This window comes from Sphingobium sp. FW305-3-2-15-F-TSA7, from assembly GCF_058787155.1.
In genome coordinates, this window is sequence record NZ_JBYSZM010000026.1 from 1 (window position 1) to 54,749 (window position 54,749).

The following is a 54,749-nucleotide window of genomic DNA, read 5'->3' on the forward strand; positions in this document are numbered from 1 at the left end:
GGGGGAGGGGGCGCCGGAGGGTGTCGCCTTCTATCGTATCGACGACCGGCCGTTCCGCTTCTGGATCGCGGCCGGAACCGCCGACCGGCTGGTGTCCGCCGCCTATGAAGTGGACGACGCGGCCGAACTCGCGGCATTGTGCGTCAGGATTGCGGCGGCGGGTCGTCCGGTTCAGGATGGCACGGCAGAGGAGGCGCAGGCGCGCGGGGTTGCGGCCTTTTTCCGGACCAGCGACCCAGCGGGCAACGGGCTGGAGTTTTTCCATGGCGACCGGCGGGACGATGTCCCCTTCGTCTCACCCGCCGGGGTCAGCGGTTTCGTCACCGGCGACATGGGCATGGGGCATGCCGTATTCGCGGCACCGAATTTCGACGAGACCCGTGCCTTTTATGAAAGCATCGGGTTCCGCGACACCGATGTCGCGCGCTATCGATTCAGCGAAGATCCCGACGACCCCGGCATGGGCTTCACCTTCATGCATGCCGATAATGGCCGACATCACTCGGTCGCGCTGGGCGATATTCCCCGATCGCCCTCCGGTTGCGTCCATGTGATGCTGGAGATGAAGACCCAGTCGGACGTCGGTCGCTGCCACGATCGGATGCGGCGGGCGAAGGTCCCGGAAAGCGCGTCGATCGGCCGACATGTGAACGACCGGACCTTCGGATTCTACATGCAGACGCCCTCGGGCTTCGATCTGGAAATCGGCTGCGATCCGCTGGTCATCGATCCGGCGACCTGGGTGCCGACCGCCCATGCCATGCCCAGCGAATGGGGCCATGTCTGGTCATGGCAAAAGGCGATGGAAGGCGAGACGTGACCGTTGCGGATCGGGCAATGCGCCCGATCAATCGCCCGCCGATGCGGGACGACCGTCGAGCAGGTCCCTGCACGCGGCGGAGGCGTTCGCGCCCTCTCGTTCGAGCAGGTCGAGCGTCGCCAGCCCCATTGCGCGATAGGGCGGCAGGATGGCGGGATGGTGCTGCTCGAATGCGGTGAGGTGGTTGTGGATCGTGGCTGCGTCGCCGCGCAGCAACGGCCCCGACAGCGCGTCGAAACCCCGTTCCAGACTGTTCTCGAGCGCGGCGCGCACAAGCGGGGCGAGCACGGCATAGGGCGCGTTCACGCCCGCCGCTTCCAGGGCGCCGGCGGCGCCCGCAAGCAGCGTGACGAGATGGCTCGCGGCATGGGCGAGCGCGCCATGATAGAGCGGACGCATCCGTTCCTCGATCGCGAACGGCACGCCGCCCAGATGTTTGACGATGGCGAAGGCGCGGGCCGACGCTTCCGCGCTGGAACCCGTGACCGCGAATGGCGCGCCCCTCATGCGCCCCACTTCGGTTGTCGTATCTCCGGTAAAGGTCATCGCCGGATGGACGGCGGCGGTCAGCGCGCCGCGCCGCTCCAGCGGTTCGAGTATCGCGGCACCGCTCCGTCCGCTGACGTGCAGGATCATCGGCCGATGGCTCAGCGGACCATGGCCCGCTATGTCCAGCGCCATATCCGCCACGGCATCGTCCGAAACCGCAATGACGATCAGATCGCACTGCCGGGCGAGATCGCCGGCATCCGGAACCATGCGGGCGGGTGAAACATGCGACACGGCCTCACGCGCCTTGCCGACATTTCGGCCGTACAGGAGCGGTTCGGATCGCGAAGCCGGCGCCAGCGCGAGCAGCATCGCACGGGCGACGCGACCCGTGCCGACCATGCCCAGTCGATCACATGAAAATCCGGCGACCATTCTCATCCCCAGTGCATCGGCGACACGTCATATCCTGGTTGGAATCGCAGGATGCCCGCGGTTCGCGATGCCACCCGGAGCATCGGCATCAGACGTCCACACGCTCCTGCAGCTTGCGCAGGAACATGGCGAGCGCTTCCTCGGGCGCGGCGTCGGGTTCGGTCAGGCTGACCACGCCCCATTGGGCAAGCACCGCTTCCTGCACCGGATCGGAGCGGATCATGAACACATAGGATTTGGGCCGTTCCTTTTCATATCCGGACACGCGCCAGGTCCGCCACATCTTGTGCAGCAGCAGCCGGATGTTCACGTCCGACAGGCTGTAGCCGATGAAGAGCATGGTCTTGCCGAGCGCGTCGGCGCGCAGCTTGATGTCGAGCGGGGATTCGAAGGCGAGCCGATCGAAATAAGCGGTTTCGGTCACCACCAGCGATTGGTCGTCATCGAAATCGCCGTGGAATTTGACGATCTGGGTATGGCTGTCGGGCATCCGCGCCAGATCCTTGGCATTGGCGATCTTGGCATAGGGTTTTTCGTGGAGCCGATAGGCGTCCTCGAGATTGCGGTCGTAATTGGTGGTGTAGATGATCGGGAAATCGAGACCGACGATACGTTCGAGCACTTCGGACGCGCGGATGCTCGCCTCGGTGGCGCTGAACTTGCGGTCCATCCAGCTCCTCAGCGGCCCGATGCTGCCATGCTGGAGCCGGTAATATTCGGCGAGCGTCAGGTAATTGGCGTCGTTGCCGACCAGCTTCTCGGCGTCGAGGCCGGTCTCCTCGATCATATGCTTGATCAGGCTTTTCCACGATGGCAGGCCGAGGCCCACCGATACGCCCGATCCGACGAACAATATGGCCCGGCGTTGGGCGATGGCGGCGACGAGACTATCGATCACGCTCGGTCATCCTCGTTCCTGCGGCCTGCGCGGTCCGAACTAACTAGGCCGGAACCGTGCGCCGCTCAATGGCGGGGTTCGCAAATTACGGCGCCCGGGCCATGATTCGGGCATCGAATAAGCGCGACAGCGCACGGGGTGCGTGTTAGCCTTTGGATATCGCGCGAAGATCGCCTGCAAGCATTCGCGCGGCCGAGAGACCATCCGCGCTCCCGCTTGCCAGCAAGGCGCGCGTCCGATGGAAGATTTCGACACCCTCCCTCAGTCGCCATGCGCAGCCGCCGCGATACCGGGATTCTGATCTGCCCGTCTGCGCCGTTCCGGAGCTGACGGCGCCAGGGCGATATCGAAATTCGGCTCCTAATCTCCGCGTCCGCCGTGCGGTACGCCATTTGCGAGGAAACGACGATGCCCACCGGAACCGTGAAATTCTTCAACAGCGAAAAGGGCTATGGCTTCATTGCGCCGGAGGATGGCGGCAATGACGCCTTTGTCCATATCTCCGCCGTCGAGGCCGCCGGCCTGCGCACGCTCGATAAGGAACAGCGCGTGACTTACGAGCTTCAGGAGGGGCAGCGCGGCAAGGTTTCCGCGGTCAATCTCCAGCTCGCCTGATTGCTCGATTTCCGGACGCGCAGGGCCGGCCCCGCGCGTCCGCATCGGATGGAGGCTGATCTGCGAAGGGGGCCGCTCGATATGACCACGGCGCAATTTTATGCCGAACGCGCGGACGAGGCGCGCCGCGATGCCGACGCCGCGACGCTCGACAATGTCCGCGAAAGCCGCCTTCGGTCCGCCGACGTCTGGCAGAGCCTTGCCGATCGCGCCGCTCGCGTCGATGCCGAGCGGCTGGTTCGCGAGGCGGAAACCGCCCGGAAGATGCGGGAACTCTGACCATCCTCTGACAGAATGTTTAACAGAATAGTCAAGTATCTTGGTGCAATCATTTGTTATTGCATATATTTTACTAGACGCCGTCGATGCTCGGCAGGCGTGCTTTCAGATAATCGATGAACACGCGCACCTTCGCGGTCGTGTGTCGTCTGGCGGGGTAGACGCTCCAGACCGGCATGGGATCGCAGCGCCGATCGGCCAGCAGCTCGACGAGCGCGCCCGAGCGGATATGGCGGCGCAGATACAGTTCGGGCAGCCAGACGATGCCGATCCCGTGCAGCGCCGCCGTCACCAGCGAGGGCCCGTTGTTGCTGCACCAATTGCCGGTGAGTGCGAGCGCCTTTTCGCCGCGCCCGGTGCCGAAGCGCCACGGGCTGCAGGCTTCGAATGTCGAGACCAGGCAATTATGCTGCATCAGGTGCTGGGCGTCGTCGGTGTGCCGGCGCGCGCCAGATAATCGGGCGATGCGGCGCAGATATGCGGAAGCTCGAACAGCTTCTGTACGCGCAGGCTTGAATCGACCAGGGCGCTGTAGCGGATGGCGAGGTCGAAGCCCTCGGCGACGATATCGACGGTGCGGTCGGTGATCAGCAATTCGATCTCGAGCTGCGCGTGCAGCGTCATCATCTCGGCCGCGAGCGGCGCGACGCAGGATTCGCCGAACGTGTCCGACGCGACCACGCGCAATCGGCCGCGCGGCAGCGCGTCATGCTCCATCGCCTGCTGGTCGATGGCCTGGAGGTCGTCGAACGCCTCGACGCAGCGGCGATAGACCGATCGGCCGAGGTCGGTCGGCGCCAGCCGGCGTGTCGTGCGGAACAATAGCTGGCTTCCCAGCCGGTCCTCCAGGCCGCTGACCATCCGGCTGACCGCGGACTTGGATATTCTGAGCTTGTCCGCGGCCGCGGTGAAGCTGCCATTGTCGACCACGGCGACAAAGGCCTCATAGGAATCCCAGCGTCGCATTGTTGTCCCCTCGCAACAGTGTTTTGTAATTTGCCCCACTATAGCTTTGGTCGTGCAACAAATACCATCCGGGGCATGAAGCAGGTGCCGGCGCGGATCGTCAGGGCCTCCTGCAGCAGCGGAAGGCGCCGATGTTCCTCTACAATGCCTGGTACATCACAGCAGAACCCGACGAGCTCGCCAGCGGCGCGATCGTCGCCCGCACGCTGCTCGGCAAGAGGATCGCGGTCTATCGCGGCGCATCCGGCCGGATCGTCGCACTGGACGATTTCTGTCCGCATCGCCTGGCCCCGCTTTCGCTGGGGACGGTGATCGGTGACGGTCTGCGTTGCGCCTATCATGGCGCCGAATTCGACGCCGACGGCAAATGCGTCAAAGTCCCCGGGCAAAAGGCCGCGCCGCCACGCGCGACCGTCCGGACCTATCCGGTCGTCGAACGGCATGGCTATGTCTGGGTGTGGCTCGGCGATCCGGCGGGCGCCGTCGACGAGAGCGGCATCCCCGACGGTTTCCGGGTCAGCGGCGATCCGGCCTGGATCGGCGGCTATGGCCATATTGAGTCGATCCAGGCCGATTATCGGCTGATCAACGACAATCTGTTCGACATCACCCATGCCGAATTCGTGCACCCGGAATCCTTTGGCGGGGTCGAGGTGCAATTCTATCGCAACGCACGGCGCGGCACCGATTTCGTCGATCGCGGCATGACGTTCGAGGTCGGCGACAATGCCATTCATTTCCGGACCCATGCCGCCCGGCTGGGGCTGGAGGGCGGGCCGCTCTGGCGCTCGATGCTCGCGCAGAGCCGCGGGCTCGAAAGCTGGGACGATCCTATCGATTTCCGCATGGAGGTCAGCTGGTGGGCGCCGGCCTATACCAGCTTCCATATCTCGATCCGGCCCTGCGACGAGCCGGATGCGCGGCCGATCGAGATCTATAATCTGCATGCGGCGGTCCCGGAAACGGCGACGAGCTCGCATTATTTCTATCGGTCGGTCCGCAATTACGGCGATCGCTCGATGGACGCGATGTTCATCGACGCCGCCAATTTCGTCTTCAACCAGGACAAGCCGATCCTGGAGGGGCAGCAGGCCGTGCTCGGCGATCGCGACCTGCTCGACGCCGACCCGATCTCCTTTTCGGGAGACCGGCTGCAGCTCGACGGGCGCCGCATCCTGAACCGGCTGCTCGCGGCCGAACGCGGAGACGTTTGATCATGCACATGCTGGCCTTCCTCTATCCTGCCGCACCAGGTGAGCATTTCGACGAAACGCATTGGAAAGACGTGCATTTGCCGCTGGGTCTCGGCCTGACCGACAAGCATCTCGGCATTCGTCCGGAAAAGATCCTGTTGTTCGCGCCGGGGCGCGGCGGAGACCTGTCTCACGACAGCGCGCCGTTCAGCGCGATCGCGGCAGTGATCTTCGACGACAAGGATGCGGTCGAGCGCTTCTCGACCCTGTTCGACTATGAGGAAGCGGCGCGCCGGCTGTCGGAGGATTTTCCGAACTATACGCCCGGCCCGCCGATGATCCTCGTCTCCGAACTGCGTGAAGTGACCGATATCGATCGGATGATCGAAAGCTTCCAGCGCGCCGAAGCGCGCGCGCTTCAGGCGCGGGAGCAATCATAACGAAAATGGGGGGGCGACATGATCATATCCAGGACATTGCTGGTTTCCGTCTGCGCGGTGGCGCTGTCGGCAGGAAGCGCCGCTCGGGCGGCACCCGATTCACCGGCCGATACGCCGCAGGCCGATGATGGCGAGATCCTCGTCACCGCGCGCCGCGTCTCGGAGACGGTGCGCGACGTTCCCGCCATAGTCAGCGTGCTGACCGACAGCGCGATCCGCGCCTCGGGCGTGCGCGTCGCCACCGATTTCGTCCAGTTGACTCCGGGCGTCACCATCGTCACCGGCAATGTCGAGGCTGGCGACGTGCAGATCAGCATCCGCGGCCTCAACGGCACGCGCGACGCGGAAAGCAATGTCGCGCTGGTCGTCGACGGTATCCTCAAGACCAACACCGCCGCGCTCAACCAGAATGCGGGCACGCTGAGCCAGATCGAAATACTCAAGGGGCCGCAGGGCGCGATCTACGGCCGCAACGCGGCCTCGGGCGCGGTCATCCTGACCACGCGGAAACCCGGCGACGTGCTGGCGGGCGAGGCTACGATCGGTTACGCCGAATATGGCCATAAACGTGCCGCTGGCTATCTGTCCGGGCCGCTGGGTGACGGTGTCGGCCTGCTCGTCTCGGGCGATTATGAAAAGGGTGACGGCTTCTACAATAATGTCTTCCAGCGCACCGCGCGTTACGATGCCTATAAGGCTGCGATCCTGTCGGTCACGCCCGGCGCCACGGTGCCGGGTTTCGGGCGCAACAGCGTCGACAATTTCCTGCGCTGGAACGTCAATGGTCGCTTCGTCGCGGAGATCGGCGACAACACCGAAATCGACATCAAGGGCAAATATGGCCGTATCGAAGGCGGCACCGTCGTGTTCGGCGCGGCGTTCGCGATCCCCGGGCTGGTGCCGTTCCTGGGCCCGTCGGTCTATCAGGACGTCAACCGTTACGACTTCACCAATGCCTTTCAGGCGAACCTTCAGGCGCGGCAGATCCAGACCACCAGGGAAGCGTCGATCAAGCTGACCCACGATATGGCCTGGGCCAGCCTCCAGGCCTGGGCCGCCTATAGCGATATCGGCAATTCCTATACGGGGGAGGGGACCAGCGGCTCCAACGGCTATTTCTTCACCCAGCCTCAATGCCGTGCGACCACGGCGGCGCTCGCCGGCTATCCGACGCCCGCGCCGACCTTTATCGGCGGCACCCCGGAAACCTCATTTTTCGGGCCCTATTCGCCGACGACGTGCGACGGATACCAGTATAACAAGCGCGACCAGCGCGACTTCAGTGCCGAGATCCGCCTGTCCTCTCCGGCGGGGCAGGATTTTTCCTGGCTGGCGGGCGCCTATTTCCTCCACATCGATCGCCGGATCTGCGTCAATCTCGCCACCGATACCGGGCAGGGGGCGATCCGCCAGTGCTTCACGCTCGATCCCAGGAGCCGCACCGAGGCGCTGAGCGACGACACGTTCAAGACCAATGTCTTCGCGGTCTTCGGGTCGGTGCAGAACAAATTCTCGGATCGCTTCACCGCGTCGCTCGCGCTGCGCTACGACCGCGAGGAGCGCCAGGTCCGCAACCAGATTCCGACCGATGTGCGCACGCTCTACGTCAATCCGCAGCGCGACGGGACGGGGGGCTATTATCTCAACCCCGGGCTGGACCCGGTCTATAATCCCAGCGGCGTGCTGCCGCCGCGATCCAGGGCCTATCAACAGGTCGAGCCCAAGCTCAGCCTGTCCTACGAAGCCAGCACAGACCTCACTTTGTTCGCCAATTGGGGCATCGGATTCAAATCGGGCGGCTTCAACAGCGGCGGCAGTGCGGCGATCGTCAACACGTTCAACGCACCGCCGCTCAGCGCCAATGTCACGATCCGCGACGATTACGACAAGGAAGTGTCGAGCGCGTTCGAAGCCGGTTTCAAGGCGGCTTTATTCGACGGGCTGCTGAATCTGGAGGGCGCTGCCTATTATACCAGCATCAGGGATCTGCAGTTCTTCGAATTCTTCGTCGGCTCGTTCGGCCTGCTGCGCGTGGTCTCGAACATCGACAAGGCGCGGCTCTATGGCGGCGAGGCATCGGCGACCTTCCGGATCATGCCGGGCTGGACGATCTTCGGATCGGGCAACGTCACCGACAGCCGGATCCGCAGGAACGGTTCGCGGCCAGATACGGTCGGCAACAAGATCCCCTATGCATCGGACTATACGCTGAATTTCGGCACGCAGCTCGTCATGCCGCTCGCCGCCGGGCTCAACATCGTCGGGCGCGCCGATTATCGGCTGACCGGCCCGACCTGGTTCCATGCCGTCCAGGATCAGACGCGCCCGTCGCTCAACGGCCAGGCGGATTTCTCGAAGAGCCGGCGCGATGCTTTCGGCATCCTCAACCTGCGTGCCGGCTTGTCGAGCGATCACTGGACGATCACGGCGTTCGTGAACAATCTGACCGACAAGCATTGGCTGAACGAAGTGGTGCCGGCCCCGGAACTGGGCGGCTCGTTCGTCTCGCCGGGCAGCCGCCGGCAGATCGGAGTCGAGGCGTCGGTGAAATTCTGAGCGGGCCGGTATTCGCTGTCGTAACCACAGAGATGACGGGTTAGGCTGGCTGGTCGAGGGAGGCGTCATTGGGCTATACGCGGCGTCGCATTTTGGGAACGGGAGCCGCCGGCCTCGTGCTGACCGGCATTGGCGGCGACCTCGTCTGGACGACGCCGGCCGAGGCCGCGGCGCGGCAAGGGCGCTTCCAGACGCTGACCACGCTCGAGGCGGCCTGGCTCGGTGGTCTGGGGGAGGCGATCGCGCCGCCGTCGCGCGCCGGCGGCCTGGCCCATTATGTCGATCATCATCTGGGGCTTGCCGTCGCGGATTGCCTGCTTGGGCTGCGTTATCTCGACGTGGCGCCACCCTATCTCGATTTCTACCGGCCGGCGCTTGCGTCGCTGGCGCGCATGGGCGGGGGTGGGGCGCCGCCCGTTGCCGGCGATCCGCGCTGGACCGTGCTGCTCGCCGACCTTGCCAAACCCGCGCCGTCCGGCTGGGCGGGGCCGCCCGCACCATTGTTCCTGTTCGCGGTCCGGCTCGATGCGATCGATATCGCTTATGGCACGCGCGCCGGATTCGAACGGCTGGGGGTCGAGTATCTCGCCCATGTCGAGCCGGAGCGCGACTGGTGAGCGTGACCCCGATCGTCGACATCGCCATTGTCGGCGCGGGGGCGGCGGGCGCGCTGCTCGCCGCCAGGCTCGCCGAAGCCGGGCGCTCGGTCGTGGTTTTCGAGGCCGGACCGCGCTGGGATGCATCGGACCTGGTCAGTTCGCAGATCTGGAGCCGACGGTTGCGCTGGGGCGGACCGCCGGTCGCGACGCGCGGTGGCGATCCGATCGGTTTCGGCTTCAATGCGGGCTGGGGCGTCGGTGGCGCGGCGCTGCACCATTACGGCACCTGGCCGCGGTTGAAACCCGCCGATTTCACGATGCGCAGCGATCATCAGCGCGGGCTGGACTGGCCGATCGGCTATGCCGATCTGCAGCTCTATTATGATCGAATCCAGCAGGAAGTCGGGATTTCCGGCGATGCCGAGGCGGAGATCTGGCGGCCGGCGGGCGCTCCTTATCCGATGCCGCCGCTCCAGCCGCTCAAACAGGGGGAATTGCTCGCCCGCGCTTTCGCCGCCGCCGGCAAACGGACCGCGCCCGCGCCGATGGCGATCAATTCTGTCGAATATGCCGATCGTCCGGCCTGTATCTATGACGGCTGGTGCGATGCCGGCTGCCCGATCATGGCATTGGCCAATCCGCTCGCGCTGTATCTGCCGCGCGCCGAGGCGGCCGGGGCGCGGATCATGGCGCGGCATCCCGTCACCCGGCTGATCGCATCGACCGCCGGCGCCGTCGACGCCGTCGAATATCGCGATGCAACCGGTCGGCGCGCAATCCAGCCCGCGCGGGCGGTGATCCTCGCAGGCTCGGTGGTCGGTAATCCGGCATTGCTGCTCAATTCGGCGAGTGCCGCGCATCCTAGGGGGATCGGCAACGATAATGACCTGGTCGGGCGGCATGTCATGACGCATGGGCTGATCCAGATCCTCGGCCTGTTTCCCGAAGAGACCGAGCCCCATCGGGGTGTCACCGGCGCGCATCTGATCAATCACGATGCCTATGACAAGATGGCGACGCCCGGCGCGTTCGGCAGCCGGCAATGGCTGATCGCGGCATCGATCAAGCCCAATGACCTGGCGGGGCTCGCCGCGGCGCGGATGGATCTCAACGGCGCGGCTCTCGACGATTTCATGCGCCGCGCCGTGCGCCATGGCGCGAACATGATCGGTATGTGCGAGGCGGAGCCGCACGCCGACAATCGCGTCGAACTGGGCGAAGGCACCAACGCCTGGGGTACAAGGCCGGCCCGGCTCGTTCACCGCTTCTCCGAGGATGCGAAGCGGCTCTGGGCGGCGATGCGCGACGAAGGCATGGCGATCTTCAAGGCCGGTGGCGCAACCGAGGTCTGGCATACGCCGATGGGCTCGGCCCATCTCCATGGCGGCACGATCATGGGGCATAGCGCCGCCGATTCGGTGACCGACAGCTTCGGCCGCGTCCATGGCATGGCCAATCTCTATGTCGCGGGCACCGGCCTGTTCCCGACCGAAGGCGGGGTGAATCCGACATTCACGCTGCACGCCCTGGCGCTGCGGTCGAGCGAGCATCTGATCCGCGACCGGACCGAGCTGTTTCGCGTATGAACGCGCCCGGCGGCGTCAGGCGATGCGCGCGGGTATCTCGGCGGCGTCCTCGATATGCGCCGTGTTCGGCGCCATCGCTTCCCAGGGGAAGATGAACCAGTCCTTCGTCACCGAGCGATCGATGGTGCGCGACCAGTAATCCACGCATGCCGCCGATCGGATATTGTTGAGCAGCACCGCGAAGCGGACATTGTCGGACACACCGCCGGCACAGTCGATCGCATCGCGCAAATAGGAAATGGTGCGTCCCGAATCGTTGATGTCGTCGACCACCAGCAGGCGCTTGCCCTGACCCGATTTGGCAGCGAGCTGGGCGAGCAACTGGTCGCCGAAACCATAGACCTTGGCGGAATGGTCGACCGACAACAGGTTGATGCCCGTCGCGTGGCTCAGATAGGCACCCGGCACCAGACCGCCTCGCCCGATGCCGATCAGGAAATCGGGTTGCCAGTCGTCGCCCGCCATCGCGGCGGCAATGGCGCGGACATCGGCGACGAAATCCTCATAGGGAATGGGCGTGAATATCGGCATCAGCCATGCTCCGCCGCAAAGGCGTCGACCTCCGCGACATGGCGGGCGATCGTCTGTTCGTCGAGGAACGATCCGGTGAAGCTGTTGCGCGCCAGCGTCGCCAGATCGGCGGACGAGACCGTGCCTTGCGCCGCGATGGCGCGGTAATTGTCGTTCACATAACCGCCGAAATAGGCGGGGTCGTCGGAATTGATCGTGGCGGCCAGGCCCAGCGCCAGCATCCGCGGAATGGGATGGTCGGCAAGATCGTCGACCACGCAGAGCTTGAGATTGGAAAGCGGGCAGACCGTCAGCGTCATGCCGCTGTCGGCGAGCCGCTGCGTCAGCGCCACGTCTTCGAGTGAACGATTGCCGTGATCCAGCCGGTCGATTTCGAGCAGGTCGAGCGCCTGGGCGACATAGTCGGGCGGGCCTTCCTCGCCGGCATGGGCGACGCGCTTCAACCCCATTTCGCCGGCACGGGCGAAGACGCGCGCGAATTTCTCGGGCGGATGGCTCAGCTCCGAACTGTCGAGGCCGACGCCGACGATGCGATCGAGCCAGGGCTCGGCCTGGCGCAGCGTTTCGAACGCGGCCTCCTCGTCGAGATGGCGCAGGAAGCAGAGGATCAGTTTCGAGGTCAGGCCGTGCCTGTCCCGTGCATCGGCCATGCCCGCCAATAATCCTTCGGCCGCGACGCCGAACGGAATCCCGCGATCGGTATGGGTTTGCGGATCGAAGAAGATCTCGGCGTGGCGGACGGCATCGGCGGCGGCGCGGTCGAAATAGGCGATGGCGAGATCGCGGAAATCCTCCTCGGTGCGCAGCACGTCGGCACCCTGATAATAGATGTCGAGAAAATCCTGGAGGTTGGAGAAGCTGTAGGCGGCACGGACCTCTTCGACGCTGGCGAAGGGGATGTCGACCCGATTGCGGCGCGCGAACGCGAACATCTGCTCGGGCTCGAGACTGCCTTCGATATGAAGATGCAGCTCCGCCTTGGGCAGTCCGGTGATGAAGCTGTCGAGCGCGGTCATCGTCCTGTGTCTCCAGCCGAGCGACTCGGATACTGCCATTCAGTATGGCACGCGACCCCTCCCTTGAAACCAGGGGGTGGGAAGCACTAGCTGTGCCCCATGCGCGGGGACAAGGAAATCGACTGGAAGGCTCTGGTGACGGGAATCGTCGCCTATGAACAGCCTTTCGCGGCATTGGATGGTGAGCGGTTCGAACGGATCGAGCGCGGATTCGGCGCGCATTATCAGGTCGATCGTCTGTCGTCCGATGCGTTCCGCTTCGCACGGGGCGAGGGCTACACGCGGCTGCCGCGCTGGGACGCGTTCGGCTATGTCGATCGCGGCAGCGTGACGCGCGTGCGCAATGCCGAGACCGAATTGCCCGATGTCGGTGCCAATATCGCCGTGCTGCCGGCGGGCTGGAAAGCGATCCGCTTCACGCTCGACATCCGCGTCATCCTGATCTTCTGGGCGGCGCTGATCGCGGGCCTGCATTTCTTTGCGGTGCCTCAGGGGCCTTTGCTATTGTGGATCGCCGGCTTCATTTTCATCTGGGCAATGCACGTCCGGCTGGTGATGCGCAGCCTCGACGGCAAGCTGGCGCGCTGGATGGCGCGGGAAAGCTGGAACTGAACACCCAGGGGCCAGGCCCTGATTTGGTGAGAATTGATGGGGTCGGCACGCCGCGACGTGCTAGGACAGCGCATCACCTGCGTCTTTTCGAGCATCTCGTGACTGGGGGACCAATGCGCCCTCGCTTGGAGCGCTGTGCGGACAGGTCAGAGCCGGCTGTTCGCGAATTGCAGTGCGACCGCGAACGGTCCGGCACAGGCGAGGTGAACATCATGAAACGACAATTCTTCTCATCCGATATACGGCGCACCGCTCGATGAGCCGCGCGATGAATCTCGACGCGAGCCAGGATGCGGTGGTCGCGGCCTGCACCTCGGCGAAGATCGGCATCAGCGCGATCGAGCCGCTGACATCGGGCGGAACCCGCGTCGTCTGCCTGACCCGCGAAGGTGCCGACAAGCTGCGGCAGACGATGAAGTCCAAGCTGATCGACGGGCGGGTGAAACGTTCACCGCTCTTCCTGGCGCAGCGGCCCTGGTGACCGCGGTCCGAGGCTGATCGCCGACGCGGAAGCGCATCATGCTTCCGCGGGGCGGGCCTTCTATTCTTCCAGTCCGAAGGTCAGCCCGGCATTGGCCACCAGCCGTGCCACCAGCGCGTCCCCCATGATGCTGCCCGGCGTCCAGATTCCGCCGTCGCCCTTGACGTCGCGGAGCAGGCAGAGCGCGCTTTCGGCGATCATCTTGCTGGTCGAGCCATAGCCGGGATCGCGATCGCCGGTCACGACGAGCTTCATCGACTCGCCGCCGGGCAATTCCTCGGCGATGAAGACGATCTCGTACAGGCCGTTCTCGCGCTCCTCCTTGCTCGGGCCATCGCCGGGCTCCAGCGATTTGCCGTCGCCAAAGGGATTGAGCTTCGTCAGTGCCTCGACCGCGGCATGGGCGGCTTCGCCCAATGTGGTCAGCATCATTTCGTCATAGACGAATTCCTCGCCCCAGAGATGACCGAGCAACTGGTTCGAGCGATGGACATTCTTGGTGTTGATCGGCGCCATGATGAAGGGGATCGCCCAGACGCCTTCGGCGCGATCATATTCGGGAACAAGGCCGCTCGGCTGGTGCGGGCCTGAAAAGCCGGGGGTGAGCGCGAACGGATCCTTGAGCAGGCGAACGACGTCGAGGCTCTTGGTTGCGGCCGCCATCGTCGCCTTCATGCTTGCGACCGTGCCGCCCGAAGCGCCGCCGCGCATCTTGCGGACGCGCCCCTTGATCCGCGGCGCCGGTTCGCCGTGCCGCGCAATCACCGCTTTCTGGAGCTGATGGACGCCCATGTCGAAGGGGATCGAGTCGAAACCGCAGGAGAACACGATCCGCGCGCCCGATGCCTTGGCGGCGGTCTCGTGCGCGTCGATCATGTAGCGCATCCAGGCGGGCTCGCCGCACAGATCGACATAATCGGTGCCCGCTTGCGCGCATGCGGCGACCAGATCGCTGCCGTAAAGCTGATAGGGGCCGACGGTGGTCAGCACGATGCGCGTCTGCGCCGCCATCCGGGCCAGGCTGGCGGGATCGGATGCGTCTGCGGTGATCAGCGGTGTGTCGGCCGGTGCGCCGATCGCGTCGCGGACCTGGGCGAGCTTGTCGAGCGATCGCCCGGCCATGGCCCAGCGCGGCGCGTCCGGCGCCTTGTAATTGGCGCTCAGATATTCGGCGACGAGCCGTCCGGTGAAGCCCGTCGCCCCATAGATGACGATGTCGAAGTCACGCCCGATGCTGGCCATCATGCTCTCCCTTTTGCGGGAGAGTGCATGGCAGGCCGGGCGCGTTCAACCCCCGACTGCATCAGGCCTTCGGCGTTTCCCGCACCACCACCGGTTCGCGCTCGACCACCACTTCGCGCCGGCGCGCGCGCAGGCTGTCCAGGCTGTGCGATACACCGTTATAGGCAAAGAGGACCAGGAAGCCGCCGGCGAGCGCGATATTCTTGAGGAAATTCGCCTGTTGCATTGGATCGGCGAAATTATTGTGCGCGGTTACCGCGGTCACGATGCAGAAGCCCGCGAGCAGCAGCGCGAACAGCCGCGTGAAGATACCGAACAATATCGCGAAACCGGCGACGATCTCGAAGATCGCGGCGGGCCAGGCGAGGCTCGCCGGTAGCCCCAGCGAGGTCATATAGCCCGCGAAGCTGGTGATATCCCCGACTTTCCCAAAGCCCGCGAGGATGAATAGCGCCGACAGCAATATGCGGCCGATCAGCGCGACGAAACCGTTGATGACGACCATGACGTCCTCCCTGTTTCCTGCAAGATCAGGCTAGCTCGCAAAGGCTTGCGCGCCAAGCTGTGAGTTCAACGCATGGAAACCCGCGGATTTCCTTCAATTGATGGAGAAAATTCATTGGCCGCTATTTCACGAATATGACATTGAAGTGTCATAAATCTGAAACAGAGACGTCATCAGGACGTCATGAAAAGGAGCTGGACGATGAACAAGCGGATCGCGAGCGCATTGATTGCGGCTTCGGCGATGACGATCGGCGGCGCGGCCTATGCGCAGGACGCCAATCCCTATGGCTATGACCAGATCGCGGCGAAGAATCTGCAGGCGGCGGAAAAGCGGCTGGTCGCGCAGCGCGCGGCGGAGCCCAACGAGCCGTCGGTGCTGCTCAACCTGGCCTTTGTCTACAAGAAGACCAACCGCACTGCCGAAGCGCGGGCGCTTTACAACGACGTGCTGGCGCAGCCCGACGTGCTGATGGCGCTCGGCAGCGGCAAGCCGGCCTGGAGCCACGCGCTGGCGATGAAGGGCCTCGGCCGTTCGACGGATTTGGCGGGGCGGTAAATCCTATCCGGTCATTGCGAGCGCAGCGAAGCAATCCAGGGATACGTCAACCGATGGATTGCTTCGTCGCTTCGCTCCTCGCAATGACAAACTAAGCGTGCCTGCGCCTCAGAGCCTGGGCAGCGTCACGCCGAGCTGGCCCATATATTTGCCGGCGCGGTCGGCATAGCTGGTCTCGCAGGGCTCGTTCCCCTTGAGGAACAGGAACTGGCAGGCGCCTTCGTTCGCGTAGATCTTCGCGGGCAGCGGCGTCGTGTTGGAGAATTCCAGCGTGACATGGCCTTCCCAGCCGGGCTCGAGCGGCGTCACATTGACGATGATGCCGCACCGGGCATAGGTCGATTTGCCCAGGCAGATCACCAGCACGTCGCGCGGCACACGGAAATATTCGACGGTGCGGGCCAGCGCGAAGCTGTTGGGCGGGATGATGCAGACATCGGTCTTGCGGTCGACGAAGCTGTTCGCCGCGAAATCCTTGGGATCGACCACCGCGCTGTCGACATTGGTGAAGATCTTGAAATCGTCGGCGACGCGCGCGTCATAGCCATAGGATGACAGCCCGTAGCTGATGCAGCCGTCGCGCCGCTGCGATTCCACGAACGGCTCGATCATGCCGGTGGTGGTCGCCTGTTCGCGGATCCATTTGTCGGACAGGATGGACATCTTTTTCCTTCGTTGTGCTTGAAACCGTCATGCCAGCGAAGGCTGGCATCTCTTAACGGAAAAGGCGACTTATTCTGATGGAGACCCCGGCCCGCGCCGAAGGCGCGGGTTTATCCTGAGCCTGCCGAAGGGCCGGGGTGACGTGATGTTGGCTGAAATCATCCGATCCCCAGATCCGCCGGGCCGAAGGCGTGGGGCAGGAGGTCGGACAATTTATGCGTCTCGACGCTCGCGCCATCCGCCGACGCGCAATGGATCGCGATGTCGCGCCCCGCCAGTTGCGCCGCTTCGTTCAATATCTGCCGGCAGCGCCCGCACGGCCGGACCGGATCGCTGCCGGCGATCGCACCGTCGCTGCCCAGCATCCCGCCGATCACGCCGATCTCGACGACCCGGCGCAAATTGCCGTCGCTGTTCGCCTTGGCCAGCGCGACGGTTTCGGCGCACAGCGACAGGCCGTAGCTGGCATTTTCGAAATTGGTGCCCGTCACCACGCTGCCGTCGTCGAGCAGCAGCGCCGCACCGACGCCGAAATGCGAATAGGGGGCATGGGCATTGGCGGCTGCCGCCCGCGCCGCTTCGATCAATCGTGCCGCATTTTCGCTCATGGGCGCACCACGTTCCAGTCCACTCGACCGTCTATGCCCTCGATACGCCGGATCGACGAGGCCTGCCACATCACCCAGGGGCGCTCGCCATAATTGGGCGGCAGGAACAGTCGCCGCAGCCACAAGGTGCGCTGGATGCCCCGGCTGACGGCATAGGTGTCGTCGAATTCGCTGGTGACGTAGAGGATGGCGGGCTTGCCGGCATGCGCTTCGATCATCGCCAGGAAACTGGTGAGATCGGCGATCAGTGTCTCGCGCGACGGACGCGCGGCGCAATTGCCGCCGAATTCCAGATCGACCGCGGGCGGCAGGGCGTCGGCCTCACGCGGGACGGTGGCGATGAAGTTGGTCGCCTGGTCGGCCGCCGGCCGGCACAATGTGTAGAAATGATAGGCGCCGTGCTTCACGCCGGCTTCGCGCGATTGCCGCCAATTCTCGGCAAAGCGCGCATCGCGATGGTCGCCGCCCTCGGTCGCCTTGATATAGGCGAATTCGGCGCCTTCCGCGCGAACGCTCGGCCAGTGGATCTCGCCCTGGTGATGCGAGACGTCGATGCCCTGTAGCGGGTAGTCCTTGATCGAAGGACGCCATTGGAGCGCATAGGCGTAAAGCGCGCCCGCCAGCGCGGCGAGCGCCGCGAGGCCCAGGGCGGCGAAGCCCAGCCTCCGCTTCCACGTACGTGCCGCCATGCCCCGTCTTCTACCCCTTGATGTGCAGCACGCAGATCAGCGTGAACAGGCGCCGCGCCGTATCGAAATCCACGTCGATCTTGCCGGCCATCCGTTCGATCAACAGTTCCGCCGCTTCATTGTGGATGGCGCGGCGGGCCATGTCCACCGTCTCGATCTGCTGTGGCGTGGCGTTGCGGATCGCCTGGAAATAGCTGTCGCAGATCGCGAAATAATCCTTGATCGGACGACGGAACCGCCCGAGCCCGAGGATCACGGATTCGAGCGGGGTGCGATCCTCGCGGCCGATATCGATCGCCAGCCGGCCTTCCTCGACGCGCAGCCGGACGACATATGGGCCCTTATAGCCGTCGTCATGTTCGCGCTGCGGCGCGAAATGATTGCCTTCGAGCAGGTCGAAAATGGCGATGCGCCGCTCCTGTTCGACGTCGGCCGAGCGCCAGACGATGGTCGCCTGGTCCAGTTCGACGTCGATGATGCGTGGATCCGCCATTGGTGGCCTTTATCGGGGATGGGCAGCGGCCTCAACACCCCGTGATTCCAACTTTGGCGGCGATGATGAAGGATGGTATGATTCATCCACAAAGTTTTCCACAGCCTTGCTGTGGGTTGAGCCGGGACGCCGGGTGGGCGAGAAGCAGTTATGGCCGAACCGTTTCGAATCATCACCGCCCCTGAGGGCGAACCCGTCGAGCTGCCGCACAATATCGAGGCGGAGGCGGCGCTTCTCGGCGCGATGATGATCGACAACCGCGTCGCCGAAGACGTGATGCAGAAATTGCGCGGCGACCATTTCTTCGAGCCGCTGCACGGCCGCATCTATGATGGCGTGCTCAAGCTGGTCGGGCGCAGCATGGTCGCCAATCCGGTGACGCTGAAGCCGATGTTCGAAAGCGACGAGGCGATGCGCGAACTGGGCGGCCCGGCCTATCTTGCGCGGCTGACCGGCAGCGGTGCCGCGCTCATCGGCGCGCGCGATTTCGCAGAGCAGATCTACGAACTGGCGCAGCTCCGCGCGCTGATCCAGGTCGGCCGCGAGCTGGTGACCAAGGCGATGGATACCGCCGACGAGATCAATCCGAAGCGACAGATCGAGGAAGCCGAAGTCGCGCTCTATGCGGTCGCGGAAGAGGGCGGCGAGGGCGGCTCGGTCAAGAGCTTCCTCCAGGCCAGCCGCACCGCGGTCGAGATGGCGGAAAAGGCGCTGAATTCGGGCGGCGGCCTGTCCGGCGTCACCACCGGGCTGAACTGCATCAACGAGCGGATCGGCGGCCTGCATCACTCGGATCTCATCATCCTGGCCGGTCGTCCCGGCATGGGAAAGACATCGCTTGCGACCAATATCGCGTTCAACGCTGCAAATCGCTGGCAGCGCGACATGGCGGACGGGATCGAGCCGAAAAAGTCGGTCGGCGCCAAGACCGCTTTCTTCAGTCTCGAAATGGCCGCCGACCAGCTGGCCACGCGCGTGCTTTCGGAGCAGTCGGGCATTTCGTCGGAAAGCCTCCGCATGGGCAAGATCAGCCAGCAGGATTTCCGGAATCTCGCGCGCGCCTCCGGGGAGCTCGAGGAACTGCCCTTGTTCATCGACGATACGCCGGGCCTGAGCATCGCCGCGCTGCGCACGCGTGCGCGCCGGCTCAAGAGGCGGCATGATATCGGACTGATCGTCATCGACTATCTTCAACTGCTGCAGGGCTCGGGCAAGAGCAGCGACGGCAATCGCGTTCAGGAAATTTCGGAGATCAGCCGGGGTCTCAAGACGCTCGCCAAGGAAATGAACGTGCCCGTGATCGCATTGTCCCAGCTCAGCCGTGCGGTCGAGCAGCGGGAAGACAAGCGGCCGCAGCTTTCGGATCTTCGAGAATCGGGATCGATCGAGCAGGACGCCGATATGGTCTGGTTCGTCTATCGCGAGGATTATTATCACTCGTTCAAGAAGCCGGCCGAACCCGACGCGAATTCAACCGCAGATCAGCATGATGCCTGGAATACATGGCTGCAGGAGGATTTCAGAATCAGCGGTATGGCGCAGCTCATCATCGCCAAGCAACGTCACGGCGCGACCGGCACGGTCCGAATGCGGTTCGACAGCAAGGTCACCAAATTCTCGGATCCGATCGACGACGACCGGCTGCCGCAGCAATTCAACTGACCTGTCAACTGACCTGCCAGCTTATTGTCCGGCCTAGCGCCTTACAAAGCCGAGCATCCTGAGCAGCAGATAGGTCGCGAGCGACGACGCGATCGCGAGTGCGCCCGCGATCAGCGTGCCATTGCCGCTCGTCATCGGCAGTCCGCCGGTGTTCATGCCGAAAAAGCCCGTCACGAGCGTTGCCGGCAGCATCAGCGCGGTCATGATCGACAGGAAATAGATATTCTGGTTGGTGCGCTGCGCGGCCTGCAGGTCGAGCTCGTCGCGCAACAGCCGCAATTGGCCCTGCACCGCGACGACATCGCCATCGAGCGCATGGAGCTGCTGATGGAAGCGTCGCGCGACCGGCGCGAGCGTCGGGGGCAGGGCAGCGTCGTCGCGAAGTCGCTGGAGTGCTGCGCGCATGCCCGCGAGCATACGGTGGATCTGCGCGGCGCGACGACGCACCGCGACCAGATCGCGCGTGTCGGGCAATGCGCCATGCGCCAGAAACTCGTCCTCGTCCTCGAGCAATTCGGCGGTCATGTCGGCGACGATCCGCGCCAGCCCGTCGGACAGCGAACCCAGCAGCAGTTCGAGCGCATCGGCGGCACTGCCGAACGGCTCTCCCGCCAACAGCCGCTGGCGCACGATGTCGGCGGAATGGAGCGGATGGAAGCGGCCGGTGACGATGATCGAGGGGGTGATCGCGACATGGAGCACGCCGATGCGATTGGTCTGGTCGACATCGAAGTCGCGCTCGAAATCGTGGAGGACAAGGCCGACGACGCCCTTCTGGATCAGCGCGCGCTGCGCCTCGTCCTTGGAAAGCATGAGGTCGCGGATCAGCGGCGGCAGTTTCGCCTTTTCGGCGATCCAGCGTAGGCTGCGATGATCGGACAGGTTGAGGTGGAGCCAGCGCAACGCGCTTTCGGCGCGCTCATCGCAATCCTCGATGAGCGCGATGCCGTCGTCGCTCGCCGCGCAGCCCCAGATCAGGCCGGGGCGCATCACGGTTTCGCCGAGCGACAGGAAGTTTTCGGGCACCGGCCATCCCCCGTGGAAACCAAGAGCCTGATGGTCGAGATCAAGATTGGCTTCGCCGAACTAGGTTTCACACTTCAGATCGATTCAATCTGAGGTGATCCTGGTTCAGGGGTTAGGGCGCGCGTGTGACCGTTTTGTTACGCTCGTGATCAGAAGACCGGCTGGTTGGCCGGATCGTCGGGATCGGCGACGGGCACATGGATGCCGCATTCCACCTTGTCCCAGCCACGCCAGCGGCCCGCGCGCGGATCTTCGCCGGGCTTGACCTTCGACGTGCAGGGCGCGCAGCCGATCGAGGGATAGCCCTCGGCCTCCAGCGGATGGCGGGGCAGGTCGTGCGCCTCGAAATAGGCGTCGAGATCGGCCTTGGTCCAGTTGGCCAGCGGATTGACCTTCAGCCGGTCGCCGTCGAGCTCGAAGCGCGGCAGGCCCGATCGCGTCGCGGACTGGAAACCCTTGCGGCCGGTGATCGAGGCGTCGAAATCGGCCAATGCGTTTTCCAGCGGCACGACCTTGCGGATCTCGCAGCAGCCGTCGGGGTCGTAGGACCAGCGCAGCCCGGTCTCGTCCTTTTTCAGGATGGTCGCAGGATCGGGCGTCAGGATGCGCAGATCGGTTAGGCCCAGCCGTTCGACCAGATCGCCGCCATAAGCCAGCGTCTCGGGAAAATGTTTGCCCGTGTCGATGAACAGCACGGGCGTCGCCGGCGACGCCTGCGCGACCATGTGCAGCAGCACCGCGGATTCGGCGCCGAACGAGGAAACCGCGGCGACGTCGCCCAGCATGTTTTCCGCCAGCAGCACCCGCAGCATCTCCACCGGCTCGACGCCGCGGAACATGTTGTTGAGCCGGATCGCGTCGGCGGTGGTGAAACGCGGGCGGACGTCGATGCGGTCGCGGGTACGCGCCTCAGCCATGACGCAGTTTCCAGACCGGAACCGCGCCGTCCGCAGCCTTTTGATAGACATGCTCGTAGCGCGCCAGCGATGCCTCGACGACCGCAGGGTCGAGCGGTTTTTCGGGCGCGAAACTGTCGAAGCCGCAACGGCGCATGAACGCGATCTGGTCGACCAGCACGTCGCCCTGCGCGCGCAGTTCGCCGTCATAGCCCGCTTCGCGCAGGATGCGCGCCGCCGAATAGCCGCGCCCGTCGCGATAGGCGGGAAAGGCGATCTCGACGAGCGCGAGCCGGTCGAGATAGGGAAGCAATGCGCGCGCGTCCTCGTCGGGCTCGAGACGGACCGATGTGGCGTTCGACTGATCGAGAAAGGCATCGAGCGTCACCGCTGGCTCTTCATGCGCGGCATCGGTGCGGAAGCTCAGCGGATCACCCATAGATAGCCTCCTTGAAAGGGTCGATGCCGACACGGCGATAGGTGTCGACGAAACGCTCGCCGTCCTGGCGCAGCGACTTGTAAGTATCGGTCACTTTCTCGACCGCATCGACGATGCCGTCCTCGTCGAAGCCGGGGCCGGTGATCTTGCCGAGCGACGCGTCCTCGGCGCCCGAGCCGCCGAGCAGCAGCTGATAATTCTCGGTGCCTTTACGATCGACGCCGAGAATGCCGATATGGCCGGCATGGTGGTGGCCGCAGGCGTTGATGCAGCCGCTGATCTTGAGCTTGAGTTCGCCCAGATCGCGTTGCCGCTCGGGATCGGCGAAGCGTTGCGCGATCTTCTGTGCGACCGGAATCGATCGCGCATTGGCCAGGCTGCAATAATCGAGGCCGGGGCAGGCGATGATGTCGCTGATCAGGTCGAGATTGGCGGTGGCGAGCCCCGCTTCGTCGAGCGCCTGCCATACCGGGTACAGATCGGCCTTGCGGACATGCGGCAGGACGATGTTCTGCGCATGGGTCACGCGCAGTTCGTCGAAGCTGTAGCGTTCGGCGAGATCCGCCATGACGTCGATCTGATCGGCCGATGCGTCGCCGGGAATGCCGCCGACGGGCTTCAGGCTGATGTTCGCGATCGCATAGCCCGGCTGGGCGTGCGCGACGACATTCTGCTGCACCCACAGGCGGAAATCGGGATCGGACAGGTCCAGTTCGTCGCTCAGCCCCGTTTCGAAGGCGGGCGGTGCGAAAAAGGCGCTGATGCGCTCCAGCTCGGCCGCGGGCGGATCGAGGCCCAGCGTCTTCACATGCGCGAATTCTTCCTCGACCTGGCGGCGATATTCGTCGGCACCGATCTCGTGGACGAGGATCTTGATCCGAGCCTTGTAGATATTGTCGCGCCGGCCGTGGCGGTTGTAGACGCGCAGGCACGCTTCGACATAGCTCAGCAGATCGTCGGCGGTGACGAAATCCTTGATCTCGGGCGCGATCATCGGGGTACGGCCCATGCCGCCACCGACGAAGATCTTGCCGCCGAGAACGCCGGCTTCGTTCCTGAGCAATTCGATGCCGATATCGTGGAGCCGCATCGCCGCACGATCCTCGGCCGCCGCGATCACCGCGATCTTGAACTTGCGGGGCAGATAGCTGAACTCGGGATGGAAGGTGCTCCACTGGCGCAGCAATTCGGCCCAGGGGCGGGGATCGGTGACTTCGTCGGCCGCGGCGCCGGCATATTGATCCGAGCTGATATTGCGGATGCAATTGCCGCTGGTCTGGATGGCATGCATCTCGACGGTCGCGAGATCGGCCAGGATATCAGCGGCTTGCTCCAGCTTGATCCAGTTATACTGGATGTTCTGGCGCGTCGTGAAATGGCCGTAACCGCGATCGTATTTGCGCGCGATATGGCCGAGCATCCGCATCTGCCGGCCGTCGAGCGTGCCATAGGGCACGGCGACGCGCAGCATATAGGCGTGAAGCTGGAGGTAGAGGCCGTTCATCAGCCGCAACGGCTTGAACTGATCCTCCGACAGCGCACCCGAAAGGCGGCGATTCACCTGGTCGCGGAATTCCTCGACACGGGCATCGACGATCGACTGATCATATTGGTCATATTTGTACATGTCAGATCACCCAGTTGCCGGCGGCGGGGTCGGCGGGTTTGAGCGTGAGATCGGGGCGCACCGTGGGCCCGAGCGCGCGGACGCGATCCTTGATATGGGCGGGACGCGGCCCTTCGGGCGTTGCGGTCGCCTCGATCACATAGGGCGCATTGACGCGGCGCGCGCCTTCTTCGGCACGGGCGATGCTCTCACCCTCTTCACCGACATCGGTGGCGTCCTCGACATGGCGCGACCATTCCGTCCCGGTCCACCAGATCACGTCACCCGTCGGCAAATCATTGCCTGTCAATATCTTCACGCAAGATGCTCCGACTGTTTCTCAAATGCTGCCAGCCGATCCTCGGCATCGGCACGCAGAACGACTTCGCCCACCACGATCAGCGCCGGACTCTCGACGCGTTCGCGCGCGATCATGCCGCCAAGGTCGGCGAGCAGGGTGCGCAGCGCGCGCCGATCGGGGCGGCCGCCTTTTTCCAGCACGGCGACGGGCATGGCGGGCGATACGCCGTCGGCGATCAGCTTGTCGGCGATCTGCTCGGCGGTCGCGACGCCCATATAGATGACGAGCGTGCGGCCCTTGCCGGCCAGCCCCGACCAGTCCTGTTCGGTCAGGCCCTTGCACTGGCCTGCGACGAAGCTGACCGCGCTTGCCGCATCGCGATGGGTGAGGGGGAGCATCGCTTCCGCGGCGCAGCCGATCGCGGCGGAAATGCCGGGAATGACCTCGACCGGCACATCGGCCGCGCGGCAGGCCTCGACCTCTTCGCCGCCGCGCCCGAAGATGAATGGATCGCCGCCCTTCAGACGGATCACCGTCGCGCCGCCCAGCGCCTCGGCGACGATGAGCGCATTGATCGATTCCTGCGCCAGCGTGTGCCGCGCGCGGCTCTTCGCGACCGAGATCAGCCGGGCACCGGCCGGCGCAAGCGCCAGGATGCGGCGATCGACCAGCCCGTCATGCACGATCACGTCGGCGCGCCCGAGCGCGCGGACGGCTTTCACCGTCAGCAACTCGGGGTCGCCGGGTCCGGCGCCGACCAGGATCACTTTCCCGCCGGTTAGGTCACGCACTTTACCGTCCATGGCGGACAGATGGGCGTTCGCGCGCGCCGACGCAAAGCAGGGTTTTTTTGGGGGCGGTTAGTTGAGCTTTGCGCTCGCCAACGCGGCGGCGGCGATCTCGCCATCCTCGGCCGAGGTTCCGCCGCTGATCCCGATCGCACCGATCACACCAACCCGCCCGAGACGATCGGCACGCCGCCCTCGACCGCGACCACGCCGTCCAGACTGAGCACGGCGGCGCCGTTCTTCGCGACGGACTCGGCAAATGCCTTGGTCGGACGGCGATACCGGGCCGAGGCACGCGCCTTTTGCTGGGAGACTGTGATCGATGCCGATTGGGTGCCGTCCATCACTTCGAGCAGGATCGGTTCGCCCGACGGCAATACGACCGCGAAGGCCATGCGGAAATTGCGCGCTTTCGCTTCGCGATGCGCGGCATCGACGATGGTGCGTGCCTGGGTGAGCGTAACGGCGGGGCCATAGGGGCCGGGAATCTGTTGCGCTGATGCAGCCGGAGCAAGCAAGATGGCCGCGAACGTGGCGCCCACCGCAAGATATCTCCGTTTGATCATGATCGCCCCTCCTGCTTTTGCGGCGGGATAGGCGGTGGGGCGGAGACAGGCAATGCCGGTGTCAGGAACCGGTGGAGGGATCTCGCAATCCGATGCCGATCGATGCGCGCGCCTGCTCGGTTTCCGAAGACACCACCGGATAGGCGCAATAATCCGCGGCATAAAAGGCGCCGGGCCGATGATTGCCCGACAGCCCGACCCCGCCAAAGGGCGCGTTGGACGGTGCGCCATTGGTCGGCCGGTTCCAATTGACCACGCCCGCACGGATATTGGCCCAGAAGCGGTCGTAGAGCGCGGGCGCGCCGCCGATCAGCGCGGCGGACAGGCCGTAGCGCGTGTTGTTCGCCTCGGCGAGTGCGTCCCCGAAGCTGGCGACGCGGATGACCTGGAGGATCGGGCCGAACAGCTCGACATCGGGGCGATCGGTGACGTCGGTGACGTCGATGATCGCAGGCGTCAGGAACGGGCGGTCGTCGACCGGCCGGTCGAGCCGGCGGAACGGGCGGCCGCCCTTCATCATCAGGCCGAGAAAGCTTTCCTGCAGACTGTCGGCGGCATGATTGTCGATCACCGGCCCCATGAAGGGCTGCGGCTCGTCATGCGGGCCGCCGACGATCATGCGGTCGACCAGCTTGCCGAGTTCCGCCAGCACCGCGTCCTGCTTACCGTCCTCGACGATCAGGCGCCGCGCGGCGGTGCAGCGCTGGCCCGCGGTCATGAACGCCGATTGGGCGATGACGACGGCGGCGGCATGGATATCGGTCGGGTTCCACAGCACGATCGGATTGTTGCCGCCCAGTTCCAGCGCCAGGATCCGGTCGATCCGATCGGCATAGAGGCGGCTGAGCGCGAGGCCGGTCGGCGCCGAACCGGTAAAGAGCAGGCCATCGATGCCATCATGCCCCGCCAATGCCTTGCCCTCGGCCGGGCCGCCGATCAGCAGCCGCACGGCGCCATCGGGCACACCGGCCGCGCGATAACATTCGACAAGAAATTCGGCAGTTGCGGGTGTTTTCTCAGATGGTTTGAAAACCACCGCATTGCCCGCGATCAGCGCCGGAACGATATGCCCATTCGGCAGGTGCGCGGGAAAATTATAGGGGCCCAGTACCGCCAGCACACCATGCGGCTTGTGACGCACTGCGTTGCGCACGCCCAGCGCGCCCTCCAGCCGGCGATGCGCGGTCCGCTCGTTATGCGCGGCGACCGAGATGTCGACCTTGTCGATGACGGCCTCGACCTCGGTCCGCGCTTCCCAGAGCGGCTTGCCCGTTTCGCGTGCGATACGATCGGCGAAATCGCTGGTTCGGGCGCGCACGACATTGCCGAAACGACGCATCGTCTCGATCCGCACGGTCAGCGGGCGCGATGCCCATTCGGCCCATGCGCCCCGCGCGATATCGACTTCGGCATCGACGTCGCCGACTGGTCCGCGCCACAGGATGGCGCCGGTGGCGGGTTCGAACGAAACGATTTCCTGCGGGTTCATTGGATTGCTCTGGCCGGTCGATCCCTTCTCCAGCACCATTAGGCGGGGTAGGTCAAGGCGTCGCCCGAAGCGGGTGGCGGCCCCATGGCGGCGCCCATGCGGCGGACGGCGGCAACCTTGTCGTGCAGCCCCGACCAATCGTCGGCCTCGGCGATGCGCGACCAGATCGCTTCGACCTCGCCGATATGCATCGAACAGGGTGCCTCATCGGCCCAATAGGGATGGTCGAGCGTCCGTGCCGGCGCATAGGCGGCGACCGCCGAGCGGAAATCGTCGAAGGCCGGATCGGCATAGTCGGGATCGGCCGGGGAGGGCGCGCGGCGGTCGCCGCCCGCCCAGTCGAAGAAGAAGCGGTCGATCTCGACCGTTTGCGCCATCAGCGCCTGTTCCATCGCGCCGATCAGCGCCTTGTCCTCGACCTCTCCGCGCGGCGTCACGCCGAGCCGCCACAGCAGGTGGCGGATCAGCGCGGCTTCGTAGCAAGCGGCATAGGGTTCGATCGCAGCCACCAAGGCCTCGGCATCGGCGACCAGGCGGAGCGCCACGGCGAGCTGGATCACGTCCCAATGGATCGCCTCGGCCTGGCGGCCAAAGGCGTAAAGCCCCTGCTGGTCGAAATAGGCCGCGGTGAAAGCGGGATCGTAAAAGGGGGTGAAACGCCACGGGCCGTAATCGAAACTCTCGCCGGTGACGTTGATATTGTCGGTGTTGAGCACGCCATGGACAAATCCGGCGGCGAGATAGCTGGGCGCGAGCGGCGCCACGCGGCGCACGACGTGCGCCAGCAGGCGCACGGCGCCGTCCTCTCCGGGCACGTCGCCGAAATAGGTGCCGAGCGTATAGTCGATCAATCGGCGCATGCTGTCCGCATCGCCGAGATGCGCGAGCCGCTGGAAGCTGCCGATGCGGATATGGCCATGGCTGAGCCGCACCATCACAGCGGACCGGGTGGGGGAGGGCTCGTCGCCGCGCTGGAGCGCTTCGCCGGTCTCGATCAGCGAGAAGGTCTTCGACGTGTCGACGCCCAGCGCCTCGAGCATCTCGGTGGCCAGGATCTCGCGCACGCCGCCCTTCAATGTCAGGCGCCCGTCACCGAAGCGGCTCCACGGTGTCCGGCCCGAACCCTTGGTGCCCAGATCCATCAATCGACCGTCGGCGCCACGCATCTGCGCGAACAGGAAACCGCGCCCGTCGCCGAGATCGGGATTGTACATGCGGAATTGATGCCCGTGATAGCGCAGCGCCAGAGGCTCGGGCAGATTGCCCGGCAAGGGCACGAAGCGCCCGAAATGCGCGATCCACGCATCGTCGTCGAGATGATCGAGCCCGATGCCGGCCGCGGCACGGTCGTTGCGGAACCGCAGGATGGTCCTGGGAAAGTCCGCCGCGGCGACGGGATCGCCCAGCATATCGGCGAGCGCGAGGATCGCGGGCTCGGGTGTGTAAGGAGTTGCTTGCCGGGAACTGTTCATATCGCGATATGGGGGCGAAGACAGCAAGGGCGCAACCATGGCCGCGTATAGTGACGGATATTGGTGGTCGAACGACAATCTGCGCCTGCATTATCGCGACTATGCGGGGTCGGACGAGCGGCCGCCGATCCTGTGTATTCCCGGGCTCACGCGCAACGCGCGCGATTTCGAGGGCGTGGCCGGGCGGCTGGCGGGACGGCACAGGGTCATCTGCGTCGAACTGCGCGGGCGTGGCGAGAGCGCCTATGCCAAGGATCCGATGAGCTATGTGCCGCTCACCTATGCCCAGGATCTCGACCGTCTGATCGGCGAACTGAGTCTCGATCGCCTGATCCTGTTCGGCACGTCGCTTGGCGGGATCGTCTCGATGCTGATCGCCGCGACCGGCCGCGAGCGGCTGGCCGGGGTATTGCTAAACGATGTCGGCCCCGTGATCGAACAGGCCGGGCTGGACCGGATCCGCACCTATGTCGGGCGCAGCGCCGCCTGGCCGACCTGGGTCCATGCTGCGCGCGCGGTCGCCGAGCTCAACCGCGAAGTCTATCCCGACTATACGCTGGAACAATGGTTGCGCATGGCCAAGCAGGTCTACCGTCTCAATGCGCAGGGCCGGATCGTTCCCGATTATGACGCGAAGATCGCGGAGCCGTTCCGTGCGCCAGGGGGTGAGGCGGGCGTCGATCTCTGGCCAGCGCTCGACGCGATGAGCGACGTGCCCGTCCTGATCGTACGCGGCGAGCGGTCCGACGTGCTCGGCGTCGGCACGCTGGCGCAGATGAAGAAAAGACTGGGCAACGCCAAGAGCGTCGTCGTGCCCGGTGTCGGACACACGCCGACGCTGGACGAGCCCGTGGCGGCGCGCGCGATCGACCGTTTCCTTGCCGGGATTTCCGGGTGAGGGCGGTCGCGCTCAACATTCTCCATCTCCATTCGAGTTTCGACCTGGGTGGGAAGGAAGCGCGCGCGGTGCGCCTGATGAATGCGTTCGGCGCACGGGCGCGGCACACGATCCTGAGCGGCGTACCGAATGCGCTGGGCGCCCGCGCCGCGATCGACCCGGGCATCCGCGTCGATTTTCCGCAGGATGCGCCATCGCTGACCGGGCGTCCCTCGGTGGCGCGTTATCAGGCGCTGGCGCGCTATATGCGCCGCTTCGATCTCGTTCTGAGTTATAATTGGGGCGCGATGGACGGGGTGATGGCGCGCCGGCTGTTCGGACAGGGATTGCCGCCGCTGATCCATCATGAGGACGGCTTCAACGAGGATGAAGCGGTGCGGCTGAAGACCGAGCGGACGATCTTCCGCCGGATCGCGCTGCCCGCGGCGCAGGCGCTGGTGGTGCCTTCGGCGACGCTCGAGCGGATCGCGTTGAAGACGTGGAAGCAGCCCGACTGGCGCGTCGTGCGCATCGCCAACGGCATCGACGTGCGGCGCTATGCCGGACAGCGCGACGCGCGCGCCATTCCGGGTTTCGTCCGTCGCCGCGGCGAGGTCGTGATCGGATCGGTGGCGGGCCTGCGCGCGGTCAAGGATCTGCCGCGCCTGGTCAAGGCGGTCGCCGCGCTGCCGGAAAATGCGCGCCTGGTGATCGCGGGCGAGGGGCCGGAGCGCGCGGCCATCCTGTCGGCTGCCCAGGCGGCGGGCATCGCGGGGCGTGTCCATCTGCCGGGCTTTCTCGATCGGCCTTGGCGCTATGTCGGCTTGTTCGACATCTTCGCGCTGTCGTCGAAGAGCGAGCAATTCCCGATTTCCGTCGTCGAAGCGATGGCGGCGGGGTTACCGGTGGCAGCCCCCGATGTCGGCGACGTGTTCGCGATGGTTGCCGACGAGAACCGGAATATGCTTGCCGGGGCGCCGTTCGAAGCGGCGCTGCGCAGTTTGGTGCTGGACGAAAGCCTCAGGAAATGCGTAGGGGCCGCCAATCGCGCGCGCGCGGTGGGGGAATTTGACGAGGAACGCATGATCGCGCGCTATGCATCGCTTTACGGCGGCGCAGTCGGTCGGTCCGGCGCATTGACCGGTTAATCCGTTTTTTACCGCGCATTTTGCGCCTGTTTCGCCTATATCTGGGACAAATCAAGGGAGTGACGTGTTGTTCAAGGGTCTGAAGCCCATCAGCTACCGCGGGCGCGAGGTCTGGCCGATCATCGAGGGCGGAAAGGGCATTTCGGCGAGCAACCATATGAGCTCCGGCGCCTGGGCCGCGGCCGGCGGTATCGGCACCATCTCGGCGGTCAACGCGGACAGCTATGATCCGACGGGCAAGATCGTGCCGCAGGTCTATCGCAGCCGCACGCGGCGCGAGCGGCATGAGGAACTGATCGAATATGCGATCGAGGGCGCCGTCGAACAGGTGAAGCGCGCCTTCGAGCTGTCGTCGGGCAAGGGCGCGATCAACATCAACGTGCTGTGGGAAATGGGCGGCGCCCAGCGCATCCTGCACGGCGTGCTCGAACGGACGCGCGGCATGGTGTCCGGCGTCACCTGTGGTGCCGGCATGCCCTACAAGCTGTCCGAGATCGCCGCGTCCTACGAGACCAGCTATCTGCCGATCGTGAGTTCGGGCCGCGCCTTTCGTGCGCTGTGGAAGCGCGCCTATCATAAGGCGGCGGAGTGGCTTTCGGCGGTGGTCTATGAAGATCCCTGGCTGGCCGGCGGGCATAACGGCCTGTCCAATGCCGAGGATCCGCTGAAGCCCGAGGATCCCTATCCGCGCGTCAAGGCGCTGCGCGACACGATGCGCGAAGGCGGCATCTCCGACGATGTGCCGATCGTGATGGCCGGCGGCGTCTGGCACCTGCGCGACTGGAACGACTGGATCGACAATCCCGAACTCGGCTCGATCGCCTTCCAGTTCGGCACGCGGCCGTTGCTCACGCGCGAGAGCCCGATTCCCGAAGCGTGGAAATCCAAGCTGATCACGCTGGATCCGGGCGATGTGCTGCTTCACCGTTTCTCGCCGACCGGTTTCTATTCGTCGGCGGTGATGACGCCCTTCCTCAAGAACCTCGTGATGCGTTCCGAGCGCCAGATCGCCTTTTCCACCGAAGCGGCGGGCGATCATCAGTTCCAGCTCGATGTCGGCGTCAAGGGCAAGCATATGTGGGTCACGCGTAATGACCTGCTGCGTGCCCGCGAATGGTTCGGTCAGGGCTATGTCGAGGCGTTGAAGACCCCTGACAACACGCTCGTCTTCGTCACGCCCGAGGAACGCGCGATCGTCCGCAAGGACCAGGCGGATTGCATGGGCTGCCTCAGCCAATGCGCTTTCTCGTCATGGATGGACAGCGAGACCAACTCGACCGGCCGTCTCGCCGATCCGCGCAGCTTCTGCATTCAGAAGACATTGCAGGACATCGCCCATGGTGGCGACCCGGAGGACAATCTGATGTTCGCCGGCCATGCCGCCTACAAGTTCAAACAGGATCCCTTCTACTCGAACGGCTTCGTGCCGACGGTGAAGCAACTCGTCGACCGGATCCTGACCGGGGACTGAGTTCACCCTTCGATTTTCAAGGTCGCGTTCGGGCTGAGCCTGTCGAAGCCCCGCCCTCTCTTCTGCCTATGCGCCGAAGAGGGAGGGGGCGGCAGGCTCGGCCCGAACGGTGCTTTCCCGATTACGCGCCCGTTTCGGTGTTCACCGGCTCGGCATCCTCGTCGTCACGCATCGGCAGCAGCATCGCGGCCATATAGCCGGTGATGAGCGTGCCGATCACCGACCAGAGCAGTATTGCGACCACCGCGACGAGCTGCGCGACCAGTTGCTGGGCGAGCGGGGCGGAATCCTCGAAGACGGGCGCGCCAAGCGCGGGCAGCATGGCGATCGGGAGCAGCAGCGCACCGACGAGCCCGCCCGTGCCGAAAAGCGCGGCTGCCTGCGCCGGATCGTCGATGCGCAGCTTCGCCGCCAGGCCGACGACAAGACGCGCCAGCACCGACGCGATCAGGCCGATGAGGATCGCGCCGAGCGGCCCCGTATAGCCGGCCGCCGCCGCGATGCCGGCAAGACCCGCCAGCAGGCCGCTTGCGAAGCCCAGCGCGTCGAGTTTGCGGCGCGACAGCGCATCGGCACCAATCCAGGCGAGCGCGCCGGCGCCCGCGGCAAGATGCGCGTTGACGATCGCACGTGCGGTGTCATCGGTCGCGGCGAGCGCCGAGCCGCCGGCAAGTGCCAGCAGGCCGATCCAGATCAGGCCGGTGCCGGCAAGCGCGAGCACCGGGGATTGCGCGGGCAGGGCGGTCTTGCGGAACCCCTGTCGCGGACCGACGATCCAAGCCGCGGTCAGCGCCGATACGCCCGCGGACAGATGGAGCGTGATCCCGCCGGCATAGTCGAGCGTGCCGAGCCCGGTGAGCCAGCCGCTGCCGACCCAGCGCGCAACAGGCACATAGACCAGCAGCGACCAGCCAAGCGCAAAGCCCAGTGCCCAACCGAAGCGGGCGCGTCCGATCAGCGCGCCGGCGACGACCGTCGGCGCCGCTATGGCAAAAACGGTCTGGAGCAGCGCAAAGGCCGAATCCGAAATGGTGGTGCCTTCGCGGATGTCCGCCAGATTGCCGAGGAAGATATTGCCGAGCCCGCCGATCCAGGCCGATCCGGGGCCGAATGCGAGGCTGTACCCGAGCGCGACCCAGAGCAACGGGATGGCGGCGGCGATGACGAGCGGCGAAAGCGCTGCGGAAACGGCGGAGCGGGGCTGGGCGAGGCCGGCATGACGCAGTGCGAAGCCCGCGACGATGCCGAGCAGCGCGATCGGCGCGGCGGCGAGCACCCAGCCGGTGTCGCCGCTGTCGGGCGCGACGGTAAGCTGTGCCGCCGCCGGCGAGGCGGCCAGGCCGGCAAAACCGAGCGCCAAAAATGCCTTCAAGCCGTTACGCATCGTCCATCCCCGAATCTGGTTGGGCGTCCTGCTAGCGGAAACAGCGTTAAAAAGTCGCGAACTCCGGTCTCACGCCCAGCCTTCGAGCACCTGGTCGGGCGGCCGGTGGCCGTCCGCCCACATGCGGATATTGGTGATCACCTTTTCGCCCGTGGCTTCGCGCGCCTCGATTGTCGCCGACGCCATATGCGGCAGCAGCACGACATTGGCCAAGGCGAGCAGGCGCCGATCGACGGCGGGCTCGTGCGCATAGACATCGAGTCCCGCACCCGCGATCCGGCCCGCTTCGAGCGCATCGATCAGCGCGCCCTCATCGACGATCTCGCCGCGCGCGACGTTGATCAGCGATGTGCTGGGCTTCATCAGCGCGATCCGGGCCGCGTCGATCAGATTGTGCGTCTCCGCATTGTGCGGACAATTGATCGAGACGAAATCCGAGACACGGAGAAGCTCGTCCAGCGATTCGTCGAATGTCGCGTCCACCGCGCGTTCGACGACGTCGGGCAGGCGATGGCGGTTGTGATAGCGGATCGAGAGCCCGAAGCCGCGCGCGCGTAGCGCGATCGCCTGGCCGATCCGGCCCATGCCGACGATCCCCAGCGTCTTGCCGTGGATACGGTGCCCGAGCATCGCCGTCGGTGCCCAGCCTGCCCAATTGCCCGAACGAACCGTCCGTTCACCCTCGACCAGCCGGCGCGGGACCGAAAGCAGCAGGGCCATCGCCATGTCGGCCGCGTCCTGCGTCAGCACGCCGGGTGTGTTGGTGACGATGATGCCTTTGGCGCGCGCCGCCTTCAGATCGATATGATCGACGCCATTGCCGAAATTGGCGATCAGCTTCAGCGCCGGCCCCGCCGCGGCGATCAGCCCGGCGTCGATCTCGTCGGTCAGCGTCGGCACCAGCACATCGCAATCCGCCATCGTCGCGGCCAGTGCCGCGCGATCCAGCGGCCGGTCGTCGCGATTGAGCGTCGTCAGGAACAATTCGGTCATCCGCGCCTCGATCGGCTCGGGAAGGCGCCGGGTGACGGCCACCCTGGGTTTTTCGATGCGCTCGGACGGAGTCATGCGAACCGGCTAGGCGCGCTTCCATGTTCCCGTCAAGCGGTGCTAACGCTTGATGGTGCGCAGTGCTTTTGCCAGAAGGACGAGATGAGAGTTTTCGGGGGAAAAGCCGGGTTGCGCGTCGTGGCGACCTTTGTCGCGCCGGCGCTGGTTCTGCTGGGGGCGGATGCTGCCCTCGCGCAGAAGAAACCGCCATATTGGGCATCGATCACCGCCGCCAAGGCGCGGATGCGCACCGGGCCGGGGCGCAATTTTCCGGCGAGCTGGCTGTACCAGCGCGCGGGGCTGCCCGTGAAGGTGATCGAAACCTATCCCAATTGGCGCAAGGTCGAGGATCCCGACGGGACGCAGGGCTGGATGCAGGCCAATCTGCTGAGCGAAGACCGGACCGCGATGGTCATCGGTGAGGTCCGTACCTTGCGTGCGTCGCCCGACAATGCGGGCAAGGTCAACTGGCGCGCCGAACCCGGCGTGATCGGCAAGCTCTCCGAATGTGCCGAGGGCTGGTGCCGGATCGACGTCAACGGCCGCGCGGGTTTCGTCGAGGCGCGCTATCTTTGGGGCGCAGACGGAAAGTAGATCGCAACCGGCTCGGCTTCATCGTCATTGCGAGCGGAGCGAAGCAATCCAGGGTGCGGATGCATCCCTGGATTGCTTCGTCGCAATGCTCCTCGCAACGACGGAAAAGGAGAGTGAAGCTTAGTCGACCAGCTCGATCGCAACGGCTGTGGCTTCGCCGCCGCCGATGCACAAAGCCGCCACGCCCTTCTTGCCGCCGCGATTCTGCAGCGCCGCGATCAGCGTGGCGATGATGCGCGCGCCCGATGCGCCGATCGGGTGGCCGAGTGCGGTCGCGCCGCCATTCACATTCACCTTGTCGTGCGGAATGCCGAGATCGCGCATCGCGATCATCGAGACGCAGGCGAATGCTTCGTTGACTTCGAACAGGTCCACATCGCCGACGCTCCAGCCCGCCTTGTCGAGCGCCTTGGTGATCGCGCCGACCGGGGCGGTGGTGAATTTGGCGGGCTCATGCGCATGCGCGGCATGGGCGACGATGCGCGCGACGGGCTTGGCGCCGAGCTTGTCGGCGACGCTCTGGCGGCTCATCACCAGCGCGGCGGCGCCGTCGGAGATCGACGAGGCATTGGCGGCGGTGATCGTGCCGTCCTTGGCGAAAGCGGGCTTGAGCGTCGGGATCTTGGCGGCGTCGCCCTTCAGCGGCTGTTCGTCCTTGTCGACGGTCTCGACGCCCTTGCGGCCCTTGATCTCGACCGCGACGATCTCGCGATCGAACGCGCCGGAGGTCTGCGCGGCCTGGGCGCGGGTGAGCGAGGCGATAGCGTAATCGTCCTGCGCTTCGCGGGTGAACTGATATTCGCCGGCGGTCTCCTCGGCGAAGCTGCCCATTGCGCGGCCGGGCTCATAGGCGTCTTCCAGGCCGTCGAGGAACATATGATCCATCACGCGGTCATGGCCGATGCGCGCGCCGCCGCGATGCTTGGTCAGCAGATAGGGGGCGTTGGTCATGCTCTCCATGCCGCCCGCGATCAGCAGGTCGACCGATCCGGCCGCCAGCGCGTCGGCGGCCATGATCGCCGCCTGCATGCCCGATCCGCACATCTTGTTGACCGTCGTCGCCTCGACCGAATTGGGCAGGCCGGCCTTGAGTGCGGCCTGGCGGGCGGGGGCCTGGCCGAGGCCGGCGGGCAGCACGCAGCCCATATAGATGCGCTCGACCTGGTCGCCCGCGACTCCGGCGCGCCCGACCGCGGCCTTGACCGCCGTCGCGCCCAGATCGGTTGCGCTTGCGCCGGAAAGGCTGCCCTGGAAGCTTCCCATCGGGGTGCGGGCATAGGACAGGATGACGACGGGATCGGTGGTCATGATCAGCTTCCTCGTTTGATATCGTGCCGGCGACTTAAGACGTCGCCTTCGCAACTGCAACATCGTCGACCGTCCGAATGTTTTGCCCAAGCGTCCCAAGGGTTTCGGTCAATGGATGTTCTCTGAGCGGGCGGAGGGAGCCGAACAACAGGCCGATCTGCCGCACCGCATCGAAGCCCGCGAGTCGCGGCATCGCGATGCCGGTGCCGCCCAGCGATGCCGGCGCCACGGTGATGCCGATGCCCGCACGCACCATCGCCATCGCGCGATCGTCATTGGCGGAACGCAGGCTGAAGGGCGGGCGGACGCCGCGCTCGGTGAAATAGCGGCTCGTTTCCGCCAGCATCTCGCAGGATCGGCGCGCGATCATCGCTTCGCCCGCCACTTCCTCGGGTGAGACGCTGGCGCGCGCCGCGAGCGGATGGCGGGCGGGAAGGGCGAGTCGGTAATCCTCGGCGAACAGCGGCAGCGCCTCGAACCGTGTGTCGCCAGCGCGGATCAGCGTCAGCGCCAGGTCGATCCGGCCGTCGCCGAGCGCCGCGATCAGGCTGCGTTCGTCGCCTTCGGTGATCTCGATCGGATCTGCGCCGCGATACCGTGCGAGCGCAGCTTCGAGTGCGGCCGTGGACATGCTGAGCAGCACGCCGAGCCGGACGGGCTGGAGCGGCGCGGCGACGCCGGTCACGCTTTGCTCGGCAGCCCGGAATTCGCGCTCGATCGCGCGGGCATGGGTAAGCAGCCGGTTGCCCGCCTCGGTCAGCTGGACGCGGCGGTTGCTGCGCGCGAACAGCCGGGTGCCGAGCCGTTTTTCGAGCTCGGAGATCCCCGCCGACAAGGTCGGTTGCGTCACGTTGATCTGATTTGCCGCGCGCGTGAAGCTGCCGGCGTCGACCACGGCGAGGAACTGGCGCAGATGCGTGCGGCTGATCATAGATTTTATCTATGCGAGTGACGGATCAATTTCAATTTTTACGATAATGCTCGCCGGGCTATGACAGCGCAGCTGCCATGGGATAGCCTGCCCGCCAGGAGAGACACGCAATGACCGCCACCCCCGATTTCGATTTCGCGCTCGGCGAAAATGCCGAAATGATCCGTGAGAGCACGCGCCGCTTCGCCGAGGATCGCATCGCGCCCCTCGCCGCGAAGATCGACGCGGACGACTGGTTCCCGCGCGACCTCTGGCCCGAAATGGGCGCGCTCGGCCTGCACGGCATCACCGTCGAGGAAGCGGATGGCGGCCTGGGTCTCGGTTATCTCGAACATGTCATCGCGGTGGAGGAAGTCAGCCGGGCGTCGGCGTCGATCGGCCTGTCCTATGGCGCCCATTCCAATCTGTGCGTCAACCAGATCCGCCGCTGGGCCAATCCCGAGCAAAAGGCGAAATATCTGCCCAAGCTGATCTCGGGCGAACATGTCGGTTCGCTGGCGATGTCGGAGACGGGGGCGGGTTCCGACGTGGTCGGCATGAAGCTGCGCGCTGAGCAGCGCGATGGCGGCCATCTGCTCAACGGCACCAAATTCTGGATCACCAATGCGGCCTATGCCGACACTTTGGTGGTCTATGCCAAGACCGGAGAGGGATCGCGCGGCATCACCGCATTCCTGATCGAAAAGGATATGCCCGGTTTCTCGATCGGCCAGAAGCTCGACAAGATGGGCATGCGCGGTTCGCCGACGGCGGAACTGGTCTTCAACGACTGTTTCGTGCCCGACGACAATATCATGGGGCCGCTGAACGGCGGCGTCGGCGTGCTGATGTCGGGCCTCGATTATGAGCGCGCGGTGCTTGCGGGCATCCAGCTCGGCATCATGCAGGCCTGTCTCGACACCGTCATTCCCTATGTTCGTGAGCGCAAGCAGTTCGGCAAGCCGATCGGCGCGTTCCAGCTGATGCAGGCCAAGATCGCCGACATGTATGTCGCGCTGCAATCGGCGCGCGCCTATGTCTATGCGGTCGCGCGGTCTTGCGATGTCGGGCGTACGACGCGCTTCGATGCGGCGGGTGCGATCCTGCTGGCGTCGGAGAACGCGGTGAAGGTCGGACTGGAAGCGATCCAGGCGCTGGGCGGTGCGGGCTATACCAAGGACTGGCCGGTCGAGCGTTACATGCGCGATGCCAAGCTGCTCGATATCGGCGCCGGCACCAACGAGATCCGGCGCATGCTGATCGGTCGTGAACTGATCGGCGCTGCATGAACGACACCATCCTGACCGCGCTGCAATGGTATGGCGCGGCGGCCGGCGCGGTGGCGGCACTGATCGTGTCGCTCAACCTCGGGCGGCGGCCGACGGGATGGGCATTCGTGATTTTCGTGACCTCGTCGATCGCGCTGATCGGCTGGGGTTTCCTGCAGGACGAAAGCGAGGGGATCGGTGTGCAGAATGTCATTCTGCTCGTCATCAACCTGATCGGCGTCTGGCGTTATCTGATTATGGGCAAGGACCCCAAGGAGGACACGGCGTGAGCGCGCCCATATTGGACAGCAAGCTTTCCCCCGAGAGCGAGGGGTTTCGTGCCAATGCCGCGCATAATCGCGCCTTGGCCGACCAGCTTCATGCCGATGTCGCAAAAGCGGCGCTCGGCGGCGGTGCCTCGTCGCGCGAACGGCATGTGTCGCGTGGCAAGCTGCTGCCGCGCGACCGCGTCGAGCATCTGCTCGATCCCGGTTCGCCCTTTCTCGAGATCGGCCAGCTCGCGGCATGCGACATGTATGGGGGCGAGGTGCCCGGCGCCGGCATGATCGCCGGCATCGGCCGTGTCTCCGGCCGCCAGTGCATGATCGTCGCCAATGACGCGACGGTGAAGGGTGGCACCTATTATCCGATGACGGTGAAGAAGCATCTCCGCGCGCAGGAGATCGCCGAGGCCAACCGGCTGCCTTGCATCTATCTGGTCGACAGCGGCGGTGCCAATCTGCCGCACCAGGCGGAGGTCTTTCCCGACCGCGAGCATTTCGGGCGCATCTTCTTCAACCAGGCGAACATGTCCGCGCTCGGCATTCCGCAGATCGCCTGCGTGATGGGCAGCTGCACCGCGGGCGGCGCCTATGTGCCCGCAATGTCCGACGAGACCGTGATCGTCCGCAACCAGGGTACGATCTTCCTCGCCGGCCCGCCGCTGGTGAAGGCGGCGACGGGCGAAGTGATCAGTGCCGAGGATCTGGGCGGCGGCGATCTCCATGGCCGCAAGTCGGGCGTGGTCGATCATGTCGCGGAGAATGACGAACATGCGCTGACCATCGTGCGCGACATCGTCTCGACGCTGGGCGTGCCGCATGATCCGCGCGTGAATGTGGCCGAGCCGCGTGCACCGAAATTCGATCCCGAGGAGCTTTACGGCGTCATCCCGCAGGATGTGCGCGCGCCTTATGACGTGCACGAGGTGATCGCGCGGCTGGTCGACGGCAGCGAATTCCACGAGTTCAAGGCGCTGTACGGCACGTCGCTCGTCTGCGGCTTCGCGCATATCTGGGGCATTCCGGTCGCGATCCTCGCGAACAACGGCGTGCTGTTCAGCGAGTCCGCGGTGAAGGGCGCGCATTTCATCGAGCTTGCCTGCCAGCGCCGCATCCCCTTGCTGTTCCTCCAGAATATCTCGGGCTTCATGGTCGGCGGCAAGTACGAGGCCGAGGGCATCGCCAAGCATGGCGCCAAGCTGGTGACGGCGGTGGCGACCGCGACCGTGCCCAAGATCACCGTACTGATCGGCGGCAGTTTCGGCGCCGGCAATTACGGTATGTGCGGCCGCGCCTATAGCCCGCGTTTCCTGTTCACCTGGCCCAACAGCCGCATCTCGGTGATGGGCGGCGAGCAGGCGGCCTCGGTGCTCGCGACCGTTCACCGCGATGCCGACAAATGGACGCCCGAGGAAGCCGAGGCCTTCAAGGCGCCGGTGCGTCAGCGCTATGAGGATGAGGGCAATCCCTGGCACGCCACCGCGCGGCTATGGGATGACGGCATCATCGATCCGGCCCAGACCCGTGACGTGCTGGGCCTGGCTTTCTCCGCGACGCTCGAAGCGCCGATCGCCGATCGCCCGGCCTTCGGCGTGTTCCGGATGTGAGGACCGAAATATGACCCCAATCCTTCCGCTTTTGCTGCTTGCCGCCGCCCAGTCGGAAAAGCTGCCCCCCGCCAATCCGATCCCGCTCGACGGCAGCGAGGAAGCTGCGGTGATGGTGCCCGTCAACGGGATCTTCGCAGGCCTGACCGCACATGACGGCCAGGCGATCCTGGCGCAGGTCCGCCCCGAGGGCATGGCGACCGTCGCGGTCGAAAAGCCCGATGGCGGCCGTACGATCCGGCGGATGAGCTGGGCCGATTTCGCGGGCGGCATCAAGCCCGGCCCGCAGCGGCTGGAAGAGCGCATGACCAATCCCGCGATCGATATCGACGGCGATATCGCGATGGTGTGGGGGCGCTATGTTCTGCTGGTCGAGGGCAAGCCGCATCATTGCGGCGTCAATCATTTCGATATGTTGCGGGAGAACGGCCAGTGGAAGGTGCTGAACGTCACCTGGTCGCAACGCACAACCGGCTGCGAGGACTGACGTGATCCAATCCCTGCTCATCGCCAATCGCGGCGAGATCGCGTGCCGCATCATCCGCACCGCGCGTCGCCTCGGCATCCGCACCGTCGCCGTCTATTCGGACGCCGATGCGAAGGCGCTCCATGTCCGCGAGGCGGACGAAGCGGTGCATATCGGCCCGTCGATCGCGCGCGAATCCTACCTGATCGGCGAAAAGATCGTCGCGGCGGCCAGGGCGACCGGCGCCGAGGCGATCCATCCCGGCTATGGTTTCCTCTCCGAGAATGCGGAGTTCGCGCAATCGGTGATCGACGCCGGCCTCGTCTGGGTCGGTCCCAATCCCGCCAGCATCACCGCCATGGGTCTGAAGGATGCCGCGAAAGAACGGATGATCGCGGCCGGCGTGCCGGTCACACCCGGCTATCTGGGTGAGGATCAGGATCCCGATCGCCTCAAGGCGGAGGCCGATGCGATCGGCTATCCCGTGCTGATCAAGGCGGTCGCGGGCGGCGGCGGCAAGGGCATGCGTCGCGTCGATGCTGCGGCCGACTTTGCCGACGCGCTGCTGTCGTGCAAGCGCGAGGCGGCGTCGTCCTTCGGCGACGACCGCGTGCTGATCGAGAAATATATATTGAGCCCGCGCCATATCGAGGTGCAGGTGTTCGGCGACACGCATGGCGACGTCGTCCATCTGTTCGAGCGCGACTGTTCGCTGCAGCGCCGCCACCAGAAGGTGATCGAGGAAGCCCCGGCGCCCGGCATGGACGAAGCCACGCGCGAAGCGATCTGCGCGGCGGCGGTCAGGGCCGCGAAGGCGGTCGATTATGTTGGCGCCGGCACGATCGAATTCATCGCCGACGCCAGCGAAGGCCTGCGTGCCGACCGCATCTGGTTCATGGAGATGAACACCCGGCTGCAGGTCGAGCATCCGGTGACCGAGGAAATCACTGGCCAGGACCTGGTCGAATGGCAATTACGCGTCGCCAGCGGCGAGCCACTGCCCAGGCGTCAGGACGAACTGTCCATCGATGGCTGGGCCATGGAGGCACGGCTTTATGCCGAGGATCCGACGACCGGCTTCCTGCCGTCGACCGGGCCGCTGACGCGCTTCTCGCTCGACGCCTTCCATTCGGGTGCCCGCATCGACACCGGCGTCGTCGAGGGCGATGCGATCAGCCCATTTTACGATCCGATGATCGCCAAGATCATCTTTCACGGCGAGACGCGCGAGGAAGCGGCCGAGGGCGTTGCCGACGAACTGCTCAATCTTTCCATCTGGCCCGTCCGCACCAACGCGGCCTTCCTGGTGAAGCTGCTGCGCGATGACGCGTTTCTCTCCGGAAACGTGCAGACCGGTTATATCGGCGACAATCTCGAGCGGCTGACGGCAATCGATCCGCCGAACGATGGCGTTCTGAACAGCGCGGCCGAAGCGCTGCTTCCGGCCGAAGATACATCGGTCTGGAACCAGCGTTCCGGTTTCCGGTTGAACCGCGCTGCCGACAGGCGGTTGCGTCTGGCCGACGAAGCAGGTGCGCTGATCGAATTCGAAGCGGGACCGAGCTATGATCCGGTCTTCACCGATGTGATCGACGGTGTCGCCATCCATCCGATGCTGGGCAAGACCTATGCGTTCCGCCGCTACGAACCGCGCGGTTCGGCGGGAGGTGCCGGCGCATCCGATGGCGCGATCCTTTCCCCCATGCCTGGCCGTATCATTGCGGTCGACGTGGTCGCCGGCGCTTCGGTGACCAAGGGGCAGAAGCTCGTCACGCTCGAGGCGATGAAGATGGAGCATTCGCTGACCGCGCCCTTCGACGGGACGGTCGCCGAGCTCAATGCCGAGGTCGGTGGGCAAGTGTCCGAAGGGGCGCTGCTTGTCCGGATCGACAAGGCGGAATAGACATGGCCGGCGCGCTTCTTATGCGGGAAGCGGTTCGGGACGATCTGCCCGCGATCGTCGCACTGTTGGCCGATGACGCGAACGGTGCGTTGCGGGAAGATGCGCGGCTGCCGCTCGATCCCGGCTATGAAGCCGCCTTCGATGCGATCGCGTCCTTGCCCAACCAGGACCTGATCGTCGCCGAACGCGACGGACAGGTGATCGGCACGATGCAGCTCAGCTATCTGCCCGGCCTTTCCTATCGCGGGCGCTGGCGCGGGCAGGTCGAGGCGGTCCGCATCGCCAACGCCCCGCGCGGCCAGGGGCTGGGCAGCATCATGATCGCATGGGCGGTCGAGCGCTGCCGGGCACGCGGTTGCGGCATGGTCCAGCTCACATCGATGCGGAACAGGCCGGAGGCGCACCGCTTCTACGAGCGCCTGGGCTGGGAGAGGAGCCATTACGGCTTCAAATTGACTCTCGACTGACCCAAGGTTTGATGAGCGACGATTCGTCGAACCTTGGCAAAGCCCGCGCGGCGCTTGAGCGAGCCGATCTCGGATGCGTCAGCATCTTCGAGATCGCGCAAGAATGTTGAACCCTGCGCGCGCCAATTCTACGGACGCGCCGTAACGCTGAGGACTGACAGCAATGGCCGGACGATATTTCGACGAATGGTTGGTGGGCGACCGGATCGAGCACGAGATCCGCCGCACCGTCACCGAGACCGACAATCTGCTCTTCTCGACCATGACGCATAATCCGCAGCCGCTGCACCTGGACGTGGAAGCCGCAAAGGCGAGCCCGTTCGGCCAGATCCTGGTCAATGGTACCTTCACTTTCGCGCTGATGGTCGGCCTGTCGGTGGGCGACACCACATTGGGCACGCTTGTCGCCAATCTCGGCTATGACAAGGTGACGATGCCCAAGCCCGTCTTTATCGGCGACACGATGCGCGCGACCTCGCTGGTCGAAGAAGTCCGCGGCAGCCGTTCGCATGCCGATGCCGGCATCGTCACCTTCCTGCACGAACTGATCAACCAGCGCGACGAAGTCGTCTGTCGCTGCCTGCGCGCGGCCCTGCTTCGGAAGAAGCCGGCATGAGCCATCCCATTCCGTTCGTGTCGAGCGAAGTCGAGACACCCGTTCGAGCGAAGCCGAGAACGTTGAGCCTCGGCTTCGCTCGGCATAGTCCCTCGACTTCGCTCGGGACAAACGGTGGTGGAGGAACTGAATCATGAGATTGCGCTCGCTGCTCTTCGTGCCCGGCGACCGGCCGGAGCGTATGGAAAAGGCGCTGGACATGAGCGCCGACGCACTGATCCTCGATCTCGAAGATGCGGTTGCCGCCACCCGCAAGGACGAGGCGCGCGCGGCCATTCGCGCTTTTCTCGATCGCGACCGCATCGTGCCGCTGTTCGTGCGGATCAATCCGCTCGATTCGGGAATGGCCGATGACGATCTCGCCGCGGTGCTGCCCGGAAAGCCCGATGGCATCATGCTGCCCAAGGCGGAAGGAGCCGCGTCGCTCAAGGAGCTAGATTCCAAGCTCGACTGGGCGGGGGCGGACGGATGCCGCATCCTGCCCATCGCCAGCGAGACGGCCGCCGCGATCTTCCAGATGGGCACCTATGGCGGCGTCACGACGCGGCTTGCCGGGCTGACCTGGGGGGCGGAGGATTTGCCCGCCGCGATCGGCGCGTCCACCTCGCGTGAGGAGGATGGCAGCTATACGCCGCCCTATCAGCTGGCACGGTCGTTGACCTTGTTCGGCGCGGCTGCCGCGGGCGTTGCGCCGATCGAGACGGTCTATCCCGCATTCAAGGATCTCGACGGGCTCGCCGCCTATGCCGCGCGCGCGCGGCGCGACGGCTTTACCGGCATGATGGCGATCCATCCGACGCAGATCCCGGTGATCAATGCCGCTTTCACGCCGAGCGAGGCCGAAGTGGCGCATGCCCGCGCGGTGATCGCAGCATTCGCGGCGAACCCGGATGCAGGCGCATTGTCGCTCGACGGCAAGATGATCGACAGGCCGCATGTGAAGCAGGCCGAGCGGATCGTTGCGCAGGCGGGCGGGTAGGTGTTGATCGGCCGTTCCGAGACACGTCACCCCAGCGAAAGCTGGGGGCTCCCGACAGAATGGGCGCGATCTGGTTGGCAGACCCCAGCTTTCGCTGGGGTGACGCGCTAGGGCTATGTCAGAAGACTGGCTGCCATTGGCCGGCTTCGCGCTCGGCGCGATTTTCGGCAGCTTCATCGCGGTGCTCGTCACGCGCTGGCCGCGCGGCCAGTCGACAGGCGGTCGCTCTGGCTGCGAATCCTGTGGCCGGGTGCTCGGGCCGCTCGAACTGGTGCCGCTGCTGAGCTTCCTCGTGCAGCAGGGGCGCTGCAAGGGATGCGGCGCCCGGATCGACGGCCGACTGATCGCAATCGAGCTGGCGGCGGCACTGATCGGCGCCAGTGCCCTGTTCGTCTCGCCCGATCTGGTCGGCCTGTCCGGTGCGATCTTCGGCTGGTTCCTGCTCGCGCTCGCCGTGCTCGATGTCGAGCATTTCTGGCTGCCCGATCATCTGACCCTGCCGCTGATGGCGATCGGTATCGTCGCCGCGGCGCTGCTCCAGCCCGATCAGGCCTATGCGCGGATCATCGGTGCGCTTGCCGGCTATGTCGGATTGTCGCTGATTGCCTGGACCTACAAGACGCTGCGCCGTCGCGAGGGGCTGGGCGGCGGCGATCCCAAATTGCTGGCCGGGATCGGCGCCTGGCTCGGCTGGCAGGCATTGCCGTTCGTGTTGCTGCTCGCCTGTCTCGCCGGGCTGGCGACAGTGCTGGGGCACAGGGCGCGGGGCGGGGTGGTGACGGGATCGACGCGCATCGCGCTTGGCGCGCTTCTCGCCATCGCTGCTTGGCCACTCTGGCTGCTGTGGCAGGGTAGCGCCCCGATGCTTTGATTCGACAAGATCGGCGATCCGCGTCAAACTCAGTCCCAAATCGAAACGGGAGTGGGCGATGCAGGCGGTTCTTGAGGCGCAACGCGCGGCATTCATGGCCGAGCTGCCGGTCTCGATCGCAGTGCGCAAGGACCGGCTGAAACGCTGCATCGCGCTGCTTGTCGAAAACAGCGATGCCCTGTGCGACGCGCTGTCCGACGATTTCGGCCATCGCAGCCGCGAACAATCGATGATCACCGATATCGTCGCGTCGATCCGCGCGCTCAAACATGCCATCCGCCATGTCGATGGCTGGGCCCGCCCCGAAAAGCGCAAGCTCGACTTTCCGCTTGGCCTGCTCGGTGCCCGCGCGCGCGTCGAATATCAGCCAAAGGGCGTGATCGGCGTGATCGCACCGTGGAACTTCCCGGTGCAACTGACCATGGGGCCGATCGGTGGCGCATTTGCCGCGGGCAACCGCGTCATGGTCAAATCCTCGGAATATACGCCGGGCGTCGCCGCGCTGCTCGAAGACCTTGCACCGCGCTATTTCCAGCCGACCGAACTGGCCTTTTTCTCGGGCGGTCCGGAGGTTGGAAAAGCGTTCTCGGCGCTTCCCTTCGACCATCTTATATTCACCGGCGCGACGGCGGTCGGCCGCCATATCCTGCACGCCGCCGCCGACAGCCTGACGCCCGTCACGCTCGAACTGGGGGGCAAATCGCCGACGATCATCGGGCGCGGCGCCGATATCGCCCAGGCGTCGGAGCGAATCGCGCTCGGCAAGATGCTCAATGCCGGCCAGATCTGCCTGGCGCCCGATTATCTGCTCGTGCCCGAGGACAAGGAAGCGGCGATGGTCGAGGGCATCTGCGCCGCCGCATCGTCGCTTTATCCCAGCTTGCTGGCCAATCCCGACTATACGTCGGTGGTGAATGGCCGGCATGTGACCCGGCTCAAGGGGTATCTGGACGATGCCCGCGCCAAGGGCGCCGAGGTGATCGAGGTCAATCCGGCCAATGAGGATTTCGCCGCGTCGAACGGGCAGAAGATGCCGCTCCATATCGTCCGAAATGTCAGCGACGATATGGCGGTGATGCAGGAGGAGATTTTCGGGCCGATCCTGCCGGTGAAGACCTATCGCGAGGTCGGCGAGGCGATCGATTACGTCAACGCGCATGACCGGCCGCTCGGCCTTTATTATTTCGGCACCGACGGGGCCGAGGAGCGGACCGTGCTCGACCGGACGATCTCGGGCGGGGTGACCGTCAACGACGTCATCTTCCACGTCTCGATGGAAGACCTGCCCTTTGGCGGCGTCGGCCCCTCGGGCATGGGCAGCTATCATGGCCAGGATGGTTTCCGGACCTTCAGCCATGCCAAGAGCGTCTATCGCCAGCCGAAGATCGATGTCGCGAAACTGGCCGGCCTCAAGCCGCCCTATGGCAAGGGCGCGAGAGCCGCGATCGCGCGCGATTTGAAAAAATAGGGCGCAATATCCACCCGGATGTCGCTCCAGCGAAAGCTGGAGCCTATGCAGGCTTTCAAGCGCACCGATGCTGGATGCATCGCATGGGCTCCAGCTTTCGCTGGAGCGACGGCATTTGTCCTACCGTTCGCTTACCGCACGACCCCGCGGAACATCAGCCGCCCGGCGCTGCCGGTGGCGGGATTGAGTGTCCAGCGGACATGAGTGACGTCCTCGGGCCGCGCGCTTCGGATGCTGCCGTCGCGTTCGGTGACCTTCAATTGGCTGAGTTGTCCCCAGCGTCGACCGCCATCGATGGAAACCACCGCGCTGGGATCCGAGGTGCCCTGATAGGCGACGGCCGCGGGCATCGGGTTGGTCACGACGAAATCGCCGATCGAGCGCGTGCCGACGCTGCGATAATTGAGCATGAAGACCAGCCGGTCGCCCGGCGACATTCGCCCCGGCGGTTCCAGCACGACGCGGTTGCGGCCCTGGGTGCCTGTCGACGTCTTCTCAACGAACACCGTGCTCGTGAGCGACACCGGATCGGCCGCCAGCGCGGTGCCGGGAACGATCAGGCCAAGGGCAAACAGAAAGGGCTTCTTCATGCGGTCTCCGTCGATCGATACTCAATCGGTGGACGGCGCGCGTGCGGATGCGGCGGGCGCAGGGCCCGCGGCGATCCGGTCAGACTTCGAAATCCCCCGTGGGGCGAACCCCAGAACCGGGATGCCAGAAATTGGAAAACAAAGGATTAACCCTGTTATCACCCCAACTTCGCCGCCGAGTTCGCTGATGACAGCGCGGATGCGCAGGGCTAGGTTTCGGGGGATGGAGAGCAGGGAGAAAAACCAGCAGAATGAAGGCGTCGAAACGCCGCATGGTCACCCTCATCGCGTGGATTGGCATCGCGACCGGCTGCTTGCCGCGCTGACGCTGATCGCCGGGATCGGCCTGTTGCTGGGGCTGCCCTTCGCATTGCGCGCCGGATCCGAATTCTTCCTGCCCGTCACCGCTTCGCTGGTGATCGCGATCGCGATGGTGCCAGGGCTCGAATGGCTGCAACGCCGCGGCCTGCCTTCGTCGCTGGCGGCTTTGTTGTGCGTGCTGCTGTTCCTGGTCGCCGCGAATCTCGTGCTTGTCTCGATCGTCGTGCCGGCCGCCGAATGGTTCCGCGTGCTGCCCGAACGAATCGGCCTGATTCAGGCGAATCTTGCGCCGCTGATCGATTTCTATTCGAATCTGCAGCGCTTCATCGACGACAGCATCGCGATGATCGCGAGCGGCCCGGTGGCGGCGGCGCAGACCGTGGCGGTCACGGCGCCACGCTCGCTGCTCGATCTGGTCGCGACGTCCGCGCCATATGCGCTGATCCAGATGTTCTTCGCGCTGCTGCTGATCTATTTTTTCCTCGCCGGATGGACGCGCCTGCGTGAGCGCACCATCACCAGCCGCGGCAGTTTCGACGGCGCGCTCGCGACGGCGCGGGTGATCCAGAATCTGGTCGACGCGACATCGGCCTATCTCGGGACGATCACCGCGATCAATCTGGTGCTCGGCCTGTGCGTCGCGCTCGCGCTCTATCTGGTCGGCATGCCGTCGCCGCTGATGTGGGGCGGTATCGTCGCGCTGCTCAACTACATTCCCTATCTCGGACCGATTCTGGCGGCGCTGCTGCTCGCCATGGGCGGACTGATGACCTTTTCGGATCTGTGGTGGGCATTGCTGCCGGCGGTCATCCAGATTCTGTTCCACCTGATTGAGGCCAATGTGATCACGCCGATGGTGGTGGGGCGGCGCCTCACGATCAATCCTCTGCTGATTCTGATCTCGTTGAGCTTCTGGGGATGGGTGTGGGGCACGCCCGGCGCATTGCTGGCCGTGCCTTTGCTGATCATCGTCAAGACGGTGATGGCCGCCGCCGGACGCCCGGATATCGCGGGTTTCCTGTTCGAGGAAGGCACGCTGACCCATGCCGAAGACGAGGTTCAGGAGGTCTATCCAACAAGCTCTGTTTGAGGCGCTTGACAGGTACCGATGCCTCGCCTAGTTGCCACGCCTCACCGCGCAAGCGGGTGTAGCTCAGTTGGTTAGAGCGCCGGCCTGTCACGCCGGAGGTCGCGGGTTCGAGCCCCGTCACTCGCGCCACCTTTTCAAGGACTTATGAAAAGGTTTGGCGCAGTCCGCCGGGGTGAGGATACCCCGGACAAGCATCAGTCAGACACGAGACCGCAGAGCGGCCCGTCACGCGATCGACCGTGGATTTCGTTCGCTAGGGTCTGATCCAGCTGGGTCGACTTGAGCCGCGTCATTCCCGCGTTCGCGCATTGGTGTCCGGGATTCTGGAAAGATGGCGGCCCGGCGATTCGGACAGATGCGACCTCATCTTTAGCGCTCTTCTGAACCCGCACATCCTGAGGAAAGACTGAGTAGCTGCGCAGCAGCGTATCGAAGGCTTGTCTCGAAGGACGCTGGATGCATGGTGCGTCCTTCGAGGCACCGTTTCGCCAGGCTCAACGGTTCCTCAGGATGTGCGGGTCTGTGGGTGTGCCGGGAATATGGACGGCAAATCCTGTCTCAACACCCGGTGACCCCGTGCATCCCCCGGAGCTATCAGGCTTCATGCTGCAGACCCGCAACAAATCCCGGACACCTGTGCGCTTTCTCGGGAATGACAGTGCAAAGGAAGCCTCGATCCGGGCGAATCAATATCTAGAGCAAGCTGCGCGAAATGTGAATCGCGCGGCTTGCTCTAGCTATTTGTGATCGCATCGTTTTTGCGGAAAACCGGTTCCCGCTTTTCCGCACGATGCTCTAGGCACTGGTTCTGATCGTGAGCCGACCAGTGAGGCCGGCCATCTCGAAGGCGCTCAATCGCGCCAGCGGCCGAGTTCCATCCAGCGCAGCATGCGTCGCATCGGAAAGATCCACAGCCAGGCAAGGCCCATGGCGAGGAACGCGATTCCCTGTGCCCAGACGGGCAGGGCGACGGCCTCGACCAATGTGACGGTGATCACGCACCACAGGACCAGGATCAGCAGGATCAGCAGCATTCCGACAGGCTTGCGCCAGCTTGGTGTCATGTCGGTGGTCCAATCCATTCCAGTTCGGTGACGATCGCGTGGAGCGGCACATCCCATGGATCGGTCGGGATTGCATCCATTTCCTGGCATGCCCAGGCAATGCCGATTCGCCGCGCATGGGGCGTTTCCGCAAAATAGCGATCGTAGAATCCGGCACCCTGGCCGAGCCGGCCGAGTGTGCGATCGAATCCGACGAGCGGTGCGAGAATCAGGTCCGGGACGACGCCGACGTCGGTGTCGGGCTGTGCCAGCCCGGCCCAACCGGCTGTCAGCGCGTCGCCGGGGCGCCATGGCGCGAAGTGCATGGCACTATCGCGGGCGGTGACGATGGGCAGCGCGGTGGCGCGACCGAGCGCCGCGGCGCGTTCGAGCGCGGCCTGTACGGGAAATTCGCTGCCGAGCGGCATATAGCCCGCGACGCATCGTGCCTGCGCGATCTCCCCTTCGAGCAGCCGTGCGACCGCGTCGGCGGCGGTCATGCGATCCGAATCGTCGAGCGCCGCGACAAACGAATCGCGTCGCGCGCGCAATGCTGCGCGGATCGGCCGTTTATCGGTCATTGGGGCTGGAGTGGTTGGCGGGACCACCGTGACCGTTTGCCGGAATATCCTCTGACGCCGTTAACGTCAGGTGGGGACCATATAAGACAGACCTGGATCTGCTCAGGGACAGCCCCCATGGATGGATAATCGCCTCAGGGATGTTCAAAGGCTCGTATCGGGCAGTGCCCGCCACTTTCCAATCTAGGGATTGCCGGGATCACCCTCAAGCCTTTCCGCCAGACTTTCGAGCCGGGCGGCGAGCTTTTCGATGATCGGCGCGAAATCCGGCTGATAAATGGCCGGTTTCTGTGGCTCGGCCGCCAGCGGGGCGGGGTGGGCGGCGGCAGGCGCTGCGCCCTTGTCGTTGAGTTCGTCGGCCAGCAGCAGCGCCGCGAGCAGCAATTGCCGCGTTTCGTTGATGCCGCCGACCGCGCGCTCGGCGTCCTGCGCCTTGGCGTCGACAAGCCCGGCGATGCGGCGAAGATGCTCTTCTTCGCCGTCGCGACAATGAACGGAGTAGCTGCGCCCCCCGATCTGGATCGATACTTCGGCCATCCCCTCAGCCTTTCGCGATGATTCCGTCGAGTGCGGCGATCGCGGCCTCCACGCGCGTCTTGAGCCGATCGTGCCGATCCTGCAGCGAACGATGGGCGCTTTCGTCCACCATGTTCGTTTCGATGGCGGGCACGGCGGGACTGACGGCGGACGCCTCGACCCGCGCCAGCGCCCGTTCCATCCGTCCTATTGCGAGGATAAGCCGGTCTTCTGACATTCTGTGTGAAATACCACGGCTGCGCCGGGGAGCAAGTGTGGCAGAAACATGACAGGCGGCCGGCCCCGGCAGGTTGACGCCTCGGCGCTCAGCAGACAAAGGAACCGCGCGGCGCGACTCGGCGTCTGCGCCATCGACCCTTTCCGGGCCCATCGGGGAAAATCATGACTGTCTCGCCTCGCGAACTCGCCAACGCCATCCGGGCGCTGTCGATGGATGCCGTGCAGGCGGCGAATTCCGGCCATCCCGGCATGCCGATGGGCATGGCGGACGTCGCGACGGTGCTGTTCACCCGCTATCTCAAGTTCGATCCGCAAGCGCCCAAATGGGCGGACCGCGACCGGTTCGTGCTGTCGGCGGGCCATGGCTCGATGCTGGCCTATTCGCTGCTCCATCTCACCGGTTACGCGCGTCCCACGCTCGACGACATCCGCAATTTCCGCCAGCTCGGCAGCCCTTGCGCGGGGCATCCCGAGAATTTCGAGCTGGCCGGGATCGAGACGACCACCGGGCCGCTGGGCCAGGGGCTCGCGACCGCGGTGGGCATGGCGCTGGCCGAACGGCATTTGAACGCCGGCTTTGGCGACGATGTCGTCGATCATCACACCTGGGTGATCGCCGGCGACGGCTGCCTGATGGAAGGAATCAATCACGAAGCGGTCGGCCTTGCCGGTCATCTTGGCCTGGGCCGCCTGATCGTGCTGTGGGACGATAATCGCATCACCATCGACGGTGCGGTGAACCTGTCGTCGAGCGAGGACGTGCAGGCGCGCTACGACGCATCGGGCTGGCACACCGTCGCGTGCGACGGCCATGACATGGACGATATTGCGCGCGCTTTCGATGCCGCGCTCGCCGATCCGCGTCCGTCGCTGGTCCGCTGCCGCACCATTATCGGCAAAGGCGCGCCTAACAAGCAGGGCACCTCTGCCACCCATGGCAGTCCGCTGGGTGCCGAGGAAATCGCGGCCGCGCGCGAGACTCTGGGCTGGAGCTGGCCGCCTTTCGAAGTGCCGCAAGACATTCGCGACGAATGGCTGAAGGCCGGCGTACGCGGCGCCGATGCGCGCACGGCGTGGGAAGGCCGCCTGGCCGGCCATGCCGATCGCGGCGAGTTCGAACGGCGCATGGCGGGCATCCTGCCCGAAGGCGCTGCGATCAAGACCTATATCGATGGCCTGATCGCCGATCCCAAGACCGTCGCGACGCGCAAGGCGTCCGAAATGGCGCTGGAGGCGATCAACGCCGTCGTACCGGAAACGATCGGCGGTTCGGCGGATCTCACCGGATCCAACAACACCAAGACCAAGTCAACGGGCCCGCTGACCCGCGACGATTATTCGGGCCGCTATGTCTATTACGGCATTCGCGAGTTCGGCATGTCCGCGGCGATGAACGGCATGGCGCTGCATGGCGGCGTCATTCCCTATGGCGGCACTTTCCTGGTCTTTTCCGATTATTGCCGGCCGGCGATCCGGCTGTCGGCGCTCCAGCAGATCCGCGTCGTCTATGTGATGACGCATGATTCGATCGGTCTCGGCGAAGACGGCCCGACCCATCAGCCGGTCGAGCATGTGATGTCGCTGCGCCTCATCCCCAATCTCGACGTGTATCGCCCGTGCGATGTGGTCGAGACCGCCGAATGCTGGGCGCTCTCGCTCGAAAAGGCCGACGGTCCGTCGCTGCTCGCACTGACCCGCCAGAATCTGCCGCAGCTCCGCACCGATGCGCGCGAGAATTACAGCGCAAAGGGCGCGTACCGGCTCGTCGCGGCCGAGGCCGCGCGCCGCGTGGTGCTCATCGCCAGCGGTTCGGAAGTCGAGATAGCGGTCGCGGTGCGCACGGCGCTCGAAGCCCAGGGCATCGGCGCAGACGTCGTCTCGATGCCATGCTGGTCGCGTTTCGATGCGCAGCCGGCCGAGTATCGCCGCGACGTGCTGCCCGACGGCGTGCTGCGCGTTTCGATCGAGGCGGGCTCCACCATGGGGTGGGAACGCTACACGGGAATTGACGGGCTGCGCTTCGGCATGGAGAGCTTCGGCGCCTCCGCACCTGCGGAAGTGCTGTACGACCATTTCGGGCTGACCGCGCCCAAGATCGCGCCGCAAATCCTGGCGGCGCTCAACGACCGAGCATGATGTTCACCGGCCCCAGCGGCCGGGCGGGTCTTCAACGAGGAGTATGACATGGCAGTCAAGGTTGCGATCAACGGTTTCGGACGCATCGGACGCCTGGTGGCACGCGCGATCCTCGAGCGTGGCGGCGGCGAGCTCGAACTGGTTGCGATCAACGACCTGGCGGACGCCAAGTCGAACGCGCAGCTGTTCAAGCGCGATTCGGTCCATGGCCCCTATCCGGGCACCGTCGAAGTCGACGGCAACGACATCGTCGTCGATGGCAAGCGCATCCGCGTCACCGCCGAACGCGATCCGGCGAACCTGCCGCACGCCGATCTGGGCGTCGATATCGCGCTGGAATGCACCGGTTTCTTCACCGACCGCGAAAGCGCGCAGAAGCATCTCGATGCCGGCGCCAAGCGCGTGCTGATCTCGGCGCCCGCCAAGGGCGTCGACCTGACCGTCGTCTATGGCGTGAACAACGACAAGCTGACCGCCGAGCACACCATCGTCTCGAACGCGTCGTGCACGACCAACTGCCTGGCGCCCGTCGCCAAGGTGCTCAACGATTCGATCGGCATCGAACGCGGTCTGATGACGACGATCCACGCCTATACCAACGATCAGAAGATCCTCGACCAGATCCACAGCGATCCGCGCCGTGCGCGTGCCGCCGCGATGTCGATGATCCCGACTACCACCGGCGCCGCGCGTGCGGTGGGTGAGGTGCTGCCCGAACTGAAGGGCAAGCTCGACGGATCTTCGGTCCGCGTGCCGACGCCCAACGTCTCGCTGGTCGACCTGACCTTCACGCCGAGCCGCGACACCACGCGCGACGAGGTCAATGCGATCCTCAAGGCGGCGTCGGAGAGTGGCCCGCTCAAGGGCATTCTCGCCTTCACCGACGAGCCCCTGGTCTCGATCGACCTCAACCACAACCCCGCAAGCTCGACCGTCGATAGCCTCGAGACTGCGGTGATCGAGGGCAAGCTGGTCCGCGTCGTTTCCTGGTACGACAATGAATGGGGCTTCTCCAACCGCATGGTTGACACCGCGACCGCGATGG

57 protein-coding genes, 1 tRNA gene and 1 pseudogene (1 of these 59 running past the window's edge) are annotated in these 54,749 nt (G+C 65.1%); 30 read left to right on the top strand and 29 right to left on the bottom strand.

Annotated elements, in window-relative coordinates:
- Positions 1-820 (top strand): VOC family protein (locus AC3WN8_RS19640; protein ID WP_492671167.1); only part of this gene is annotated, 820 nt, incomplete at its 5' end.
- A gap of 27 nt (positions 821-847) precedes the next feature.
- Here the strand turns inward: AC3WN8_RS19640 and AC3WN8_RS19645 are convergent.
- Positions 848-1,744: a Rossmann-like and DUF2520 domain-containing protein gene (locus tag AC3WN8_RS19645; RefSeq protein ID WP_492671168.1), complete on the bottom strand. Its 897-nt coding sequence runs from the start codon at positions 1,742-1,744 to the stop codon at positions 848-850.
- Between the two features lie 88 nt (positions 1,745-1,832).
- Positions 1,833-2,642, bottom strand: a complete 810-nt coding sequence (locus AC3WN8_RS19650; RefSeq protein ID WP_492671169.1) for an SIR2 family protein — start codon at positions 2,640-2,642, stop codon at positions 1,833-1,835.
- Between the two features lie 408 nt (positions 2,643-3,050).
- On the opposite strand from AC3WN8_RS19650, the gene AC3WN8_RS19655 reads away from it, so the two are divergent.
- Positions 3,051-3,257 (top strand): cold-shock protein, encoded by a 207-nt coding sequence (locus AC3WN8_RS19655; RefSeq protein ID WP_492671170.1) that lies wholly within the window; start codon positions 3,051-3,053, stop codon positions 3,255-3,257.
- Between the two features lie 81 nt (positions 3,258-3,338).
- On the top strand, positions 3,339-3,536 hold the full coding sequence (locus tag AC3WN8_RS19660) for a hypothetical protein (RefSeq protein WP_492671171.1): 198 nt from the start codon (positions 3,339-3,341) through the stop codon (positions 3,534-3,536).
- Between the two features lie 73 nt (positions 3,537-3,609).
- Here the strand turns inward: AC3WN8_RS19660 and AC3WN8_RS19665 are convergent.
- Positions 3,610-4,502, bottom strand: a pseudogene (locus AC3WN8_RS19665) (LysR family transcriptional regulator).
- A gap of 131 nt (positions 4,503-4,633) precedes the next feature.
- Between AC3WN8_RS19665 and AC3WN8_RS19670 the strand changes: the two are divergent.
- From AC3WN8_RS19670 to AC3WN8_RS19690, 5 genes are all read left to right on the top strand, one after another.
- Positions 4,634-5,716, top strand: coding sequence for an aromatic ring-hydroxylating dioxygenase subunit alpha (locus tag AC3WN8_RS19670; protein WP_492671172.1), 1,083 nt, complete (start codon positions 4,634-4,636; stop codon positions 5,714-5,716).
- Between the two features lie 2 nt (positions 5,717-5,718).
- On the top strand, positions 5,719-6,135 hold the full coding sequence (locus tag AC3WN8_RS19675; RefSeq protein ID WP_492671173.1) for an EthD family reductase: 417 nt from the start codon (positions 5,719-5,721) through the stop codon (positions 6,133-6,135).
- 18 nt (positions 6,136-6,153) lie between these two features.
- The gene (locus AC3WN8_RS19680; RefSeq protein ID WP_492671174.1) at positions 6,154-8,691 is read left to right on the top strand and encodes a TonB-dependent receptor; all 2,538 of its coding nucleotides are present in this window, start codon (positions 6,154-6,156) and stop codon (positions 8,689-8,691) included.
- 68 nt (positions 8,692-8,759) lie between these two features.
- Positions 8,760-9,308 (top strand): hypothetical protein, encoded by a 549-nt coding sequence (locus AC3WN8_RS19685; RefSeq protein ID WP_492671175.1) that lies wholly within the window; start codon positions 8,760-8,762, stop codon positions 9,306-9,308.
- The gene (locus AC3WN8_RS19690) at positions 9,305-10,876 is read left to right on the top strand and encodes an FAD-dependent oxidoreductase (RefSeq protein WP_492671176.1); all 1,572 of its coding nucleotides are present in this window, start codon (positions 9,305-9,307) and stop codon (positions 10,874-10,876) included. Before AC3WN8_RS19685 ends, AC3WN8_RS19690 begins: the two co-directional genes overlap by 4 nt.
- A 15-nt stretch (positions 10,877-10,891) precedes the next feature.
- On the opposite strand, the gene AC3WN8_RS19695 is transcribed toward AC3WN8_RS19690, so the two are convergent.
- Both AC3WN8_RS19695 and AC3WN8_RS19700 read right to left on the bottom strand, forming a co-directional pair.
- Complete coding sequence (locus AC3WN8_RS19695) at positions 10,892-11,407, bottom strand: phosphoribosyltransferase (RefSeq protein ID WP_492671177.1); 516 nt, start codon at positions 11,405-11,407, stop codon at positions 10,892-10,894.
- Positions 11,407-12,423, bottom strand: coding sequence for an adenosine deaminase (locus AC3WN8_RS19700; protein WP_492671178.1), 1,017 nt, complete (start codon positions 12,421-12,423; stop codon positions 11,407-11,409). Before AC3WN8_RS19700 ends, AC3WN8_RS19695 begins: the two co-directional genes overlap by 1 nt.
- A gap of 99 nt (positions 12,424-12,522) precedes the next feature.
- Here AC3WN8_RS19700 and AC3WN8_RS19705 point away from each other — a divergent pair, with 99 nt between their 5' ends.
- Complete coding sequence (locus AC3WN8_RS19705; RefSeq protein ID WP_492671179.1) at positions 12,523-13,035, top strand: hypothetical protein; 513 nt, start codon at positions 12,523-12,525, stop codon at positions 13,033-13,035.
- A gap of 256 nt (positions 13,036-13,291) precedes the next feature.
- The gene (locus AC3WN8_RS19710) at positions 13,292-13,516 is read left to right on the top strand and encodes a hypothetical protein (protein WP_492671180.1); all 225 of its coding nucleotides are present in this window, start codon (positions 13,292-13,294) and stop codon (positions 13,514-13,516) included.
- A 60-nt stretch (positions 13,517-13,576) separates the two neighbouring features.
- Here AC3WN8_RS19710 and AC3WN8_RS19715 read toward each other — a convergent pair whose 3' ends face one another.
- Both AC3WN8_RS19715 and AC3WN8_RS19720 read right to left on the bottom strand, forming a co-directional pair.
- Positions 13,577-14,758, bottom strand: a complete 1,182-nt coding sequence (locus AC3WN8_RS19715; protein WP_492671181.1) for a saccharopine dehydrogenase family protein — start codon at positions 14,756-14,758, stop codon at positions 13,577-13,579.
- A gap of 61 nt (positions 14,759-14,819) precedes the next feature.
- Entirely contained in the window at positions 14,820-15,263 is a 444-nt protein-coding gene (locus tag AC3WN8_RS19720; protein ID WP_492671182.1) for a DoxX family protein, read from the bottom strand.
- A gap of 201 nt (positions 15,264-15,464) precedes the next feature.
- On the opposite strand from AC3WN8_RS19720, the gene AC3WN8_RS19725 reads away from it, so the two are divergent.
- Positions 15,465-15,821, top strand: coding sequence for a tetratricopeptide repeat protein (locus AC3WN8_RS19725; protein WP_492671183.1), 357 nt, complete (start codon positions 15,465-15,467; stop codon positions 15,819-15,821).
- A 108-nt stretch (positions 15,822-15,929) separates the two neighbouring features.
- Here AC3WN8_RS19725 and dcd read toward each other — a convergent pair whose 3' ends face one another.
- From dcd to AC3WN8_RS19745, 4 genes are all read right to left on the bottom strand, one after another.
- On the bottom strand, positions 15,930-16,484 hold the full coding sequence (gene dcd / locus AC3WN8_RS19730; RefSeq protein WP_492671184.1) for a dCTP deaminase: 555 nt from the start codon (positions 16,482-16,484) through the stop codon (positions 15,930-15,932).
- A gap of 158 nt (positions 16,485-16,642) precedes the next feature.
- Positions 16,643-17,092 carry a cytidine deaminase gene (locus AC3WN8_RS19735; protein WP_492671185.1) on the bottom strand — a complete coding sequence of 150 codons (450 nt, stop codon included), beginning with the start codon at positions 17,090-17,092 and terminating at the stop codon, positions 16,643-16,645.
- Positions 17,089-17,781, bottom strand: a complete 693-nt coding sequence (locus AC3WN8_RS19740) for a glycoside hydrolase family 25 protein (protein WP_492671186.1) — start codon at positions 17,779-17,781, stop codon at positions 17,089-17,091. The genes AC3WN8_RS19735 and AC3WN8_RS19740 overlap by 4 nt, the downstream gene beginning before the upstream one ends.
- Before the next feature lie 10 nt (positions 17,782-17,791).
- The gene (locus AC3WN8_RS19745; protein ID WP_492671187.1) at positions 17,792-18,274 is read right to left on the bottom strand and encodes a UPF0262 family protein; all 483 of its coding nucleotides are present in this window, start codon (positions 18,272-18,274) and stop codon (positions 17,792-17,794) included.
- A 150-nt stretch (positions 18,275-18,424) separates the two neighbouring features.
- Here AC3WN8_RS19745 and AC3WN8_RS19750 point away from each other — a divergent pair, with 150 nt between their 5' ends.
- Positions 18,425-19,936, top strand: a complete 1,512-nt coding sequence (locus tag AC3WN8_RS19750; protein WP_492671188.1) for a replicative DNA helicase — start codon at positions 18,425-18,427, stop codon at positions 19,934-19,936.
- A gap of 33 nt (positions 19,937-19,969) precedes the next feature.
- On the opposite strand, the gene AC3WN8_RS19755 is transcribed toward AC3WN8_RS19750, so the two are convergent.
- The 9 genes from AC3WN8_RS19755 to AC3WN8_RS19795 all read right to left on the bottom strand — a co-directional run bounded on the left by AC3WN8_RS19755 (position 19,970) and on the right by AC3WN8_RS19795 (position 28,519).
- Positions 19,970-20,962 (bottom strand): CorA family divalent cation transporter, encoded by a 993-nt coding sequence (locus tag AC3WN8_RS19755; RefSeq protein WP_492671189.1) that lies wholly within the window; start codon positions 20,960-20,962, stop codon positions 19,970-19,972.
- A gap of 149 nt (positions 20,963-21,111) precedes the next feature.
- Complete coding sequence (locus AC3WN8_RS19760; protein ID WP_492671190.1) at positions 21,112-21,879, bottom strand: phosphoadenylyl-sulfate reductase; 768 nt, start codon at positions 21,877-21,879, stop codon at positions 21,112-21,114.
- On the bottom strand, positions 21,872-22,297 hold the full coding sequence (locus AC3WN8_RS19765) for a DUF934 domain-containing protein (RefSeq protein ID WP_492671191.1): 426 nt from the start codon (positions 22,295-22,297) through the stop codon (positions 21,872-21,874). The genes AC3WN8_RS19760 and AC3WN8_RS19765 overlap by 8 nt, the downstream gene beginning before the upstream one ends.
- Positions 22,290-23,924: a nitrite/sulfite reductase gene (locus AC3WN8_RS19770; protein ID WP_492671192.1), complete on the bottom strand. Its 1,635-nt coding sequence runs from the start codon at positions 23,922-23,924 to the stop codon at positions 22,290-22,292. The genes AC3WN8_RS19765 and AC3WN8_RS19770 overlap by 8 nt, the downstream gene beginning before the upstream one ends.
- A gap of 1 nt (position 23,925) precedes the next feature.
- Positions 23,926-24,222 (bottom strand): DUF2849 domain-containing protein, encoded by a 297-nt coding sequence (locus tag AC3WN8_RS19775; RefSeq protein WP_492671193.1) that lies wholly within the window; start codon positions 24,220-24,222, stop codon positions 23,926-23,928.
- Positions 24,219-25,007 carry a uroporphyrinogen-III C-methyltransferase gene (cobA, locus tag AC3WN8_RS19780; protein ID WP_492671194.1) on the bottom strand — a complete coding sequence of 263 codons (789 nt, stop codon included), beginning with the start codon at positions 25,005-25,007 and terminating at the stop codon, positions 24,219-24,221. Before cobA ends, AC3WN8_RS19775 begins: the two co-directional genes overlap by 4 nt.
- 143 nt (positions 25,008-25,150) lie before the next feature.
- A complete protein-coding gene (locus tag AC3WN8_RS19785) occupies positions 25,151-25,558 on the bottom strand; it encodes a GlcG/HbpS family heme-binding protein (RefSeq protein ID WP_492671195.1) in 408 nt (135 codons plus the stop codon).
- Positions 25,559-25,619: 61 nt separating this feature from the next.
- Entirely contained in the window at positions 25,620-27,047 is a 1,428-nt protein-coding gene (astD, locus tag AC3WN8_RS19790) for a succinylglutamate-semialdehyde dehydrogenase (RefSeq protein WP_492671196.1), read from the bottom strand.
- Between the two features lie 38 nt (positions 27,048-27,085).
- A complete protein-coding gene (locus AC3WN8_RS19795) occupies positions 27,086-28,519 on the bottom strand; it encodes a protein adenylyltransferase SelO family protein (protein ID WP_492671197.1) in 1,434 nt (477 codons plus the stop codon).
- A gap of 37 nt (positions 28,520-28,556) precedes the next feature.
- On the opposite strand from AC3WN8_RS19795, the gene AC3WN8_RS19800 reads away from it, so the two are divergent.
- The 3 genes from AC3WN8_RS19800 to AC3WN8_RS19810 all read left to right on the top strand — a co-directional run bounded on the left by AC3WN8_RS19800 (position 28,557) and on the right by AC3WN8_RS19810 (position 32,015).
- Positions 28,557-29,417, top strand: a complete 861-nt coding sequence (locus tag AC3WN8_RS19800; RefSeq protein ID WP_492671198.1) for an alpha/beta fold hydrolase — start codon at positions 28,557-28,559, stop codon at positions 29,415-29,417.
- The gene (locus tag AC3WN8_RS19805) at positions 29,414-30,544 is read left to right on the top strand and encodes a glycosyltransferase (protein ID WP_492671199.1); all 1,131 of its coding nucleotides are present in this window, start codon (positions 29,414-29,416) and stop codon (positions 30,542-30,544) included. Before AC3WN8_RS19800 ends, AC3WN8_RS19805 begins: the two co-directional genes overlap by 4 nt.
- Before the next feature lie 67 nt (positions 30,545-30,611).
- The gene (locus tag AC3WN8_RS19810; RefSeq protein WP_492671200.1) at positions 30,612-32,015 is read left to right on the top strand and encodes an NAD(P)H-dependent flavin oxidoreductase; all 1,404 of its coding nucleotides are present in this window, start codon (positions 30,612-30,614) and stop codon (positions 32,013-32,015) included.
- Between the two features lie 121 nt (positions 32,016-32,136).
- Here the strand turns inward: AC3WN8_RS19810 and AC3WN8_RS19815 are convergent, their stop codons facing one another.
- Together AC3WN8_RS19815 and AC3WN8_RS19820 are read right to left on the bottom strand one after the other, a co-directional pair.
- Positions 32,137-33,399, bottom strand: coding sequence for an ammonium transporter (locus tag AC3WN8_RS19815; protein WP_492671201.1), 1,263 nt, complete (start codon positions 33,397-33,399; stop codon positions 32,137-32,139).
- A 69-nt stretch (positions 33,400-33,468) separates the two neighbouring features.
- Entirely contained in the window at positions 33,469-34,467 is a 999-nt protein-coding gene (locus AC3WN8_RS19820) for a 2-hydroxyacid dehydrogenase (protein WP_492671202.1), read from the bottom strand.
- Between the two features lie 84 nt (positions 34,468-34,551).
- Between AC3WN8_RS19820 and AC3WN8_RS19825 the strand changes: the two genes are divergently transcribed.
- A complete protein-coding gene (locus tag AC3WN8_RS19825) occupies positions 34,552-35,043 on the top strand; it encodes an SH3 domain-containing protein (protein WP_492671203.1) in 492 nt (163 codons plus the stop codon).
- 120 nt (positions 35,044-35,163) lie between these two features.
- On the opposite strand, the gene AC3WN8_RS19830 is transcribed toward AC3WN8_RS19825, so the two are convergent.
- Positions 35,164-36,351: an acetyl-CoA C-acyltransferase gene (locus AC3WN8_RS19830; protein ID WP_492671204.1), complete on the bottom strand. Its 1,188-nt coding sequence runs from the start codon at positions 36,349-36,351 to the stop codon at positions 35,164-35,166.
- Positions 36,352-36,385: 34 nt separating this feature from the next.
- Entirely contained in the window at positions 36,386-37,282 is an 897-nt protein-coding gene (locus AC3WN8_RS19835) for a LysR family transcriptional regulator (RefSeq protein WP_492671205.1), read from the bottom strand.
- A gap of 110 nt (positions 37,283-37,392) precedes the next feature.
- Here AC3WN8_RS19835 and AC3WN8_RS19840 point away from each other — a divergent pair, with 110 nt between their 5' ends.
- From AC3WN8_RS19840 to AC3WN8_RS19885, 10 genes are all read left to right on the top strand, one after another.
- Positions 37,393-38,550, top strand: coding sequence for an isovaleryl-CoA dehydrogenase (locus AC3WN8_RS19840; RefSeq protein WP_492671206.1), 1,158 nt, complete (start codon positions 37,393-37,395; stop codon positions 38,548-38,550).
- On the top strand, positions 38,547-38,819 hold the full coding sequence (locus AC3WN8_RS19845; protein ID WP_492671207.1) for a hypothetical protein: 273 nt from the start codon (positions 38,547-38,549) through the stop codon (positions 38,817-38,819). Before AC3WN8_RS19840 ends, AC3WN8_RS19845 begins: the two co-directional genes overlap by 4 nt.
- Positions 38,816-40,417, top strand: a complete 1,602-nt coding sequence (locus AC3WN8_RS19850) for a carboxyl transferase domain-containing protein (protein ID WP_492671208.1) — start codon at positions 38,816-38,818, stop codon at positions 40,415-40,417. The genes AC3WN8_RS19845 and AC3WN8_RS19850 overlap by 4 nt, the downstream gene beginning before the upstream one ends.
- Positions 40,418-40,427: 10 nt before the next feature.
- Positions 40,428-40,904, top strand: coding sequence for a nuclear transport factor 2 family protein (locus AC3WN8_RS19855; RefSeq protein WP_492671209.1), 477 nt, complete (start codon positions 40,428-40,430; stop codon positions 40,902-40,904).
- Position 40,905: 1 nt separating this feature from the next.
- A complete protein-coding gene (locus tag AC3WN8_RS19860) occupies positions 40,906-42,786 on the top strand; it encodes an acetyl/propionyl/methylcrotonyl-CoA carboxylase subunit alpha (RefSeq protein ID WP_492671210.1) in 1,881 nt (626 codons plus the stop codon).
- A 2-nt stretch (positions 42,787-42,788) separates the two neighbouring features.
- Entirely contained in the window at positions 42,789-43,253 is a 465-nt protein-coding gene (locus tag AC3WN8_RS19865) for a GNAT family N-acetyltransferase (protein ID WP_492671211.1), read from the top strand.
- A 163-nt stretch (positions 43,254-43,416) separates the two neighbouring features.
- Positions 43,417-43,869: a MaoC family dehydratase gene (locus AC3WN8_RS19870; protein WP_492671212.1), complete on the top strand. Its 453-nt coding sequence runs from the start codon at positions 43,417-43,419 to the stop codon at positions 43,867-43,869.
- A gap of 133 nt (positions 43,870-44,002) precedes the next feature.
- Positions 44,003-44,848: an HpcH/HpaI aldolase/citrate lyase family protein gene (locus AC3WN8_RS19875; protein WP_492671213.1), complete on the top strand. Its 846-nt coding sequence runs from the start codon at positions 44,003-44,005 to the stop codon at positions 44,846-44,848.
- Positions 44,849-44,963: 115 nt separating this feature from the next.
- The gene (locus AC3WN8_RS19880) at positions 44,964-45,719 is read left to right on the top strand and encodes a prepilin peptidase (RefSeq protein WP_492671214.1); all 756 of its coding nucleotides are present in this window, start codon (positions 44,964-44,966) and stop codon (positions 45,717-45,719) included.
- Between the two features lie 16 nt (positions 45,720-45,735).
- Positions 45,736-47,187 (top strand): coniferyl aldehyde dehydrogenase, encoded by a 1,452-nt coding sequence (locus AC3WN8_RS19885; RefSeq protein ID WP_492671255.1) that lies wholly within the window; start codon positions 45,736-45,738, stop codon positions 47,185-47,187.
- Positions 47,188-47,318: 131 nt separating this feature from the next.
- On the opposite strand, the gene AC3WN8_RS19890 is transcribed toward AC3WN8_RS19885, so the two are convergent.
- The gene (locus AC3WN8_RS19890; protein WP_492671215.1) at positions 47,319-47,777 is read right to left on the bottom strand and encodes a hypothetical protein; all 459 of its coding nucleotides are present in this window, start codon (positions 47,775-47,777) and stop codon (positions 47,319-47,321) included.
- 223 nt (positions 47,778-48,000) lie between these two features.
- On the opposite strand from AC3WN8_RS19890, the gene AC3WN8_RS19895 reads away from it, so the two are divergent.
- Both AC3WN8_RS19895 and AC3WN8_RS19900 read left to right on the top strand, forming a co-directional pair.
- Complete coding sequence (locus AC3WN8_RS19895; protein WP_492671216.1) at positions 48,001-49,188, top strand: AI-2E family transporter; 1,188 nt, start codon at positions 48,001-48,003, stop codon at positions 49,186-49,188.
- 52 nt (positions 49,189-49,240) lie between these two features.
- Positions 49,241-49,317 (top strand) — tRNA-Asp (locus tag AC3WN8_RS19900).
- 722 nt (positions 49,318-50,039) lie between these two features.
- Here AC3WN8_RS19900 and AC3WN8_RS19905 read toward each other — a convergent pair.
- From AC3WN8_RS19905 to AC3WN8_RS19920, 4 genes are all read right to left on the bottom strand, one after another.
- Entirely contained in the window at positions 50,040-50,252 is a 213-nt protein-coding gene (locus AC3WN8_RS19905; RefSeq protein ID WP_492671217.1) for a DUF2842 domain-containing protein, read from the bottom strand.
- Positions 50,249-50,812 (bottom strand): 5-formyltetrahydrofolate cyclo-ligase, encoded by a 564-nt coding sequence (locus tag AC3WN8_RS19910; protein ID WP_492671218.1) that lies wholly within the window; start codon positions 50,810-50,812, stop codon positions 50,249-50,251. Before AC3WN8_RS19910 ends, AC3WN8_RS19905 begins: the two co-directional genes overlap by 4 nt.
- Before the next feature lie 183 nt (positions 50,813-50,995).
- Entirely contained in the window at positions 50,996-51,349 is a 354-nt protein-coding gene (gene zapA / locus AC3WN8_RS19915) for a cell division protein ZapA (protein WP_492671219.1), read from the bottom strand.
- Positions 51,350-51,353: 4 nt separating this feature from the next.
- Positions 51,354-51,530, bottom strand: a complete 177-nt coding sequence (locus tag AC3WN8_RS19920; protein WP_492671220.1) for a hypothetical protein — start codon at positions 51,528-51,530, stop codon at positions 51,354-51,356.
- Between the two features lie 200 nt (positions 51,531-51,730).
- Between AC3WN8_RS19920 and tkt the strand changes: the two genes are divergently transcribed.
- The gene (tkt, locus tag AC3WN8_RS19925) at positions 51,731-53,704 is read left to right on the top strand and encodes a transketolase (protein WP_492671221.1); all 1,974 of its coding nucleotides are present in this window, start codon (positions 51,731-51,733) and stop codon (positions 53,702-53,704) included.
- A 48-nt stretch (positions 53,705-53,752) separates the two neighbouring features.
- A protein-coding gene (gene gap / locus AC3WN8_RS19930) for a type I glyceraldehyde-3-phosphate dehydrogenase (RefSeq protein ID WP_492671222.1) crosses the window boundary here: on the top strand, positions 53,753-54,749 show its 5' portion. It continues 14 nt past the right edge of the window; 997 of the gene's 1,011 nt are visible here — the first part of the coding sequence; the start codon lies at positions 53,753-53,755; its stop codon lies off the right edge, out of view.

What these genes read in the sequence shown, in the direction of transcription:
- AC3WN8_RS19720 (WP_492671182.1), bottom strand. Translation starts at nt 15,263, where the DNA reads ATGGTCGTCATCAACGGTTTCGTCGCGCTGATCGGCCGCATATTGCTG.
- AC3WN8_RS19700 (WP_492671178.1), bottom strand. Translation starts at nt 12,423, where the DNA reads ATGACCGCGCTCGACAGCTTCATCACCGGACTGCCCAAGGCGGAGCTG.
- AC3WN8_RS19670 (WP_492671172.1), top strand. Translation starts at nt 4,634, where the DNA reads ATGTTCCTCTACAATGCCTGGTACATCACAGCAGAACCCGACGAGCTC.
- AC3WN8_RS19695 (WP_492671177.1), bottom strand. Translation starts at nt 11,407, where the DNA reads ATGCCGATATTCACGCCCATTCCCTATGAGGATTTCGTCGCCGATGTC.
- cobA (WP_492671194.1), bottom strand. Translation starts at nt 25,007, where the DNA reads ATGGACGGTAAAGTGCGTGACCTAACCGGCGGGAAAGTGATCCTGGTC.
- AC3WN8_RS19770 (WP_492671192.1), bottom strand. Translation starts at nt 23,924, where the DNA reads ATGTACAAATATGACCAATATGATCAGTCGATCGTCGATGCCCGTGTC.
- AC3WN8_RS19680 (WP_492671174.1), top strand. Translation starts at nt 6,154, where the DNA reads ATGATCATATCCAGGACATTGCTGGTTTCCGTCTGCGCGGTGGCGCTG.
- AC3WN8_RS19865 (WP_492671211.1), top strand. Translation starts at nt 42,789, where the DNA reads ATGGCCGGCGCGCTTCTTATGCGGGAAGCGGTTCGGGACGATCTGCCC.
- AC3WN8_RS19820 (WP_492671202.1), bottom strand. Translation starts at nt 34,467, where the DNA reads ATGACTCCGTCCGAGCGCATCGAAAAACCCAGGGTGGCCGTCACCCGG.
- AC3WN8_RS19895 (WP_492671216.1), top strand. Translation starts at nt 48,001, where the DNA reads ATGGAGAGCAGGGAGAAAAACCAGCAGAATGAAGGCGTCGAAACGCCG.
- AC3WN8_RS19800 (WP_492671198.1), top strand. Translation starts at nt 28,557, where the DNA reads ATGGCCGCGTATAGTGACGGATATTGGTGGTCGAACGACAATCTGCGC.
- AC3WN8_RS19785 (WP_492671195.1), bottom strand. Translation starts at nt 25,558, where the DNA reads ATGATCAAACGGAGATATCTTGCGGTGGGCGCCACGTTCGCGGCCATC.
- AC3WN8_RS19740 (WP_492671186.1), bottom strand. Translation starts at nt 17,781, where the DNA reads ATGGCGGCACGTACGTGGAAGCGGAGGCTGGGCTTCGCCGCCCTGGGC.
- AC3WN8_RS19920 (WP_492671220.1), bottom strand. Translation starts at nt 51,530, where the DNA reads ATGGAACGGGCGCTGGCGCGGGTCGAGGCGTCCGCCGTCAGTCCCGCC.
- AC3WN8_RS19725 (WP_492671183.1), top strand. Translation starts at nt 15,465, where the DNA reads ATGAACAAGCGGATCGCGAGCGCATTGATTGCGGCTTCGGCGATGACG.
- AC3WN8_RS19735 (WP_492671185.1), bottom strand. Translation starts at nt 17,092, where the DNA reads ATGAGCGAAAATGCGGCACGATTGATCGAAGCGGCGCGGGCGGCAGCC.
- AC3WN8_RS19815 (WP_492671201.1), bottom strand. Translation starts at nt 33,399, where the DNA reads ATGCGTAACGGCTTGAAGGCATTTTTGGCGCTCGGTTTTGCCGGCCTG.
- AC3WN8_RS19830 (WP_492671204.1), bottom strand. Translation starts at nt 36,351, where the DNA reads ATGACCACCGATCCCGTCGTCATCCTGTCCTATGCCCGCACCCCGATG.
- AC3WN8_RS19660 (WP_492671171.1), top strand. Translation starts at nt 3,339, where the DNA reads ATGACCACGGCGCAATTTTATGCCGAACGCGCGGACGAGGCGCGCCGC.
- AC3WN8_RS19835 (WP_492671205.1), bottom strand. Translation starts at nt 37,282, where the DNA reads ATGATCAGCCGCACGCATCTGCGCCAGTTCCTCGCCGTGGTCGACGCC.
- AC3WN8_RS19765 (WP_492671191.1), bottom strand. Translation starts at nt 22,297, where the DNA reads ATGGGTGATCCGCTGAGCTTCCGCACCGATGCCGCGCATGAAGAGCCA.
- AC3WN8_RS19675 (WP_492671173.1), top strand. Translation starts at nt 5,719, where the DNA reads ATGCACATGCTGGCCTTCCTCTATCCTGCCGCACCAGGTGAGCATTTC.
- AC3WN8_RS19710 (WP_492671180.1), top strand. Translation starts at nt 13,292, where the DNA reads ATGAGCCGCGCGATGAATCTCGACGCGAGCCAGGATGCGGTGGTCGCG.
- AC3WN8_RS19855 (WP_492671209.1), top strand. Translation starts at nt 40,428, where the DNA reads ATGACCCCAATCCTTCCGCTTTTGCTGCTTGCCGCCGCCCAGTCGGAA.
- AC3WN8_RS19760 (WP_492671190.1), bottom strand. Translation starts at nt 21,879, where the DNA reads ATGGCTGAGGCGCGTACCCGCGACCGCATCGACGTCCGCCCGCGTTTC.
- AC3WN8_RS19825 (WP_492671203.1), top strand. Translation starts at nt 34,552, where the DNA reads ATGAGAGTTTTCGGGGGAAAAGCCGGGTTGCGCGTCGTGGCGACCTTT.
- AC3WN8_RS19890 (WP_492671215.1), bottom strand. Translation starts at nt 47,777, where the DNA reads ATGAAGAAGCCCTTTCTGTTTGCCCTTGGCCTGATCGTTCCCGGCACC.
- AC3WN8_RS19840 (WP_492671206.1), top strand. Translation starts at nt 37,393, where the DNA reads ATGACCGCCACCCCCGATTTCGATTTCGCGCTCGGCGAAAATGCCGAA.
- AC3WN8_RS19750 (WP_492671188.1), top strand. Translation starts at nt 18,425, where the DNA reads ATGGCCGAACCGTTTCGAATCATCACCGCCCCTGAGGGCGAACCCGTC.
- AC3WN8_RS19845 (WP_492671207.1), top strand. Translation starts at nt 38,547, where the DNA reads ATGAACGACACCATCCTGACCGCGCTGCAATGGTATGGCGCGGCGGCC.
- astD (WP_492671196.1), bottom strand. Translation starts at nt 27,047, where the DNA reads ATGAACCCGCAGGAAATCGTTTCGTTCGAACCCGCCACCGGCGCCATC.
- AC3WN8_RS19715 (WP_492671181.1), bottom strand. Translation starts at nt 14,758, where the DNA reads ATGGCCAGCATCGGGCGTGACTTCGACATCGTCATCTATGGGGCGACG.
- zapA (WP_492671219.1), bottom strand. Translation starts at nt 51,349, where the DNA reads ATGGCCGAAGTATCGATCCAGATCGGGGGGCGCAGCTACTCCGTTCAT.
- AC3WN8_RS19875 (WP_492671213.1), top strand. Translation starts at nt 44,003, where the DNA reads ATGAGATTGCGCTCGCTGCTCTTCGTGCCCGGCGACCGGCCGGAGCGT.
- AC3WN8_RS19905 (WP_492671217.1), bottom strand. Translation starts at nt 50,252, where the DNA reads ATGACACCAAGCTGGCGCAAGCCTGTCGGAATGCTGCTGATCCTGCTG.
- AC3WN8_RS19795 (WP_492671197.1), bottom strand. Translation starts at nt 28,519, where the DNA reads ATGAACAGTTCCCGGCAAGCAACTCCTTACACACCCGAGCCCGCGATC.
- AC3WN8_RS19705 (WP_492671179.1), top strand. Translation starts at nt 12,523, where the DNA reads ATGCGCGGGGACAAGGAAATCGACTGGAAGGCTCTGGTGACGGGAATC.
- AC3WN8_RS19745 (WP_492671187.1), bottom strand. Translation starts at nt 18,274, where the DNA reads ATGGCGGATCCACGCATCATCGACGTCGAACTGGACCAGGCGACCATC.
- AC3WN8_RS19910 (WP_492671218.1), bottom strand. Translation starts at nt 50,812, where the DNA reads ATGACCGATAAACGGCCGATCCGCGCAGCATTGCGCGCGCGACGCGAT.
- AC3WN8_RS19870 (WP_492671212.1), top strand. Translation starts at nt 43,417, where the DNA reads ATGGCCGGACGATATTTCGACGAATGGTTGGTGGGCGACCGGATCGAG.
- tkt (WP_492671221.1), top strand. Translation starts at nt 51,731, where the DNA reads ATGACTGTCTCGCCTCGCGAACTCGCCAACGCCATCCGGGCGCTGTCG.
- AC3WN8_RS19880 (WP_492671214.1), top strand. Translation starts at nt 44,964, where the DNA reads ATGTCAGAAGACTGGCTGCCATTGGCCGGCTTCGCGCTCGGCGCGATT.
- AC3WN8_RS19655 (WP_492671170.1), top strand. Translation starts at nt 3,051, where the DNA reads ATGCCCACCGGAACCGTGAAATTCTTCAACAGCGAAAAGGGCTATGGC.
- AC3WN8_RS19645 (WP_492671168.1), bottom strand. Translation starts at nt 1,744, where the DNA reads ATGGTCGCCGGATTTTCATGTGATCGACTGGGCATGGTCGGCACGGGT.
- dcd (WP_492671184.1), bottom strand. Translation starts at nt 16,484, where the DNA reads ATGTCCATCCTGTCCGACAAATGGATCCGCGAACAGGCGACCACCACC.